The sequence below is a fragment of the Tardiphaga sp. GW822-FHT04G09 genome (genome assembly GCF_058800725.1).
Map to the genome: position 1 here is coordinate 114731 of NZ_JBXAMO010000011.1, position 50778 is coordinate 165508.

General features: G+C 62.3%; 55 protein-coding genes and 1 pseudogene (1 of these 56 running past the window's edge). 25 read left to right on the top strand and 31 right to left on the bottom strand.

The annotated features are described in order from the left end of the window. The 5 genes from AC1RLZ_RS19365 to sdhC form a co-directional block, all read right to left on the bottom strand. On the bottom strand, window positions 1-130 hold the start of the coding sequence (locus AC1RLZ_RS19365; protein WP_493189940.1) for an ABC transporter substrate-binding protein. It extends 887 nt beyond the left edge of the window; 130 of the gene's 1017 nt are visible here — the first part of the coding sequence; its start codon is at window positions 128-130; its stop codon lies beyond the left edge, outside the window. Window positions 131-333: 203 nt separating this feature from the next. Then, window positions 334-1116: a succinate dehydrogenase iron-sulfur subunit gene (locus tag AC1RLZ_RS19370; RefSeq protein WP_068737894.1), complete on the bottom strand. Its 783-nt coding sequence runs from the start codon at window positions 1114-1116 to the stop codon at window positions 334-336. Between the two features lie 24 nt (window positions 1117-1140). Next, entirely contained in the window at window positions 1141-2979 is a 1839-nt protein-coding gene (gene sdhA, locus AC1RLZ_RS19375) for a succinate dehydrogenase flavoprotein subunit (protein WP_493189941.1), read from the bottom strand. Between the two features lie 3 nt (window positions 2980-2982). Beyond that, window positions 2983-3384 carry a succinate dehydrogenase, hydrophobic membrane anchor protein gene (gene sdhD / locus AC1RLZ_RS19380; protein WP_371423581.1) on the bottom strand — a complete coding sequence of 134 codons (402 nt, stop codon included), beginning with the start codon at window positions 3382-3384 and terminating at the stop codon, window positions 2983-2985. After that, window positions 3381-3779 (bottom strand): succinate dehydrogenase, cytochrome b556 subunit, encoded by a 399-nt coding sequence (gene sdhC, locus AC1RLZ_RS19385; protein WP_493189942.1) that lies wholly within the window; start codon window positions 3777-3779, stop codon window positions 3381-3383. Before sdhC ends, sdhD begins: the two co-directional genes overlap by 4 nt. Before the next feature lie 246 nt (window positions 3780-4025). Between sdhC and AC1RLZ_RS19390 the strand changes: the two genes are divergently transcribed. The 5 genes from AC1RLZ_RS19390 to AC1RLZ_RS19410 all read left to right on the top strand — a co-directional run bounded on the left by AC1RLZ_RS19390 (window position 4026) and on the right by AC1RLZ_RS19410 (window position 10813). Beyond that, window positions 4026-4874, top strand: a complete 849-nt coding sequence (locus AC1RLZ_RS19390) for a sulfite exporter TauE/SafE family protein (protein ID WP_493189943.1) — start codon at window positions 4026-4028, stop codon at window positions 4872-4874. 147 nt (window positions 4875-5021) lie between these two features. Then, window positions 5022-5984, top strand: a complete 963-nt coding sequence (locus tag AC1RLZ_RS19395; protein WP_493189944.1) for a cation diffusion facilitator family transporter — start codon at window positions 5022-5024, stop codon at window positions 5982-5984. A 27-nt stretch (window positions 5985-6011) separates the two neighbouring features. Further along, window positions 6012-6353: a ferrichrome ABC transporter substrate-binding protein gene (locus tag AC1RLZ_RS19400; protein WP_493189945.1), complete on the top strand. Its 342-nt coding sequence runs from the start codon at window positions 6012-6014 to the stop codon at window positions 6351-6353. A 132-nt stretch (window positions 6354-6485) separates the two neighbouring features. Further along, window positions 6486-7649 (top strand): efflux RND transporter periplasmic adaptor subunit, encoded by a 1164-nt coding sequence (locus AC1RLZ_RS19405; RefSeq protein WP_493189946.1) that lies wholly within the window; start codon window positions 6486-6488, stop codon window positions 7647-7649. Window positions 7650-7657: 8 nt separating this feature from the next. Further along, the gene (locus AC1RLZ_RS19410) at window positions 7658-10813 is read left to right on the top strand and encodes an efflux RND transporter permease subunit (RefSeq protein ID WP_493189947.1); all 3156 of its coding nucleotides are present in this window, start codon (window positions 7658-7660) and stop codon (window positions 10811-10813) included. A gap of 72 nt (window positions 10814-10885) precedes the next feature. On the opposite strand, the gene AC1RLZ_RS19415 is transcribed toward AC1RLZ_RS19410, so the two are convergent. Beyond that, the gene (locus AC1RLZ_RS19415; RefSeq protein ID WP_493189948.1) at window positions 10886-12400 is read right to left on the bottom strand and encodes a malonate--CoA ligase; all 1515 of its coding nucleotides are present in this window, start codon (window positions 12398-12400) and stop codon (window positions 10886-10888) included. Window positions 12401-12807: 407 nt separating this feature from the next. On the opposite strand from AC1RLZ_RS19415, the gene AC1RLZ_RS19420 reads away from it, so the two are divergent. From AC1RLZ_RS19420 to AC1RLZ_RS19430, 3 genes are all read left to right on the top strand, one after another. Continuing rightward, window positions 12808-13395, top strand: coding sequence for a fasciclin domain-containing protein (locus tag AC1RLZ_RS19420; RefSeq protein WP_371423573.1), 588 nt, complete (start codon window positions 12808-12810; stop codon window positions 13393-13395). Between the two features lie 255 nt (window positions 13396-13650). After that, window positions 13651-14286: a cytochrome b/b6 domain-containing protein gene (locus AC1RLZ_RS19425; protein ID WP_493189949.1), complete on the top strand. Its 636-nt coding sequence runs from the start codon at window positions 13651-13653 to the stop codon at window positions 14284-14286. A gap of 11 nt (window positions 14287-14297) precedes the next feature. Next, window positions 14298-15080 (top strand): molybdopterin-dependent oxidoreductase, encoded by a 783-nt coding sequence (locus AC1RLZ_RS19430; RefSeq protein ID WP_493189950.1) that lies wholly within the window; start codon window positions 14298-14300, stop codon window positions 15078-15080. On the opposite strand, the gene AC1RLZ_RS19435 is transcribed toward AC1RLZ_RS19430, so the two are convergent. Then, entirely contained in the window at window positions 15067-16230 is a 1164-nt protein-coding gene (locus tag AC1RLZ_RS19435; protein ID WP_493189981.1) for a YbfB/YjiJ family MFS transporter, read from the bottom strand. The genes AC1RLZ_RS19430 and AC1RLZ_RS19435 overlap by 14 nt on opposite strands. A 162-nt stretch (window positions 16231-16392) precedes the next feature. On the opposite strand from AC1RLZ_RS19435, the gene leuB reads away from it, so the two are divergent. Continuing rightward, window positions 16393-17505: a 3-isopropylmalate dehydrogenase gene (leuB, locus tag AC1RLZ_RS19440; RefSeq protein WP_493189951.1), complete on the top strand. Its 1113-nt coding sequence runs from the start codon at window positions 16393-16395 to the stop codon at window positions 17503-17505. A 76-nt stretch (window positions 17506-17581) separates the two neighbouring features. Here the strand turns inward: leuB and AC1RLZ_RS19445 are convergent, their stop codons facing one another. Further along, window positions 17582-17959, bottom strand: coding sequence for a hypothetical protein (locus AC1RLZ_RS19445; RefSeq protein ID WP_371423569.1), 378 nt, complete (start codon window positions 17957-17959; stop codon window positions 17582-17584). A 202-nt stretch (window positions 17960-18161) separates the two neighbouring features. Further along, a complete protein-coding gene (locus AC1RLZ_RS19450) occupies window positions 18162-18965 on the bottom strand; it encodes a hypothetical protein (protein WP_493189982.1) in 804 nt (267 codons plus the stop codon). Window positions 18966-19080: 115 nt separating this feature from the next. Between AC1RLZ_RS19450 and AC1RLZ_RS19455 the strand changes: the two genes are divergently transcribed. Continuing rightward, window positions 19081-20115 (top strand): aspartate-semialdehyde dehydrogenase, encoded by a 1035-nt coding sequence (locus AC1RLZ_RS19455; protein WP_371423567.1) that lies wholly within the window; start codon window positions 19081-19083, stop codon window positions 20113-20115. Window positions 20116-20277: 162 nt separating this feature from the next. Here the strand turns inward: AC1RLZ_RS19455 and AC1RLZ_RS19460 are convergent, their stop codons facing one another. Next, window positions 20278-20916: a carbonic anhydrase gene (locus AC1RLZ_RS19460; protein WP_371423566.1), complete on the bottom strand. Its 639-nt coding sequence runs from the start codon at window positions 20914-20916 to the stop codon at window positions 20278-20280. Window positions 20917-21103: 187 nt separating this feature from the next. On the opposite strand from AC1RLZ_RS19460, the gene AC1RLZ_RS19465 reads away from it, so the two are divergent. Then, window positions 21104-21982 carry an HpcH/HpaI aldolase/citrate lyase family protein gene (locus tag AC1RLZ_RS19465; RefSeq protein ID WP_493189952.1) on the top strand — a complete coding sequence of 293 codons (879 nt, stop codon included), beginning with the start codon at window positions 21104-21106 and terminating at the stop codon, window positions 21980-21982. A 238-nt stretch (window positions 21983-22220) separates the two neighbouring features. Here the strand turns inward: AC1RLZ_RS19465 and AC1RLZ_RS19470 are convergent, their stop codons facing one another. Genes AC1RLZ_RS19470 through AC1RLZ_RS19480 form a run of 3 tightly spaced genes read right to left on the bottom strand, consistent with a single transcriptional unit; the run spans window position 22221 to window position 24111 of the window. Beyond that, entirely contained in the window at window positions 22221-23012 is a 792-nt protein-coding gene (locus AC1RLZ_RS19470) for a glycosyltransferase family 32 protein (RefSeq protein WP_493189953.1), read from the bottom strand. Window positions 23013-23033: 21 nt separating this feature from the next. Beyond that, window positions 23034-23639 (bottom strand): 3-isopropylmalate dehydratase small subunit, encoded by a 606-nt coding sequence (leuD, locus tag AC1RLZ_RS19475; protein WP_149529478.1) that lies wholly within the window; start codon window positions 23637-23639, stop codon window positions 23034-23036. A gap of 28 nt (window positions 23640-23667) precedes the next feature. Continuing rightward, window positions 23668-24111 carry a metallopeptidase family protein gene (locus AC1RLZ_RS19480; RefSeq protein ID WP_493189983.1) on the bottom strand — a complete coding sequence of 148 codons (444 nt, stop codon included), beginning with the start codon at window positions 24109-24111 and terminating at the stop codon, window positions 23668-23670. Between the two features lie 195 nt (window positions 24112-24306). Here AC1RLZ_RS19480 and AC1RLZ_RS19485 point away from each other — a divergent pair, with 195 nt between their 5' ends. Next, window positions 24307-24603: a hypothetical protein gene (locus tag AC1RLZ_RS19485; RefSeq protein ID WP_493189954.1), complete on the top strand. Its 297-nt coding sequence runs from the start codon at window positions 24307-24309 to the stop codon at window positions 24601-24603. Between the two features lie 64 nt (window positions 24604-24667). On the opposite strand, the gene AC1RLZ_RS19490 is transcribed toward AC1RLZ_RS19485, so the two are convergent. Beyond that, window positions 24668-24880, bottom strand: a complete 213-nt coding sequence (locus AC1RLZ_RS19490; protein ID WP_493189955.1) for a hypothetical protein — start codon at window positions 24878-24880, stop codon at window positions 24668-24670. Between the two features lie 244 nt (window positions 24881-25124). On the opposite strand from AC1RLZ_RS19490, the gene AC1RLZ_RS19495 reads away from it, so the two are divergent. The 3 genes from AC1RLZ_RS19495 to AC1RLZ_RS19505 all read left to right on the top strand — a co-directional run bounded on the left by AC1RLZ_RS19495 (window position 25125) and on the right by AC1RLZ_RS19505 (window position 26962). Further along, window positions 25125-25418 carry a hypothetical protein gene (locus AC1RLZ_RS19495; RefSeq protein WP_371423560.1) on the top strand — a complete coding sequence of 98 codons (294 nt, stop codon included), beginning with the start codon at window positions 25125-25127 and terminating at the stop codon, window positions 25416-25418. A gap of 162 nt (window positions 25419-25580) precedes the next feature. Next, window positions 25581-26039 (top strand): hypothetical protein, encoded by a 459-nt coding sequence (locus AC1RLZ_RS19500; RefSeq protein ID WP_493189956.1) that lies wholly within the window; start codon window positions 25581-25583, stop codon window positions 26037-26039. Window positions 26040-26350: 311 nt separating this feature from the next. Continuing rightward, entirely contained in the window at window positions 26351-26962 is a 612-nt protein-coding gene (locus AC1RLZ_RS19505; RefSeq protein ID WP_493189957.1) for a hypothetical protein, read from the top strand. A 267-nt stretch (window positions 26963-27229) separates the two neighbouring features. Here the strand turns inward: AC1RLZ_RS19505 and AC1RLZ_RS19510 are convergent, their stop codons facing one another. Next, window positions 27230-27862 carry a TetR/AcrR family transcriptional regulator gene (locus AC1RLZ_RS19510; protein ID WP_493189958.1) on the bottom strand — a complete coding sequence of 211 codons (633 nt, stop codon included), beginning with the start codon at window positions 27860-27862 and terminating at the stop codon, window positions 27230-27232. A 123-nt stretch (window positions 27863-27985) separates the two neighbouring features. On the opposite strand from AC1RLZ_RS19510, the gene AC1RLZ_RS19515 reads away from it, so the two are divergent. The 3 genes and pseudogenes from AC1RLZ_RS19515 to AC1RLZ_RS19525 all read left to right on the top strand — a co-directional run bounded on the left by AC1RLZ_RS19515 (window position 27986) and on the right by AC1RLZ_RS19525 (window position 30643). Next, window positions 27986-28960: an SDR family NAD(P)-dependent oxidoreductase gene (locus AC1RLZ_RS19515; RefSeq protein ID WP_493189959.1), complete on the top strand. Its 975-nt coding sequence runs from the start codon at window positions 27986-27988 to the stop codon at window positions 28958-28960. A gap of 116 nt (window positions 28961-29076) precedes the next feature. Next, window positions 29077-29658 (top strand): RidA family protein, encoded by a 582-nt coding sequence (locus tag AC1RLZ_RS19520; protein WP_493189960.1) that lies wholly within the window; start codon window positions 29077-29079, stop codon window positions 29656-29658. Between the two features lie 290 nt (window positions 29659-29948). Further along, window positions 29949-30643, top strand: a pseudogene (locus AC1RLZ_RS19525) (IS5 family transposase). A 4-nt stretch (window positions 30644-30647) separates the two neighbouring features. Here the strand turns inward: AC1RLZ_RS19525 and AC1RLZ_RS19530 are convergent. Both AC1RLZ_RS19530 and leuC read right to left on the bottom strand, forming a co-directional pair. After that, on the bottom strand, window positions 30648-31817 hold the full coding sequence (locus tag AC1RLZ_RS19530) for a winged helix-turn-helix domain-containing protein (protein ID WP_493189961.1): 1170 nt from the start codon (window positions 31815-31817) through the stop codon (window positions 30648-30650). Window positions 31818-32038: 221 nt separating this feature from the next. Beyond that, the gene (leuC, locus tag AC1RLZ_RS19535; RefSeq protein WP_371423556.1) at window positions 32039-33454 is read right to left on the bottom strand and encodes a 3-isopropylmalate dehydratase large subunit; all 1416 of its coding nucleotides are present in this window, start codon (window positions 33452-33454) and stop codon (window positions 32039-32041) included. A gap of 83 nt (window positions 33455-33537) precedes the next feature. On the opposite strand from leuC, the gene AC1RLZ_RS19540 reads away from it, so the two are divergent. Continuing rightward, on the top strand, window positions 33538-33672 hold the full coding sequence (locus tag AC1RLZ_RS19540) for a hypothetical protein (protein WP_371423555.1): 135 nt from the start codon (window positions 33538-33540) through the stop codon (window positions 33670-33672). A 127-nt stretch (window positions 33673-33799) separates the two neighbouring features. On the opposite strand, the gene rplS is transcribed toward AC1RLZ_RS19540, so the two are convergent. The 3 genes from rplS to AC1RLZ_RS19555 all read right to left on the bottom strand — a co-directional run bounded on the left by rplS (window position 33800) and on the right by AC1RLZ_RS19555 (window position 35563). Then, entirely contained in the window at window positions 33800-34198 is a 399-nt protein-coding gene (gene rplS / locus AC1RLZ_RS19545; protein WP_149529486.1) for a 50S ribosomal protein L19, read from the bottom strand. Between the two features lie 120 nt (window positions 34199-34318). After that, window positions 34319-35077: a tRNA (guanosine(37)-N1)-methyltransferase TrmD gene (gene trmD / locus AC1RLZ_RS19550; protein ID WP_493189962.1), complete on the bottom strand. Its 759-nt coding sequence runs from the start codon at window positions 35075-35077 to the stop codon at window positions 34319-34321. A gap of 51 nt (window positions 35078-35128) precedes the next feature. After that, window positions 35129-35563, bottom strand: coding sequence for a winged helix-turn-helix transcriptional regulator (locus AC1RLZ_RS19555; RefSeq protein ID WP_493189963.1), 435 nt, complete (start codon window positions 35561-35563; stop codon window positions 35129-35131). A 131-nt stretch (window positions 35564-35694) separates the two neighbouring features. Between AC1RLZ_RS19555 and AC1RLZ_RS19560 the strand changes: the two genes are divergently transcribed. After that, a complete protein-coding gene (locus tag AC1RLZ_RS19560) occupies window positions 35695-36576 on the top strand; it encodes an SDR family oxidoreductase (protein ID WP_493189964.1) in 882 nt (293 codons plus the stop codon). 114 nt (window positions 36577-36690) lie between these two features. Here the strand turns inward: AC1RLZ_RS19560 and rimM are convergent, their stop codons facing one another. Genes rimM through ffh form a run of 3 tightly spaced genes read right to left on the bottom strand, consistent with a single transcriptional unit; the run spans window position 36691 to window position 39127 of the window. Beyond that, window positions 36691-37221 carry a ribosome maturation factor RimM gene (rimM, locus tag AC1RLZ_RS19565; RefSeq protein ID WP_493189965.1) on the bottom strand — a complete coding sequence of 177 codons (531 nt, stop codon included), beginning with the start codon at window positions 37219-37221 and terminating at the stop codon, window positions 36691-36693. Window positions 37222-37227: 6 nt separating this feature from the next. Further along, on the bottom strand, window positions 37228-37560 hold the full coding sequence (gene rpsP / locus AC1RLZ_RS19570; RefSeq protein ID WP_116659492.1) for a 30S ribosomal protein S16: 333 nt from the start codon (window positions 37558-37560) through the stop codon (window positions 37228-37230). 49 nt (window positions 37561-37609) lie between these two features. Then, the gene (ffh, locus tag AC1RLZ_RS19575; RefSeq protein ID WP_371423550.1) at window positions 37610-39127 is read right to left on the bottom strand and encodes a signal recognition particle protein; all 1518 of its coding nucleotides are present in this window, start codon (window positions 39125-39127) and stop codon (window positions 37610-37612) included. Between the two features lie 344 nt (window positions 39128-39471). On the opposite strand from ffh, the gene AC1RLZ_RS19580 reads away from it, so the two are divergent. Then, complete coding sequence (locus AC1RLZ_RS19580) at window positions 39472-40536, top strand: MBL fold metallo-hydrolase (protein ID WP_493189966.1); 1065 nt, start codon at window positions 39472-39474, stop codon at window positions 40534-40536. An 87-nt stretch (window positions 40537-40623) separates the two neighbouring features. Here AC1RLZ_RS19580 and AC1RLZ_RS19585 read toward each other — a convergent pair whose 3' ends face one another. Together AC1RLZ_RS19585 and AC1RLZ_RS19590 are read right to left on the bottom strand one after the other, a co-directional pair. After that, window positions 40624-41331, bottom strand: a complete 708-nt coding sequence (locus tag AC1RLZ_RS19585; RefSeq protein ID WP_493189967.1) for an SIMPL domain-containing protein — start codon at window positions 41329-41331, stop codon at window positions 40624-40626. A gap of 55 nt (window positions 41332-41386) precedes the next feature. Then, entirely contained in the window at window positions 41387-42118 is a 732-nt protein-coding gene (locus AC1RLZ_RS19590) for a GyrI-like domain-containing protein (RefSeq protein ID WP_493189968.1), read from the bottom strand. Window positions 42119-42313: 195 nt separating this feature from the next. Here AC1RLZ_RS19590 and dapF point away from each other — a divergent pair, with 195 nt between their 5' ends. Then, entirely contained in the window at window positions 42314-43201 is an 888-nt protein-coding gene (gene dapF, locus AC1RLZ_RS19595; RefSeq protein ID WP_493189969.1) for a diaminopimelate epimerase, read from the top strand. Between the two features lie 3 nt (window positions 43202-43204). Here the strand turns inward: dapF and AC1RLZ_RS19600 are convergent, their stop codons facing one another. Continuing rightward, a complete protein-coding gene (locus AC1RLZ_RS19600) occupies window positions 43205-43840 on the bottom strand; it encodes an RluA family pseudouridine synthase (protein ID WP_493189984.1) in 636 nt (211 codons plus the stop codon). Window positions 43841-44003: 163 nt separating this feature from the next. Between AC1RLZ_RS19600 and ftsY the strand changes: the two genes are divergently transcribed. After that, entirely contained in the window at window positions 44004-44948 is a 945-nt protein-coding gene (gene ftsY / locus AC1RLZ_RS19605; RefSeq protein WP_493189970.1) for a signal recognition particle-docking protein FtsY, read from the top strand. Continuing rightward, window positions 44948-45559 carry a septation protein A gene (locus AC1RLZ_RS19610; RefSeq protein WP_493189971.1) on the top strand — a complete coding sequence of 204 codons (612 nt, stop codon included), beginning with the start codon at window positions 44948-44950 and terminating at the stop codon, window positions 45557-45559. Before ftsY ends, AC1RLZ_RS19610 begins: the two co-directional genes overlap by 1 nt. Before the next feature lie 28 nt (window positions 45560-45587). Here the strand turns inward: AC1RLZ_RS19610 and AC1RLZ_RS19615 are convergent, their stop codons facing one another. After that, window positions 45588-46379 carry a crotonase/enoyl-CoA hydratase family protein gene (locus tag AC1RLZ_RS19615; RefSeq protein WP_493189972.1) on the bottom strand — a complete coding sequence of 264 codons (792 nt, stop codon included), beginning with the start codon at window positions 46377-46379 and terminating at the stop codon, window positions 45588-45590. 86 nt (window positions 46380-46465) lie between these two features. Between AC1RLZ_RS19615 and AC1RLZ_RS19620 the strand changes: the two genes are divergently transcribed. Continuing rightward, window positions 46466-47047, top strand: a complete 582-nt coding sequence (locus tag AC1RLZ_RS19620; protein WP_493189973.1) for a TetR/AcrR family transcriptional regulator — start codon at window positions 46466-46468, stop codon at window positions 47045-47047. 163 nt (window positions 47048-47210) lie between these two features. Here the strand turns inward: AC1RLZ_RS19620 and AC1RLZ_RS19625 are convergent, their stop codons facing one another. From AC1RLZ_RS19625 to AC1RLZ_RS19640, 4 genes are all read right to left on the bottom strand, one after another. Further along, window positions 47211-47948: a superoxide dismutase gene (locus AC1RLZ_RS19625; protein ID WP_493189974.1), complete on the bottom strand. Its 738-nt coding sequence runs from the start codon at window positions 47946-47948 to the stop codon at window positions 47211-47213. Between the two features lie 137 nt (window positions 47949-48085). Continuing rightward, complete coding sequence (locus tag AC1RLZ_RS19630; protein WP_493189975.1) at window positions 48086-49330, bottom strand: MFS transporter; 1245 nt, start codon at window positions 49328-49330, stop codon at window positions 48086-48088. A 69-nt stretch (window positions 49331-49399) separates the two neighbouring features. After that, the gene (locus AC1RLZ_RS19635; RefSeq protein WP_493189976.1) at window positions 49400-49963 is read right to left on the bottom strand and encodes an isochorismatase family protein; all 564 of its coding nucleotides are present in this window, start codon (window positions 49961-49963) and stop codon (window positions 49400-49402) included. 21 nt (window positions 49964-49984) lie between these two features. Further along, window positions 49985-50437: a MarR family winged helix-turn-helix transcriptional regulator gene (locus tag AC1RLZ_RS19640; protein WP_493189977.1), complete on the bottom strand. Its 453-nt coding sequence runs from the start codon at window positions 50435-50437 to the stop codon at window positions 49985-49987. Window positions 50438-50778: the final 341 nt, after the last annotated feature.

The window sequence follows — 50778 nt, forward strand, 5'->3', positions numbered from 1 at the left end:
AATAGGGCGCGGACGGACCTTCGAATTTCCAGTCGAGCGCGAATTTGACATCGGTGTCGGCGCTCGCGGACAGCGCAGACGCCAGCAATGCTGCAGCCGCCACCACGCTCAAACCCAGCTGACGAAACATGGAAAATCCCCCTGATCAATTATCAGGCACAGGCTAGCACAGCCCATGCCAACCTTGGCGAGCCCCCTTTTCAACGAGAAATAGCGCCGCAGCTCCGAAGGATCGGGATTCGAGGAGGCAGTCTGATTAAATCATGGGCAAAAAAACACCGGCCTGCTTGCGCAGGCCGGTGTTCTGATCGGCAGATCCGAATCAGAGGAACGTCAGACCTGACGTTCGACCATCTTCATCTTCAGCTCGGCGATAGCTTCAGAGGGATTGAGACCCTTCGGGCATGCCTTGGCGCAGTTCATGATGGTGTGGCAGCGATAGAGCCGGAACGGATCTTCGAGATTGTCGAGGCGTTCGCCGGTGGCTTCGTCGCGGGAGTCCTTGACCCAGCGGGTGGCCTGAAGAAGCGCAGCCGGACCGAGGAAGCGATCGCTGTTCCACCAGTAGCTCGGGCACGAGGTCGAGCAGCAGGCGCACAGGATGCACTCGTAGAGACCGTCGAGCTTCTCGCGGTCGGAGTGGCTCTGCTTCCATTCCTTCTGCGGGGTCGGCGTGGTGGTCTTCAGCCAAGGCTCGATCGACGCATACTGGGCGTAGAAGTTGGTGAGATCCGGCACCAGGTCCTTCACGACCGGCTGATGGGGCAGCGGATTGACCTTGATGGCACCGTCGTCGACTTCGTCCATCGCACGGGTGCAGGCCAAGGTGTTCTGACCATCGATGTTCATGGCGCAGGAGCCGCAGACGCCTTCGCGGCAGGAGCGGCGGAAGGTCAGCGTCGGATCGATGTTGTTCTTGATCCAGATCAGACCATCGAGAACCATCGGACCGCAGTCGTTGGTGTCGATGTGATAGGTGTCGACCGACGGGTTCTTGCCGTCATCCGGATTCCAGCGATAGACGCGGAATTCGCGCGTCTGTGTGGCGCCCGCCGGCTTCGGCCATTCCTTGCCGCCGGTGATCTTGGAATTCTTCGGAAGTGCGAACTCAGCCATTTTCTCAAGCCTTCGCTGTCATCATTAGTACACGCGCGCTTTGGGCACGATGTACTGAACGTCGTTGGTCATCGTGTAGTCGTGCACCGGGCGATAATCGATGGTGGTCTTGCCACCCTGATCGATCCACGCCAGCGTGTGCTTCATCCAGTTCTTGTCGTCACGATCCGCGAAATCCTCACGCGCATGCGCGCCGCGGCTCTCGGTGCGGTTCGCCGCCGAGTCCATGGTGACGATGGCCTGAACGATCAGGTTGTCGTATTCGAGGGTTTCGATGAGATCCGAATTCCACACCAGCGACCGGTCGGACACGGCGATATCGCCGATGCCGCTATAGACGTTGTGGATCAGGGTCTTGCCTTCGTTGAGCACTTCGCCGGTACGGAACACGGCGCAGTTGGTCTGCATCACGTGCTGCATGTTCTCGCGCATCTTCGCGGTCGGCGTGCCGCCCTTCGAATAGCGATAGTGATCGAGACGGCCGAGCGCACGATCGGCCGAGTCCTTCGGCAGGTCGGGCTGCTTGGCATTCGGCGTCAGCTTCTCGGCACAGCGCAGTGCAGCCGCACGGCCGAACACCACGAGATCGATCAGCGAGTTGGACCCGAGACGGTTGGCGCCGTGCACCGAGACGCAGGCGGCTTCGCCCACGGCCATCAGGCCCTGCACCACTGCATTGTCGTCACCGTCCTTCTTGGTGACGACTTCACCGTGATAGTTGGTGGGGATGCCACCCATATTGTAGTGCACCGTCGGAACGATCGGGATCGGCTCCTTGGTGACATCGACGCCGGCGAAAATACGCGCCGAGTCGGAGATGCCCGGCAGACGTTCGGCCAGCACCTTCGGATCGAGATGGTCGAGATGAAGGAAGATGTGATCCTTCTTCTTGCCGACGCCGCGGCCTTCGCGGATTTCGATGGTCATCGCGCGCGAAACGACGTCGCGCGAGGCGAGATCCTTGGCCGATGGTGCATAGCGCTCCATGAAGCGCTCGCCTTCGGAATTGACGAGATAACCGCCTTCGCCGCGCGCACCTTCGGTGACGAGACAGCCCGAACCGTAGATGCCGGTCGGGTGGAACTGAACGAATTCCATGTCCTGCAGTGGCAGGCCGGCACGCAGCGCCATGGCGCCGCCGTCACCGGTGCAGGTATGCGCCGAGGTGCAGGATGCATAGGCGCGGCCATAGCCGCCGGTGGCGAGAATGACGGTCTGCGCCTTGAAGCGATGCAGCGTGCCGTCGTCGAGCTTGAGCGCGATGACGCCGCGGCAGACATTCTGATCGTCCATGATCAGATCGATGGCGAAATATTCGATGAAGAACTCGGCCGAGTGGCGCAGCGCCTGGCCGTACATCGTGTGCAGCATGGCGTGACCGGTACGGTCGGCAGCGGCGCAGGTGCGCTGGGCCTGGCCCTTGCCGTAATCCATGGTCATGCCACCGAACGGGCGCTGGTAGATCTTGCCGTCTTCGGTGCGCGAGAACGGCACGCCCCAATGTTCGAGCTCGTAAACAGCGTCGGGCGCGTTGCGCACCATATATTCGATCGAGTCCTGATCGCCGAGCCAGTCCGACCCCTTGACGGTGTCGTACATGTGCCAGCGCCAGTTATCCTCGTGCATATTGCCTAGCGAGGCGGAGATGCCGCCCTGTGCTGCAACCGTGTGCGAGCGGGTCGGGAACACCTTGGTGATGCAGGCGGTCCGCAAACCGGCTTCGCCGCAGCCAACCGTTGCACGCAGGCCGGCGCCGCCGGCGCCAACGACAACGACGTCATAGGTGTGATCTTCGATGGGATAGGCGTGGCCGTTGGTGGCGGGGCCGCCAACGCCGTTCGCGCCAGTGCCGTTCACGGCCATGCGCTACACTCCGGATGAAAGTTTAAGGATGGCGTAGATCGATGCCAGCGCCACGGCGGCAGAGAAGAAGTTGTTGCCGATGATCGAGATCAGCTTGATCTTCTCGTCATGGACATAGTCCTCGATCACGACCTGCATGCCTATCTTCATGTGCCAGACGCTGGCAACGATGAAGAGCAGCATGACAATAGCCACGATCGGCGAACCGAGAATCTGGGCAGCGCCGGCCTGATTGCGGCCGAGCAGCGACATCACGATGAAGATCACCGGGATCAGCAGCAGCAGCATGGCCACGGCGGTCAGGCGCTGACGCCAGAAGTCCGAGGTGCCGGAATGCGAAGAACCAAGACCGCGGACGCGGCCGAGCGGCGTGCGCACCGACTTCGGGGAATTGGAACCGCTCATCGTCCGCCTCCGATCGCATAGGCAATGATCCAGAGCAGAATGGTAATGCCGATACCGCCGATCAATGCAGCCCAGGTAAGCCATTCACGTTCGCTGGGCTTGAAGCCGTAGCCGAGATCCCACACCAGATGGCGGACGCCGCTCATGGCATGATGGATCAGCGCCCACGTATAACCGAAAGCAATCAGGCGGCCGATGATGCTGCCGGTGAAGGCCTGCACATGAGCATAGGCCGCAGGGCCGGAAGCAGCGGCGATCAGCCACCAGACAAGAAGCAGAGTGCCGAAATACAAGGCGACGCCGGTAGCGCGATGCACGATGGACAGCGCCATCGTCAGGGTCCAGCGATAGATTTGCAGATGCGGCGAAAGGGGACGTTCGATCCTGGCGGTCATTTAGCAACTTTGACAGGTTAATGGGCAGACGGTGCCCGATTGGGGATCGCGTAGAGCAATTCTATTTACGAACTCAAAACAACCAGTGCAATCGCGAAATGACATACTCCGAACACCCGTTCAGAGTTTCAAATGAGCCTTGCATTTGTGGGTATTGACAGTTGCAGGGCTTGTTGCTGACAGCCTTGGTGAAGCGCGATTCATGAGAACTGCATGATGCGATAGCAAATGGTAATCGGGGCGGGAATGGCCGGGCTCAATGTGACCGAGATTGTCGAGCTGGCGGCACTTCTTATTGCCGTCGGCGCACTGGCCGGGTTCCTGGCCGGCGTATTCGGGATTGGCGGCGGGGCCATCCTGGTGCCCGTATTTTACGAGTGTTTCCGCATCGCCGGCGTACCTTTGGACGTGCGGATGCCGCTGTGCATCGGCACCTCGCTGGCCATTATCATCCCGACCTCAATCCGTTCCTTCCGGGCCCATATGGCCCGCGGCGCCGTGGATATGGAGATCCTGCGGAAGTGGTGGTGGCCGATCCTGATCGGGGTCGTCATCGGCAGCGTGACTGCCCGCTATGCCCCGGAACGGCTGTTCAAGATCGTATTCGTTGTCGTCGCCTGGTCCGCTGCGGCACGGCTGCTGCTCGCGCGTGACGGCTGGAAGCTCGGTGACGACCTGCCCGATGGCCCACTGATGAAGATCTACGGCTTCTTCGTCGGTCTGCTCTCCACGCTGATGGGCATCGGCGGCGGATTGTTCTCGAACCTGCTGATGACCTTTTACGGTCGCCCAATCCATCAGGCGGTGGCGACGTCTTCTGCACTCGCAGTGCTGATCTCGATCCCCGGCGCCATCGGCTACATCTATGCCGGCTGGCCGGCCGCCACGCGCTTCCCCGAGGTCGCAGCGCTGCAGATCCCCTTTGCTATTGGCTATGTGTCGCTGATCGGTGCGCTGCTGGTGATGCCCACCAGCCTGCTGGTCGCACCGCTCGGCGTGAAGGCGGCGCATGCGATGTCAAAACGTGCGCTGGAAATGGCGTTTGGAATTTATCTATTCCTCGTCGGCAGTCGTTTTGTCATTGCTCTCATATGAGCTGTAGCCCGCATGAGCGCAGCGAAATGCGGGAATGTCGCGCCGGTTGAAGCGCCCGCCGGGATATCGCTTCGCTTATCGGGGTTACAGGGCCGGCGTAATACTATCCGTAATAGTATCCACATGCAGGCTTGCTATGGATGACGCATGGCTCACGCACATCAGCACGATCACGCGCATGATCATGACGACCACACCGGCCATGCGCACGGCCCCGGCGGACATGTCCACGCGCCCGCGAGTTTCGGCATGGCCTTCGCCATCGGCATCAGTCTCAATACCGTCTTCGTCGTCATCGAAGCCATCTATGGCTATGCCAGCGGTTCGATGGCGCTGGTTGCCGATGCTGGGCACAATCTGTCGGATGTGCTCGGGCTGATCGCGGCGTGGACGGCGGCAGTGCTGTCAAAGCGCGCTCCGACGCCCCGCTTCACTTACGGCCTGCGCGGCTCGTCGATCCTGGCGGCGCTCTTCAATGCGGTGTTTCTCCTGGTCGCCGTTGGCGCCATCGCCTGGGAAGCCGTGCTGCGGCTGTTCAATCCGGAGCCGGTCACCGAGATCACCGTGATCGTGGTTGCCACCATCGGCATCGCCATTAACGGCATCACCGCCTGGCTGTTCGCCTCCGGTCGCAACAGCGATCTCAACATTCGCGGCGCCTATCTGCATATGATCGCTGATGCTGCGGTTTCGATCGGCGTCGTGATCGCCGCTATCGTGATCATGTTCACCGGCTGGCTGTGGATCGACGCCGTTACCAGCCTCGTGATCTGCGTGCTGATCGTCTGGGGAACATGGAGCCTGCTGCGCGACTCGACCGCAATGTCGCTGGCCGCCGTGCCGCGGGGCATCGATCCCGTCGCCGTGCGCGACTACCTCGAACAATGTTCAGGCGTGACGCAGGTGCATGATCTGCATATCTGGCCGATGAGCACCACCGAAGTCGCCCTGACCTGCCACATGGTAATGCCCGCGGGCCATCCCGGCGATGCGTATCTGATGGACATCGCGCAAAGGCTCCAACGCGATTTCGGCATCGAACATGCGACAATTCAGATCGAATGCGATCCGAATTCGACATGTGCGCTGGCGCCGAACCATGTTATCTAGGGCTTGATGATCAAGGCAGATACCATCATGGCTGATGACGCAGGGCTCTGGGGCCGTCTGCGACGCATGCCGTTTGTTGTCATGCTGACCCTCGGTCTGATGCTGTCGATGATCCATTGCGCCGGTTGTGGTATGGCCTTTGCCGGCACGCACGACGTAAGCATCAGCCACGACAGCGGTGACACGCCCGATGTCCCCGATCAGCAATTGCCCAGTCATAGCGGTCACTGCCTTTCGCATATCACCGCTCAAGTTTCGGCTGCGGTGAATTCACCCGCCGATATCAACCCGCAGACACTCGTCATCGCCGGCGATCCGATCCCCGCGGCGAGCGACGGTCTTCCGCTGTTCAAACCACCCCGCATCTGAGCATCCACACGGCTCGCTGAAGCCGCTCATGCTGTCCGTCGTCACGTGCACGAGACGACGCGGCAGCAACACTGCATGCACATTTGGTTGGTGAGCACGGGCGCGACGGCGCTCGGTGCGGGATTTATGACAATGATCAGAACTGGATTGCTGGCAGCCGGGCTCTTGCTCGGCGCTACATCATTCGCTGTCGCACATGAGGACAAGCCTGCCGCGACAATTGAGAAGCACGACGAGGCCGTGGTGAAGCTCAGCGCGCAGCAGGTCGAGGCCGGCAAGTTTGCCGTCGCGGGCGTGCATGGCGGCTCGCTCGGCCGGCGCATCGCAGCGCCGGGCTCGATCGTGCCCAGCGGTAATCACATCGCCCGTGTCGCCGTGCGGCTGCTCGGCACGGTCACCGAGTTGCGGAAGCAGATCGGCGATGCCGTCACGGCCGGTGAAGTGGTCGCAGTCATCGAAAGCCGCGAGGTCGCCGACGCCAAGAGCGAGTATCTCGCCGCTCGCCTGGTGTCCGACTTGCAGCGAACGCTGTTCAACCGCGCCCAGACCCTGTGGGACGGCAAGGTCATGAGCGAAAATGACTTCCTGCGCGCGCGGACGACCTTTGAGGATTCCCGCGTCAAGCTGGAGGTCGCACGACAAAAGCTGTTCGCCTTGAGTCTCAACAGCGAGCAGATCGAGACCTTGCCGCAGCAGCCGGTGGAAACGCTGCGCCGACAGGAAGTGCGCGCCCCCATCTCTGGCCGGGTGGCCGAACGCCGCGTCGAGCTGGGCGCACTGGTCGGTCGCGAGGGACAGGAGAGCGAACTGTTCGTGATCGTCGATCTCACAACGGTCTGGGCCGAACTCGCCATTGGACCGAACGACCTCAGCGACATCCGCGAGGGCCAGCGCATGACCATTGCCTCGGGTCATTCCGCACCATCCCCGGCGACGATCATGTTCATCAGCCCGCTGCTCGACAAGGATACGCGTAATGCGCGCGTCGTCGCGGTGGTCGACAATATCGAACGCCGATGGCGGCCGGGCGCATTCATCACGGCGGAGATCCCTGTCGATCAAGCGGCCGCCACCGTCGTCGTGCCCAAGTCGGCCTTGCAGACGCTTGAGCGCAACGATGTGGTTTTCGTGCGCACCGCTGACGGCTTCGAAGCCCGCAAGGTCACGCTGGGCCGGCAGGACAGCCACGTGGCGGAAGTCACCGCCGGTCTCAAGCCAGGTGAGCGCATCGCCATCGCCAATACATTCGTTCTGAAGGCTGATCTCGGCAAGGCCGCGGTCGAGCACCAGCACTAGGGGCGGAGATGATCAGTCGCATTCTCGCGCTGTCGATCCAGCGTCGCTGGACGGTCGTGCTGCTCACACTTGTTGTCATGCTGATCGGCGCGTGGTCGCTCGTCGGGCTACCTATCGATGCGGTGCCGGACATCACCAACAAGCAGGTGCAGGTGAATACGGTCGCGCCAGCATTGTCGCCGGCCGAGATCGAAAAGCAGGTCACCTTCCCGATCGAGACGGCGCTGGCCGGCATCGCGGGATTGGAGAGCACGCGCTCGCTGTCTCGCAACGGCTTCTCGCAGGTGACCGCCATTTTCAGCGAAGCCACCGACATCTATTTCGCGCGTCAGCAGGTCAATGAGCGCCTCATCGAACTACGCTCCAGCCTGCCGCCGGGAGCCGATCCGAAGATGGGGGCTATCTCCACCGGCCTTGGCGAAATCTATATGTGGTCCATCGACTTCGCGCCGTCGGACAACGGCGTCTATGTCACGCCGGAGGGCGAGCGCCTGACCACCGGCGTCGCGCGCGCAGCATATCTGCGCACGGTGCAGGACTGGATCGTCAAACCGCAGATCCGCGGCGTACCGGGCGTTGCCGGTGTCGATTCCATCGGCGGCTATGCCAAGCAATTCCAGATCCGGCCCGATGCGATGAAACTCGTCGGCTTCGGCCTGTCGTTCGGCGACATCACCCGCGCCATCGAGGCCAACAATGTGAGCCGCGGCGCCAGCGTCATCGAGCGCAATGGCGAAGGCATCGCGGTGCGATCCGGCGGGCGGCTGGAAACCATCGACGATATCCGCAATGTCGTGGTCAGCACCCGCGCAGCCACGCCTGTTCGTATCAGTGATATCGCCGACGTCGCCATTGGCGGCGAGATTCGCACAGGTAGCGCGAGCGTGAACGGCCATGAAGCAGTGATCGGGACCGCACTGATGCTGGTTGGCAGCAACAGCCGCACGGTCGCCAAGGCCGTGGATGCGAAGCTCGATCAGGTTCGCCGCACACTGCCAGCAGGCATTGTCATCACCACCGTGCTGGATCGTACCACGCTGGTCGACGCCACGTTGAGGACCGTGGCGACCAATCTTGGCGAAGGGGCCCTGCTGGTGATCGCGGTGCTGTTCCTGCTGCTCGACAACTTCCGCGCCGCGCTGATTGCTGCGCTGGTAATTCCGGTCGCCATGCTGATGACCGCCACCGGCATGCTGCGGGGGCAAATCAGCGCCAATCTGATGAGTCTCGGCGCGCTGGATTTCGGACTGATCGTCGATGGCGCGGTCATCATCGCCGAGAATGCCCTGCGCCATCTCGCCGAACGTCAACATGCCGCCGGACGCGCGCTCACGTTGAACGAGCGACTGCAAACCGTGCAGCAATCCGCCGAGGAGATGATCAAGCCCAGCGTCTATGGCCAGGCCATCATCATGCTGGTCTATGTGCCGCTGCTGACCTTCAGCGGCGTCGAAGGCAAGATGTTCCAGCCGATGGCATTGACCGTGCTACTGGCACTCGCATCGGCCTTCGTGCTGTCGCTGACCTTCGTGCCGGCGATGATCGCCATTCTCGTCAGCGGCCGCGTCAGCGAGGGCGACAATGCTGCCGTGCGCTGGCTGAAGCGGATCTATGCGCCCGCGCTCACGCGGACCATTCGTCGTCCGCTGGCCGCGATTGCCGGCGCCATCGTGCTGTTTGCGGTCGCCCTGCTGATCTTCACCCGGCTCGGGCAGGAATTCACGCCGACACTCGACGAGAAGAACCTTGCAATGCATGCGCTGCGTATTCCTTCGACCGGTCTGCCGCAATCGCAGGCGATGCAGCTGGATGTCGAACGTACCATCATGGCGCTGCCGCAGGTTGCCCTGGTCTTTTCCAAGACCGGTACGGCAGAGATGGCCTCGGACCCGATGCCACCAAATGCGTCCGACACCTTCATCATCCTCAAACCGCAGGCGCAGTGGCCCGATCCGAAACTGACGAAGGAAGCACTGCTCAGGCAGATCGAGGCCGCTGTCGAACAACTGCCCGGCAACCAGTATGAATTCACCCAGCCGATCCAGATGCGCTTCAACGAATTGATCGCAGGCGTCCGCGGCGATCTCGCCATCAAGATCTTCGGCGATGAATTCGAGCCGCTGCTGCAGTCTGCCAATCAGGTAGCGGCGATCCTGCGCACCACCAAAGGCGCCGTGGACGTCAAGGTCGAGCAGGCCAGCGGCCTCTCGGTGCTTGATATTGCGGTCGACAAGGCTGAAATCGCACGGCGCGGGCTCAGCCTGTCGGCCGTGCAGGAGGTGATCGGTACAGCCATCGGGGGCCGCGATGCCGGGCTCGTCTTCGAGGGCGACCGCCGCTTCGAGATCGTGGTGCGGCTGCCGGACGAGGTTCGAAGCGATGTCGACGCGCTGAAGAACCTGCCGGTCTCACTGCCATCCACCGCGATCCTGGCGCCGACCATTCCACTCGGACAGATCGCCAGGTTCAACTTCAGCGAGGGGCCTAACCAGATCAGCCGCGAAGACGGCAAACGGCGCATGGTCGTCACGGCCAATGTCAGGGATCGGGACATCGCCTCAGTGGCAAGCGACGCGCGCGCCGCGATCGATGCGCAGGTAAAGCTGCCTGCCGGATACTGGATGACATGGGGTGGGCAGTTCGAGAATCTCGCGGCCGCGCGCGAGCGACTGAGCCTCGTGGTTCCCGCCTGTTTCGTCCTGATCTTCCTGCTGCTGATGAGCGCCCTGGGATCCGCGCGCGACGCCCTGCTCGTGTTCAGCGCCGTCCCGCTGGCATTGACCGGTGGCGTGCTGGCGCTGTGGCTGCGCGGCATGCCGTTTTCAGTATCGGCGGCCGTGGGGTTCATCGCTTTGTCGGGAATTGCTGTACTGAACGGACTGGTGATGCTGACCTATATCAAGCAGCTGATAGCGGAAGGCCGTGACAAATTGCAGGCGATTTCGGAAGGCGCGCTGACGCGGCTACGGCCGGTAGCAATGACTGCGCTGGTGGCATCACTCGGCTTCGTACCGATGGCGCTGGCGACAGGTACCGGCGCCGAGGTGCAACGACCGATTGCCACCGTGGTGATCGGTGGACTGATCACGGCGACATTGCTCACGCTGCTGGTGTTGCCGGCGCTGTATGCCTTGTTGGGGAGAGACGTGGAACGGAAGTTTTAGCATCCAGGCTCAATGTCGTCCCCGCCCGGTCGGGGACGACAAAAGCGTATGAGGCGCCGTCAGTGCCTCATCTTACTTCGCGTAAAGCTTCCCATAGGTGTCGCGCAGCACGTTCTTCTGCACCTTGCCCATGGTGTTGCGCGGCAGGTCATCGACGAAGATCACCCGCTTCGGCATCTTGAACTTGGCGATCTGGCCCTCGAGCGCCTTGAGCACGGAGGCCTCGTCGATCGCGATCTTCTTGTCGCTCACGACCACGGCGGTGACGCCCTCGCCGAAATCCGCATGCGGCACGCCAATCACGGCGGACTCAACCACGCCCGGCATGGCGTCGATCTCGCTCTCGATTTCCTTCGGATAGACGTTGAAGCCGCCGGAGATCACCAGATCCTTGCCGCGACCGAGAATGTGGACGTAGCCCTTGGCGTCGATCTTGCCGAGGTCGCCGGTGATGAAGAAGCCATCGTCACGGAATTCCGCCTTGGTCTTTTCCGGCATCCGCCAATAGCCCTGGAACACGTTCGGGCCTTTCACCTCGATCATGCCGATGGTGTCGCGCTCGAGTTCCTTACCGGTCTCCGGATCGGTGACGCGCACGGAGACGCCGGGCAGCGGAAAGCCCACCGCGCCGGGCACGCGCTCGCCGTCATAGGGGTTCGAGGTGTTCATGTTGGTTTCGGTCATGCCGTAGCGCTCCAGCACGGCGTGGCCGGTGCGCGCGAACCATTCGCGATGGGTATCGGCCAGCAGCGGCGCGGAGCCGGAGATGAACAGCCGCATGTGGCTGCAAGTCTCTTTCGTCAGGTTCGGCGACTGCAACAGGCGCGTATAGAAGGTCGGCACACCCATCAGCACGGTGGCCCGGGCCATCAGCTTGATAATGAGTTCCGGATCGAGCTTCGGCAGGAAGATCATCGATGCCCGCGCAAACAGCGTCACGTTGCTGGCCACGAACAGACCGTGCGTGTGATAGATCGGCAGCGCGTGGATCAGCACATCGTCCCTGGTGAAACGCCAGTATTCGACGAGGCTCAGCGAGTTCGAGGCCAGATTGTCGTGGCTCAGCATCGCGCCCTTGGAGCGGCCGGTGGTGCCCGACGTATAGAGGATCGCGGCGAGATCCTCGTTCTTGCGCTCCACGGTCTGGAAGTCCGGCTTTTCCTTGGCCGCCGCATCGGTCAGCGAGCCCTTGCCGTCGGCCCCCAGCGTCTCGACTTTTGCGCCGACCCTGGCCGCAATCGCGGCGAAGCCGTCCGCCTTGGAGGGATCGCACACCACCAGCGACGGCTCGGCATCGGTAATGAAGTAATCGAGTTCGTTGAGCGTATAGGCGGTGTTGAGCGGCAGATAGACCGCGCCGGCACGCACGGTCGCCAGATACAGCACCAGACCAGGCACAGACTTCTCGGTCTGCGCCGCGACGCGGTCACCCGGCTTGACGCCGCGGGCGACCAGAACATTGGCCATCTGGCCCGTCAGCGCGATCAGATCGCCATAACTGATGTGCTTGCCCTCGGGCGTCTCGATGGCGAGACGCGAGGCATCGTCGAGTTTGTCGAACAGGCGAGAAAACAGGTTGGCGTTCATGGCAAGGTCACGCGGTGCAGGAGTGCGGGAGCGATCGGTGCAGCGAGCCTGACGATCGCGTCAATTCATCCCGTTCCTTAGCAAGAATGGCCATATCTAGGCAACGCATCCCCCCATGGGGACGGCCCCACATCTGGTGCATCAGCCTTCAGGTCGCGCCATCCGCCGCGATTTCCGCGCTTGATTGTATCAAACGCGATGCATCGATCTCATCATTGTCTCGCGCGAACGGGATGCGCCCGCAAAAGTTTCAACGGCAACAAAAAATATAGCCTGAAACTGGCCCCGAGGCCTCGCGTAGCTCGGACATCGACGGCGCAATCTGGCCTCCAGGGGGTTGCTGCGGTTGATGCCATTCATCGCACCAGCGAGATCGCTGGTCACTCACATCACTCGGGAGACGATCCATGTCCAAACGCATTGCACTTCTGTCGGCCGTCGCATTCAGCACCCTCGCCATCACTGGCGCCGTGCTTGCCCCCGCGCAGGCCGAAGACAAGAAGATGATGAAAAGCGAAATGTCGGGCGAGAAGACCGTGATGGTCGGCGGCGCACCGATGTACCCCTCGAAGAACATCGTCGAGAACGCCGTTAACTCCAAGGACCACACCACGCTGGTCGCCGCCGTGAAGGCCGCCGGTCTGGTTGATACGCTCTCCAGCAAGGGCCCGTTCACAGTGTTCGCACCGACCAACGCCGCTTTCGGCAAACTGCCGGCCGGCACCGTCGACACGCTGGTGAAGCCTGAGAGCAAGGCGACCCTGACCAAGATCCTGACCTACCATGTGGTGCCGGGCAAGCTGAACGCCGCTGACCTCAAGGACGGCCAGAAGCTGAAGACCGTGGAGGGCGAAGAGCTGACCGTGAAGGCTTCTGGCGGCAAGGTCATGATCGTCGACGCCAAGGGCGGTTCCTCGACCGTAACCATCCCGGACGTCAACCAGTCAAACGGCGTCATTCACGTCGTCGATACCGTGTTGATGCCGAAGGCCTAGTGGCCAGGCCTGAGTTCAGGCCTCTGCGCGACGACGTTCGCGCGTCCTGACTTCCCCCACAGGATGCGCGCGCGTCCCACGGGCGCAAAAGGAGCGAGCCGGGCAACCCGGCTCGCTTTTTTGTGATCGGGATGAGCCGGCCCGACCGGGGTTGTTACAAGAGCCGCCGTAACGAACGACCGGTTATGCCGTATAACTGATAACAACGTGCGTCACCGAGCATCGTCGAACCACCGCTCAGCCCAGGATATGCCTATGTCGAGCATCACAGCCGCCGGCGACCGCGCCGCAACCAAGGTTACGAATACCAAGGTAATCCAGCCCGCCTGGGTGCGCGTCGTGCACTGGATCAACGCCGTCGCAATCGTGCTGATGATCATGTCGGGCTGGCAGATCTATAATGCCTCGCCGCTGTTCAATTTCACATTCTCATCATCCATTACGCTGGGTGGCTGGCTCGGCGGCGGCATCATGTGGCACCTCGCCGCCATGTGGCTGCTGGTGATCAACGGCCTCGTCTATCTCACCCTCGGCATCGTTACCGGGCGCTTCCGCAAGAAGCTTTTGCCGATCTCGGCAAAAGGCGTGCTCGACGACACCAAAGCCGCGCTGACCGGCAAGCTTTCCCATGAGGACCTCACCAAATATAATCAGGTGCAGAAGCTGCTCTACACCGGGATCATCGTGGTCGGCATTCTGATCGTCCTGTCGGGCCTCGCGATCTGGAAGCCGGTTCAGTTCCATTACCTCACCACTGTGTTCGGCGGCTACGACACCGCGCGCTATGTGCACTTTTTCATGATGGCAGCCATCGTCGGCTTCCTCGTTATCCACGTCGCTCTGGCCCTGATCGTGCCGAAGAGCCTACGTGCGATGATTATCGGGCGCTGAGGAGCACGACCATGATCCGAAAAATCCGCTCGCTCATCATTCCCGGCGTCGACAAGGACCTCCTCGTCAAGGACGCCACGAAATTGATGCCCGACCTGTCGCGCCGCCGTTTCATCGCGTCGGGTGCAAGCTTCGGCGCGCTGACACTGCTCACCGGTTGCGACGTGAGCGACAGCCTATCGGCCGAGAACCTGCTGACACATATGTCGAAGTTCAACGACATGGTGCAGGCCAAGATCTTCAATCCGAATACGCTGGCACCGACCTATTCCGAGAAGGACATCAAGCGTCCATTTCCGTTCAACGCCTTCTACGCAGAAGACGACGCGCCAAACGTGGACGGCAACGCGTGGAAACTCGAAGTCTCCGGTCTGGTGCAAAACAAGAAGTCCTGGACACTGGACGAACTGCACAAGCTACCGGAAGTGTCGCAGATCACCCGCCACATCTGCGTCGAGGGCTGGAGCGCCATCGGCTCCTGGCAGGGCACGCCGCTGCGCGATTTCCTCAAACTGGTTGGTGCAGACACCAATGCGAAATGGATCCATTTCCGCTGCGCCGAGGATTATGCGACCTCGCTCGACATGCCCACGGCGATGCATCCGCAAACGCAGATGACTTTCAAATTCGACAACCAGCTCCTGCCGCGAGCCTATGGCTTTCCGATGAAGATCCGCGTGCCGACCAAGCTCGGTTTCAAGAATCCGAAATACGTCATCGCGATGGAAGTCACCAACGACTACAAGGGCGGCTACTGGGAAGATCAGGGCTATAACGATTTCAGCGGGAGCTGATCGGCTTCTGGAACATTGACATCGCAGCGCCGATCGCAAGCGTGGCTGCCGAGACTACCAGCGCCGACGTCAGACTTCCCGTCGCATCCGTAATGGCCCCCACCGCGATCGGGCCCAGAGTCTGGCCGATGCCGAATACAATCGTCACGGCCGCGATAGCCTTTGACCATGCCGCGCGAGGATAGTTGAAGCGCACGAAGGCCGTGGTTGCTGCAACCACTGCAAAAAATGCGACGCCGAACACTGCGGCAGAGATGCCGAGCACGACAGGCGAATGCCCCAGCAGCGGCATTGCCGCGCCCACTGCATTGGTACCCAGAATAATTGCCATGGCACGACCGCTCCGGCCCCGCGCGAGCACGCCGCGCCAGAGCCAGGGCGAAGCAAACGAGCTGACCCCGATCAGACACCAGAACGCACTCTGGGCCACGGCGCTGCCGCCGCCATCACGCACATAGGCGATCATGAATGTCATGTAGGCAATGTAGCCGGCGCCAAACAGGAAATAGGCAATGAGGTAGATCCACATCGGACGGAGCGCGAGCGGCGCTTCGTCGACCTTTGACGTGTCATCGGATGCATCGACGTGCGGGCGTAGCAACGGCAGGCCGATCACGACCGACACGAGCCCGAGGATGAGCCAGACGATCCACCACGAGCCGGCGCCGAAGCCCTGCAGCACGAACGGCGCGATCAGACCCGACAGCAGGATGCCCATGCCGGGTCCCGCATAAAACAGACTCAGCAGATAGGATGAGCGTTCGGGATAAGCGAGGCCGATGGTCGCGGCGAGCGCGCCGCCGGCGACAAAGGAAATCGCCGCGCCAAAGCCCGTGACCAGTCGCGCGATACTCAGCAATGTAAAATCTGCAGTGACGCCGCAAACGATGAGCGACATCACGCAGGCCACCGTGCCGCCCTGAATCACTGCGAGCAGACCGAAGCGCCTGCCGAGCCCGGCCGCGACCAGTGCGCCGGCGAGATAGCCGGCAGCATTGACGGTATTCATGAAGCCCGCAGCCGAATACGACCACTGCAGGCTGTCGCGCATATCGGGCAACACCAGCGAATAGGCGAAGCGGCCGATTCCAAGCCCGATGGCCGGTGCGAGCGACAGGACGAGAATCAGCAACGCCGGGTTACGGCGCATCGGGGAAGGCACAGGTGACGTCACGGGGATCTCCGCTGCGCCGGCAATGTCGCAGGTTTCACGGAAGCCGCAATCATCCCTTCGGCAACACTGTCTTGCCATTCCTGCAATGACGTCCTAGCACTCGCGGCAATCAATAACGGATTGCAAGGGCACTTGATTATGGCAACGCACAAATTGCTTCTTCTCCCCGGCGACGGCATCGGCCCCGAAGTGATGGCCGAAGTGAAGCGCCTGATCGACTGGATCGATGCCCAGGGCATCGCCAGGTTCACGATCGAGAACGGCCTGGTTGGCGGCGCCGCCTATGATGCCGACAAGCTCCCCATCACCGATGCCACCATGGCCAAGGCGGATGCGGCCGATGCCATCATCTTCGGCGCCGTTGGTGGCCCGAAGTGGGACAATGTACCTTACGAGCATCGGCCCGAGGCCGGCCTGCTGCGCCTGCGCAAGGATCTTGGCCTGTTTGCCAATCTGCGCCCTGCGGTTTGCTATCCGGCGCTGGCGGAATCATCGAGCCTGAAGCGCGAGGTCGTCGAAGGCCTCGACATCATGATCGTGCGCGAACTCACCGGCGGCGTCTATTTCGGCGAGCCGAAGACCATCACCGATCTCGGCAACGGCCAGAAGCGCGCCGTCGACACGCAGGTCTACGACACCTATGAAATCGAGCGCATCGCGCGCGTCGCTTTCGATCTGGCCCGCAAGCGCCAGAACAAGGTGACGTCGATGGAGAAGCGCAACGTCATGAAATCCGGCGTGTTGTGGAACGAGGTCGTGACGCAGGTCCATGGCCGCGAATACAAGGATGTCACGCTCGAACATCAGCTCGCCGATTCCGGTGGCATGAATCTGGTGAAGTGGCCGAAGCAGTTCGACGTCATCGTCACCGACAATCTGTTCGGCGACATGCTCTCCGACATCGCAGCGATGCTGACCGGCTCGCTTGGCATGCTGCCCTCGGCCTCGCTCGGCGAAGTCGATGCCAAGACCCAAAAGCGCAAGGCGATGTATGAGCCCGTGCATGGCTCGGCGCCAGACATTGCCGGCAAGGGCATGGCCAACCCGCTGGCCATGATCGCCTCCTTCGGCATGGCGCTGCGCTATTCGCTGGAGATGGGTGAGTTGGCCGACAAGGTCGACCAGGCCATCGCCGCCGTCCTCGCCAAGGGCCTGCGCACCGCTGATATCAAGTCCGAGGGCTCAACGGTGGTGAGCACGTCAGGCATGGGCGAAGCGCTGCTGACGGAACTGCAGGCGCTGCACGCTTAAGCGTCCGCTCGAACCTCCCCAAACAAAAAAAATGCCCGGCTAAGCCGGGCATTTTCGTATTCAGATATCGCTGCGCTCAGTAGAGCGGGAAGCGCTCGGGATAGCCGCCGAGATCCCACTGCGAATTGAGCGGGCTGCGGTCCAGCGAACGGTTGTTGTTATCGCGGGCGAAGGAGTAGCCGGGCGGATAGGCGTAATCGGTGAATTTACGATCGCCCGGAAGCACTTCGACGCCGGCATCGAGCCAGGAGCGACGCGTCACGTAAACGCGGGTGCGGCCCTGCTGATAGGACACGTTCGGGCCGCGCGCGCCATAAACAGCGTCACGGTCAGAAACACGGACCTTCTTCTTGGTGGCGGCATCGGCCGGCGAGGCGGCAACGGCGGTCGCGATGACGGCAACCGTCGCGAACAACATGGCGAGAGTTTTCGCGGCGGGGAATTTCAGGGTCATCAGGTCCTCATTGCGGTCAGAATATCGGCAGTCGGAAGATCGGCAGTCTTCAGACGAGTCGGCAAATCCGATTTGTGGTCAATTTAGCTGGCCGGGGTATCCGGCCACAAGGTCTATCCGGCCACAGTCGCCGATATAATGCGCGGTATGGCCGAATGTTGCATGTAATCCAAGGTCTTGGTCCTGCCCATCACGAAGATGGTCACAGGCTGCCGCGCAGCGGCGGGTTCTGGGCGCCGGTGACCCAATCGGCCGACGTCGCCGACAGCGCCGCGCCGCTGATGCAGCCTGCCCGCTTCAACTCGGCCTGGGCAAAGGCCTCCTGCAGCCGGGGTTCGTTGCCGGCGGTCAGCAGCACCAGCCGGTTCAGCGTGCAGGCGATAGCCGCCCGCCGCGCCGGCAGGCCGTCGCCCTGGCATGACCAGCCGAAAATCCGGAGATTGGAGGCATCCAGCGTCTTCATGAAGCCAAGGCAGCGCTTGCCGTCCTTCAACCGGTCGGCAAAGCCCATCAGGGCGACCGGCCCGAATTTGCTGTCGATGATGCCCTCGCCCACTACGTCCCAAACGCCTCCGGTGTCCATCCGGCGCGCGATGTCCGCCGCCGCCAGCCCTGCCCGGTCAGCTTCAGCGCCGGGGCGATACAATTCCAGTTCGGCCACAGGTGGCTCTCCAGGCGAAGACCAGCGCAGGACATCCTTCCGGCCGCCGTCGGGGTGTCTCAAAATCTCGTAAGAGACTGTTTTGCCTGATGAATCGAACTGACTAACTGCAAAAGCGGGATAAGAGCGGCTGGCAACGCTCCAACCGGCTTTGGCGACCGGTTCGCTGCTGAGGTCGAATTCCAGTCCATCGAAAACCGTAACCGCGGCCATGACAACCAGTGCCAGCGCCCCCATATAGGCGAGCAGACGCACGGCGATGGCACCGCAGTCGTCGGCGAGGGTGTGCAGGGCCGGATGGACATTGCGGGATTTTGGGTAGCGCGGGACCAAAATTGAACGCATCAACACACGCAAACACGCTTAGGACGTTGTCTTTGCGACGTTTCTCGCATAGAAGCGCGGCTCTTCCCTTTCCGCGATAGGCGGGGGTGAAGGATTTTTCTTCGGAGAGTGAACGATGGGTTACAAAGTCGCGCTGGTCGGAGCGACCGGCAATGTCGGGCGTGAAATGCTCAGCATTCTGGACGAACGTAAATTCCCCGCTGACGAGGTCGTGGCGCTTGCGTCCCGCCGCAGCATGGGCGTTGAGGTTTCCTTCGGCGACAGAACCCTGAAATGCAAAGACCTTGCGACCTATGACTTCAGCGACGTCGACATCTGCCTGATGTCGGCCGGCGGAGCCGTGTCCAAGGAATGGTCGCCGAAGATCGGCGCTGCCGGTGCCGTCGTGATCGACAACTCGTCGACCTGGCGCATGGACCCGGACGTGCCGTTGATCGTGCCGGAAGTGAACGCCTCGGCCGTTGATGGCTTCGCCAAGAAGAACATCATCGCCAACCCGAACTGCTCGACGGCGCAGCTCGTGGTGGCGCTGAAGCCGCTGCACGACAGGGCAACGATCAAGCGCGTCGTCGTCTCGACCTATCAGTCGGTGTCCGGCGCCGGCAAGGATGCGATGGACGAGTTGTTCTCGCAGACCAAGGCCGTCTACACCAACTCCGAGCTGGTCAATAACAAGTTCCCGAAGCGTATCGCCTTCAACGTCATCCCGCAGATCGACGTGTTCATGGAGGACGGCTACACCAAGGAAGAGTGGAAGATGATGATGGAGACCAAGAAGATTCTTGATCCCAAAATCAAAATGTCCGCGACCTGCGTGCGCGTGCCGGTGTTCGTCGGCCACTCGGAAGCGGTCAACATCGAATTCGAGAATCCGATCTCGGAAGATGAAGCCCGCGATATCCTGCGTAATGCGCCAGGCTGCCTCGTGATCGACAAGCGCGAACCCGGCGGCTACGTGACGCCCTATGAAGCCGCAGGCGAAGACGCCACCTATATCAGCCGTATCCGCACGGATGCGACGGTCGATAACGGTCTCGTGCTGTGGTGCGTGTCGGACAACCTACGCAAGGGCGCGGCGCTCAACGCCGTGCAGATCGCGGAATGCCTGATCAACCGCAAGCTGATCACGGCAAAGAAGAAGGCCGCGTAAGCGGATTTTCGATCCCAAACAATCAAAAGCCGGATGCTTTGCATCCGGCTTTTTTGTTTGAGCGCAGGATGGGGTGAGCGTCGTCGCGAAACCCATTACCCAGTGCAGGGAAAGCGATGGGTTTCGCTGCGTTCTACCCATCCTACGGCCGCGACGATTGCCTCAGGCGACCGGCCGAAACTCTTTCGCGACCTTATCCAGCACTGACAGCGAACCGACTGCCACACCGAAATAGGCGCCGTGCAATTCGAGTTCGCCCTTCGCGACCTTGCTGCTCACGAAGGGGAACGTCATCAGGTTCTCAAGGCTGCGGAATACAGCGGCCTTTTCGATACGGGTGACGAAATCCTGGAACGCCTCGTGCTCGCGGATCTCGACCTTCTCGTCGGGCTTGATGAACATCGACATCCAGCGACCGATGAAGTCGCCTGGCGACAGCGGTGCCGCATTGTCGACGAAAGCGCGGATGCCGCCGCATTGCGCGTGGCCAAGCACCACGATGTGCTTCACCTTCAACACTTGCACCGCGTATTCCAGCGCCGCCGAGACGCCATGTGCGCCGCCATCGGGCTGATAGACCGGCACGAGGTTCGCGATGTTCCGCACCACGAACAGCTCGCCGGGGCTGGCGTCGAAGATCACCTCCGGCGACACCCGCGAGTCGCAGCAGCCGATCACCATCACTTCCGGCGACTGGCCCTTTTCCGATAATTCGCGGAACCGCGATTGTTCGGTCGGCAAACGCTCCGATGTAAAGGTCTGGTAGCCGGCGATGAGTTGCTTCGGAAATGATGCTGTCATGGGTCTGCCTCGTTCGGAGCATGATTTCTCGACAAGCGGGTTCGTTTGTCGAGAGATCACGCTCAAACATACGTCCTCACGGATAACCATAGGACGCCAGCGCGAACAAGCCTTCCGGGCGGCGTGCCGAAATGTTATCGCGAATGCCTGAATAACGAACAGGCCATACTTACAGGGAAATGACGCCATGATCCGTCCGCGCCGCAGCCATTTGTTCATGCCCGGCTCGAATCCGCGTGCGCTGGAGAAGGCCCGTACCGTGGCCGCTGACGGCATCATCCTCGACCTCGAAGACGCCGTGGCACCGGACGCCAAGGGAACGGCGCGCGACGCTATCGCGCAGACACTGGCCGCCGGCGGCTTCGGCAAGCGCGAAGTTATCATCCGCATCAATGCACTGGATTCGCCGTGGTGGATCGACGACGTCACCATGGCCGGCAAGGCCAAGCCCGACGGCATCCTGGTGCCGAAGATTTCCAGCCTCGAGGATCTCGCGGCAGTGGCCGATCGCCTCAGCGACATCGGCGCCGACATGTCGATCAAGGTCTGGGCCATGATCGAGACCTCGCGCGCGATCCTCCATGCAGAGGAACTCGCGGCCGCCTCCAGGGACTCGGAAAATCGCCTCGCCGGTTTCGTGTTCGGCCCCAACGACATCGCCCGCGAGACCCGCATCCGCATGATGCCCGGCCGCGCCGCGATGCTTGGCATGATCACCCATTGCGTACTGGCGACCCGGCTGTACGGCCTCGAGATCCTCGATGGCCCCTACAGCAATTTCAGCGATACCGAGGGCTTCATTGCCGAAGCCGAACAGGGCCGCGACATCGGCTTCGACGGCAAGACGCTGATCCATCCAAGCCAGATCGAAGCCTGCAACAAGGTGTTCACGCCACCGGATGACGAAGTCGCCCAGGCCCGCCGCATCATCGCCGCCTTCGAGCAGCCCGAGAATGCCAAGCGCGGCGCGATCCAGCTCGACGGCAAGATGGTCGAGCGCCTGCATGCGGACATGGCAAAACGCACGATCGCGATTTCGGACGCGATCGCGGCGATGGGGAGCTAGTACCAGTCAGCAACGACGCGCTTTCTTCACCCTCCCCCTTGCGGGGAGGGTGGCGCGTTGCGAGCGCAGCGAGCAGCGCGACGGGTGGGGTGCCACAGGCGATGCTCTCACGTGTGGCACCCCCACCCCGGCCTCCACCTGAACGATGCTTCGCATCGTCAGGTTCGGCCGACCCTCCCCGCAAGGGGGAGGGATACCGCGGGCCGTTGCGCGAAATTTGGAGATTCAAAGGCTGATACTAACGTGCGCCGACCCGCTGCGTCGCCCAAGCATAGAAACTCCCCGGCACCGGCGCGTCCTTGCCGCGTCCCTTCGGCGAGATGTGGAAGCCCAATATTTGGGGATCGCCAACCAGCGTCGCAAAATCTGACGGCTCGAAGAACAGCGTCGGCTCCGCGTGAACGGAATAATACGACTTCCGCGGCAGCGCGTGATGCTGGGAGCCGTGGCGTTTCGCCAGCGCTGTCAGCGATGCCGGACCGAAGATCGCAACGCGGACGTCGCTGGCGCGCTTCGAACGATCACGCAGCTTGCGCCATGCGAAAGTGAGGCGATGGCGCAGTGACATCCAGTCGGGCGTCAACTCGTCCTGCTTGATCAGCGCCTCGAACGCCGCCACGATCGGATCGTCAGGCGGCAGATACAGCACCGAGTTACCGAGCTGACGTCGCTTCTCCCAGGCGAAATAAGGCTTTGCCGGATCGATCTCGATGGGCTTCAGCAGCAGCACATCCGCATCGAGCCAGAGGCCAAGACCTTCGGCCATCAGCCGGATGCGAAAGAAATCGCTGAACTGCAACGGGGTCCAGCCAACCCACGCGCCGTTGGGAGCTGACGGGCGCAGCCGCTCAGCAAAAGCCCGCGGCAACACGGCTTCCGCGTCGGCATTGCTCACGCCATTTGGCAGATCGGGTATCGGCGCAAAACTGTAGAGGGTGACGCGGTGGCCGGCCCCAACCTGCGATCTCAGGCACAGCCTGCGCAGCGCATCGAGCGGGCCCTCCCAAAAGGTGACGACGTCAGGAATCACGCGTCACCTTCCGATATGAGATCAGGCCCAGGCGCGCGCGGTCTTGGCCTTGGCTTCGTAGCTGTCGATGGAAGCCTTCTTCTCCATCGTCAGGCCGATATCGTCGAGACCGTTGAGCAGGCAGTGCTTGCGGAACGGATCGATCTCGAACTTCACCGTGCCGCCATCGGGACCGCGGATTTCCTGATTCGGCAGATCGATGGTGATCGTCGCATTGGCTCCGCGCTCGGCATCATCGAACAGCGCATCGAGATCCTTCTGGGAGACGCGGATCGGCAGCACGCCGTTCTTGAAGCAGTTGTTGTAGAAGATGTCGCCGAACGAGGTCGAGATCACGCAGCGGATGCCGAAGTCCAGCAGCGCCCAGGGCGCGTGTTCGCGCGACGAACCGCAGCCGAAATTGTCGCCGGCCACCATGATCTTGGCATTGCGATAGGCAGGCTTGTTGAGGACGAAATCCGGGTTCTCGCTGCCGTCATCGAGATAGCGCGCTTCCGAGAACAGGCCCTTGCCGAGGCCGGTGCGCTTGATGGTCTTCAGATACTGCTTCGGGATGATCATGTCGGTATCGACATTGATGATCTTCAGCGGCGCCGCGACGCCTTCCAGCGTGGTGAACTTGTCCATGGCAAAGGTCCTCGATTGAGCGGGCTTTTTAGCCCGATCGGGGCTGCGCTCCAAGCGGCATTTCTGCAGCCTCGTCAGTCACCTGCGCTTCGATCGCCTCCATATCGGCGTCCGAGAGCCCGAAATGGTGGCCGATCTCGTGGATCAGCACGTGGCGGACGATATGACCGAGGGTTTCGTCGTGTTCTGCCCAGTAATCCAGGATCGGCCGGCGATACAGCCAGATCATGTTGGGCAACTGGCCAGTGTTATCGTGGCTCTGGAACGGCAGACCGACGCCCTGGAACAGGCCGAGCAGGTCGAATTCGGTCTCGGCCTGCATCTCCTCCAGCACCTCGTCCGTGGGGAAGTCATCGACCCGGATAATCACGCCCGCGCAGAGCTTGCGGAAATCCTCCGGCAGAAGGGCGAGCATGGCATGGGTCATGTCCTCCATTTCCGCGAGATCGGGTGCTTTTGCCTGGTGCCACATGTTTCCCTGTCTAGCCAATTCCCGTGACATGGCAATGCGCCGGTACAGTCCGGTCCCAACGGTTGACGGGCGGGCGTCAATCGGAGACTTTGCGGCGTTCTTCGAAGCATGATCCCTCGACAAACGAACCCGTTTGTCGCCGGAAATCGGCATCCACTTTTCGGGATCATGCCTATGGCGGTTTGGGGCGTTAAGATGCGGATCATGATGGCAACACTGGGATTGGCGGTTACGCTCGGCGGCTTGCCCATGGCCGACACCGCACAGGCGCAGACGGCCATTCAAGTCGCCCAATCCGGCGACAACGTTCAGCCCCGCCGGGCCCGCCCGCGCGTCCGCATCTATCGCACGCCCGATGAGCGCGGCGTTTATCCGAGCTACAATCCCGGCCCGAATGCCGTGCGCGACTGCACCGCCAATCTGGTGCAGGAATATCGCCCGAGCGGCACCGTGATCGTGCCCCGGATGAACTGCTACTGGCGCCGCGGCTGAACGAGAGCGTTTTCGAGCGAAGTGGGTACCGGTTCGCGCCGAGAAAACGCGTCAAGGCAAAAAACTAACCGCGTATCCGGCGCTGCCGTACGGCACCGATCAGACCTGCCGCAATCACCATCGCCGAGCCGCCATAGACGATGACCGCCATGGCGAGCTGGGTCGTCGTGCCGGCGGTGCCATGCATCACACCGGGGCCCTGCGACGCCTGCGTCCCTTCGATCCACAGATTCAGACCGCCGGATACGAGGACGATCGTCGAGATCAAACGCATCATGATGGCCTCCATCATTGCCTGATCGAGATACACCTCCTGCGGCAGACTGGTTTTGCAACACACGTCACGATGACGCGACCGGGCGCATTGGTTCCACAACTGCGACAGTCCGCCGCCGCGTCATATCGCTCACGCCGCATTCACATCGCGTTCACCTCTCAAACCCTAGCGTTGCTGGCATGGGCGATGATCCATTCGTGAAGCTGCATCTCGACATGAACGCAGCAGACTCAGGAGAGAACACATGAACGTGAAGAAGTTTTTCGGCCTTGCCGCCATCGCAGGATTGCTGTTCGTCGCAGCGCCGACGCAACAGGCGAACGCCGTTTCGCTGAACAGCCCCGGCATCGCTGCGTCGGTTCAGGGCGGCGGCGAGAAACTGACGACTGAGGTTCAGTATCGTCATCACCACAATCGCGGCTATCGCCCGCATCACGGCATGCGCCGTCACCACGGCTGGCATCGCCCGCATCACGTCCGCCGCCATCATGGCTGGCACCGGCCGCACCACGTGCGCCGTCACGGCGGGCGCTACTGAGACTCTCTCCAAAGTCCAAACAGGCGTGCGCAAGCGCGCCTGTTTGCTTTAACAAGATGTTGACCGCGTCGGTCTGTCGCGGGAAATCATTGCAGCTATATGCGTTATGGGGTGAAGGCGACGAAGACGATCGATGAGAAGCGATCGAGGCAAGGAATGATCATGAAGAACTGGATAGGTGCAGCCATGATGGCTGCAACACTTTCACTCGGCGGCGCATTTGCAAGCGCCCCCGCATTGGCCGACGCGCAGACGACACACAAGGCTGCGCCAGACAACAAGGCGAAAGCGACGGACTTCAGCGCGCAGCGGCGTCATCGTCACGTCCACCATCGCCATCACTTCGGACATCGCCACTACGGCCACCGGCACTATGGGTATCGCAGCTATTACGGCCCGCGCTATGGCTACGGATACGGCTATCGTCCGTACCGCTCCTATTACGGTCCCGCCTATTACGGACGTCCCTATGCCTACCGTCCTGCTTACTATGGCGGATACGGCTACCGGCCCTACGGCTATTACGGCGGTTATCATCCATACGGCGCCTATGGTTATGGCCCGGGCTTCGGTTTCGGCGGCGGCCCGCTCAGTGTCGGCTTCAGCTTCGGCCGCTGGTAAATTCCAGCATCTCCAGACGACACCGACAGGCGCCCTTTGCGGCGCCTGTTTTTTTGTGCGTGCCGCGCGGCTCGTGCCTGCGTTATTCATGACGCGTTCAGATCAGCATCCTTAATTTTCGGTCAAGGTGCGACAACTCACATGACACGACCATGCGCAAACATATCGTTGGCGCAAGCGGGGACCTGTGCCGTCAGGTTTGCGCGGACGATGTCCCATGCGCTGATCGAGGGAGGATGTTTCCAATGAGAGATGTTCAAAATCGACAACCTGTCCTGAATACCGAACGAGGTTTTGCGATCAGTCAATTCATGACGCGCTCGCTTGGCGTGGCTGCCGCCGCAGCGATGATGATATCGCTGACACCATCGGCGCGGGCAGTCTCACTGATCAATCCCGGCGCGGCACCCACAGCCAGGCACGCGAGCGACGCGCTGCTCACGCAGGTTCAGCATCGCGGTGGACACGGCGGCGGTGGCGGTGGAGGTTTCCGCGGCGGTGGCGGCGGTGGCGGTCACGCCTTCCATGGCGGAGGCGGCGGCGGATTTCGCGGCGGCGGCATGCCGGCGTTTCGGGGCGGCGGTGGCGGCGGAGGATTCCGTGCCGTAGCGCCTGCGTTCCGCGGCGGCGGCGGTTTCCGTCCGGGCCCGGCCTTTGTCGGCGGCGGCTTCCGACGCGCCCCCGTATTCCATGGCGGCTACCGTCACTTCGCGCCGGTGCGCTATTACGGTCATCGTCACCACTTCCGACCGCGTTTTTACGGCTATTACGGACCGACCTATTATTACGGGCCGCGCTACTACCAACCGCGCCGCTTCTGCCGGATCGTCTGGACCTATTACGGCCCACGGAAGATCTGCCGGTATCGCCCCTGGCATCACCGCCACTGGCGGCACCACCATCGGTTCCATATCTATTGGTGAGCCTTACCAAACACGTCGTCATGGCCGGGCTTGGCCCGGCCATGACGACTGAGTGCTAGGGTGCGTACTCATAAAATCTGGTGCTAAGCGTAGGCGCGTTTGATGTCCGCTTGTCCTCCAACAGCGGCGCGAAAGCAGACATTGTCGGACTTCCGAGAAGTGCCAAAACCGGAACTGAAGCGGCATGCAATCCCCTCTGCGACGCCGAACGATATCGTTCAATCGGTGCCGGATGAAATCTTAGATCGACGTTCACGCCATCCGGCATCAACGTTTTCGGGTCGCATTTCCACGTCGCGGCAGGAGCACCAAGTCGGCCGCTTCTTCGGCGTCTCTGAGGAGCTCCTTGCGCGGCGTGCCCATCTGCGCACGCACGGTCAGACCGCGCGACAGGTCGAGCACCTGGCTCGCGCGCGCGGCTACGGGAAAGTCAGACGGTACTTCTCCCGCGCTGATCGCTTCGCAGAACCGGCGTTTCACCAGCGCCACGCCGCCAGCGACGGCGTCCTTTAGTAACTGTCTGACCTCAGCGTCGTCTACGAGGGGCGCGACGCACACTAGAAGACATCCTGGGGCTGATCCTTCCTCGGTCGCACTTTCTACGGCATGCCTCAGGAAGCCGACGAGCGAGTCGCGAAGAGCCGGCGGCGAGGACAGTGCCTTCGCAGCGCGAGCGCCCTTTGCCTCTGCGTATGCCCGAAGGACACGCAAAAATATCGTCCGCTTGTCCCCGAAGACGGAATACAGACTTGGCCGTCCCACACCCATGCCTGCGACGAGATCGTCGATCGTCGCTCCGTCGTAGCCTTTCAAGCGGAACACCCGGGTCGCCTTTTCCAGTGCGGCGCTCTCGTCGAAGCTACGTGGGCGTCCACGGGGCCTCTCAGCTTTTTGAAACATTTAGTTTGAAATTCCTTGACCGCGACCTCTAGGCGCGAATATATAACCGAATAGTTCGAAAATGACAAGGCGGCCCCTAGCGCGGCGGCTCCTTCGACGTTACCCCTCACCCCGGAGCCGCCCATGCAACATTCGATCGCTCTCGTCACCGGCGCCACCTCCGGGCTCGGTCATGCGGCAGCCCGCCTACTTGCCGAAGAGGGATGGCGCGAGATCATCATCACTGGGCGCGGCGCGGCTCAGATCCGGGAAACGGCCGCACAACTCGCGGCTGAGACCAAACGAAAGGTCTTCACGCCGTTGGCGCTGGACATGGACAAGCCGCTCAGCGTTCAGTCCGCGCTCGCCGAGCTCGTCAAGCGAGGTCGGCAGATCGATTTCCTGCTGCTCAATGCAGGGATGGTCCCTGGCAAGGCGCGCGTGATCACTGCGGCGGGCATCGAGGCTTCTCAGGCCCCGCTGATCGGCCATCATCAACTAACTGTCGGCTTGCTTCGCGCCAACCTGCTGAGCCCCAACGCGCGAATCGTTATCGCCAGCGCGGAGCCTGCCCGCGGGGGCGTCCCCATGTTCAAATACACCGACGTGCCCGCCTTAGCGGCCAGATGTTTCCGGGACGACCATACCGCCGCTGTGGAAGCCCTAATCCGCAACGGGCCGCACGTGAAGTACGCGCCCAACAATGCGTATGCCGACGCGAAGCTCATTGTCGCTTGGTGGGTCGCGGCGCTGGCGCGCCGGCTACCCTCCAGCATGGCCGTGTACGCCGTGTCGCCCGGTGCGTCGAACGCCACCAACGTGGCGCGAAACGCTGGCCCGTTGTTGAAGTATCTGATGATTCCAATCGTGAACCTCATTCCCGGCATGAATCAGACGCCGGAGACCGCGGCCCGTCGCTACCTTCAGGCGTCGGAGTTCGGAACCGACGTCTCAGGGCATTTCTTCGCCTCGGCTCAAGGGAAGTTCTCAGGCCCGATGGAGGTGCAGCGGCAGCCACACCTCCACGACAGCGCCAACCAGGAAGCCGCGTGGCAGGCCGTCGTCAACATCTCCGGTGTCGACTTGTCTCACCCCGCATCCTTGAGCGCGGTGTCCTGAGGGAGCGCCCGAATCTTAAGGAGCCAATTCTGATGACAGCTACAGCCAACCATCTAGTCCCACAGCGAGGGAAACTACGTCGCGCGCTCGCGGCCGTCTTCGCCTGGATAGAAGCGATGGACAACAGCAGCTTTGACTACACTCTCGATCGCATCGAACGCTTGGAATGGGAGGTGGGAGAACTAAAGGAGGAACTGCGCCAAAGCCGTGATACGGCGCCGTCCATTCTCACAACGGTCGCGTCGCTGGACTCGAACATTGACGGCACCGCACGCATTCCGTCTCGTCCATCGGCATCGGTGAGCCGCCGCAACCCGCCAGAAATGTGGGATATGGCATCGCTCGGGTGGTCGCACATCAGTGTCGCGGAACCAGGCCGACTCGCCTTCCTGTCCGGCCAGATCGCCTCGACGCCTGGCGGTGAGGGCGTGCCCGAAAACCTCGCTGGCCAGGCAAAGCTTGCAACCGCCAGCCTCGCCGCCGCACTCAAGGAATTGAAAGCGTCAGCGCATGACATTGTTATGCTGCGTGTCTACGTCGTGAACGCGACCATGGAAACTTTCGGGGAGGCCATCGACCCTTTACGTAAACTGGTCGGAGACGCGATGCCCAGCATCACGACGATTGGCGTCCAGGCACTCTATAAGCCTGAAATCAAGGTCGAGATTGAAATGGTGGTGCGTCTCCCTGAAGAGTGAAATACCGTTCACGGCCATCGAACTTCGGCTGGCGCGTTCAAGGGCGGAAGCACGCGTGTCGGCAGCTAGCCTATTTCGCCGACATATTACCGCGCCCCTGAAGCCGTGACATCGCAACATGTCTGTTCAGGGTCATGAACGACAAAACTCAAGGAGAGCATAATAGGTCCGCTTTCGAGTGCATAGCGACCAGTTGAGCTTGACAGCCGAGCCATGATTCAAGCCACCCAACGAAGGGGCCGAATCATGCGCACGAACTCACGGACTATGAGTGGTTTGCCATTAAGCCGATGCTGCCGAATAAGTCGCGCGCCGTGCCACGAGTGAATGACCGTCGTGTCCTCAATGGCATCTTCTGGGTCTTGCGATCCGGGGCGCCGTGGCGCGACCTGCCAGAGAACTTCGGTCCGTACACGACCTGTTACAATCGGTTCGTTCGCTGGCGACGGGCGGGCGTGTGGGCCAAGCTCATGAGCGCGCTGGCCGGTGCCCATGATGCTGCCGTGCAGATGATCGACACGTCTATTGTTCGCGTGCATCAACATGGGGCCTGTATCACAAGGAACCAGCGCCAATCGATGGGAAGGTCACGCGGCGGTATGACAAGCAAAATCCACGCGGTGGTCGATAGCAATGGTCTACCGATACGGCTTGCGTTGAGCCCCGGTGAGGCGCACGACGTTCGACTTGCCGGAAAGCTGCTGTCTCGTCTCAAATCCGGATCAATGCCGACTGGATCAGGGAGCTTGCCATGAAGAAGGGCGCGTGGGCCAACATCCCGCCGAAAAGCAATCGCCGCGATCCGATCTGCTTTAGCCCGTACCTCTATCGCGCTCGTAACCTCGTCCAACGATTCTTCAACAAAATCAAGCAGTGCCGTCGGGTGGCGACGCGCTACGACAGGCTTGCAGAAAACTACCTTGCCTTCGTCCAACTCGCATCAATCCGCCTGTGGCTGGCCGCGCGTTATGAGTCCGCGCCCTAGTCGCTCACTCCCCGAGCTGAAACGCCTCGAACCGCCCGAGCTCTTCCTCGATGCGCCGCTTCCATTCCTTGCGCGGCGTTTTCGGTTTCGCGCCATCGCCGACCCAGCTCCATTGCTGCATCAGCAGTTTGCGCTTCTGCCGATCGGTCTTGAGATCGACGGCCGCGACGATCTGATCGTCCACCAGCACCGGCAGCGCGAAATAGCCGAGCTGGCGCTTTTCTTTCGGCACATAGGCCTCGAAGCGATGGTCGTGGCCGAAGAACAAATTGGTGCGCTTGCGCTGGATCACCAGCGGATCGAACGGCGACAGCACATGCACCAGCCCCTGCTTGCCTTCGCTGGTGTTTTCGAGCGCTGCGGGCGTCGTCCAGTGCTCCTGCTTGCCGGCGCCATCGAGCGCGACGGCCACCAGCTCACCCTTGCGCAGCCGCGCTTCAATCAGCTTGCCTATGCCGGCCTTGCTCGGGGCATCCAGATGGCAGATCGAATCCAGACTGACGATGCCCTGCGACCGCAGCGCCCGATCCAGCAAGTAAGTTACTTTCTGCGCTGACGTGGCCGCCTTCGGCAGCCTGTCCCAGCCGAAATGCCGCAGCAGAAGGTCATAGGTCTTCAGCATGCCCTGCCGTTCCGAGATCGTGAGGTAGCCCTCATAGAACGCCAGCTGCAATGCGCGCTTCGACGGCTTGCGGCTGGCCCATTCGTGATCCTTCTCGCGCAGGACGTCGTCATCGATATCGCGGATCGACAACGGGCCGGCTTTCGCCAGCCGCATGACCTTGCGCTTGTCAGCCGGCGTCACCGATGCGAACCAGCCATGGCCCTCTCGGCGATAGTATTTCATATCCGGTACGAAGAAGCCGATATCGTCGGTCGGCACATAGGCCAGCGCGTGGGTCCAGTATTCGAACACGCTCTTGTCGTGCGTCTGCGCCTGCCTGAGATCCGCGCGTTTGTAGTTGGGGATGCGCGAGAACAGGATGTGATGATGGCTGCGCTCGATCACATGGATGGTATCGATCTGCACATAGCCGAGATGCGCAACCGCTGCTTTCACTGCCTCTGCGCCATCGCCGAACGGCGCACGTGCATCGAGCCGCTGTGCGCGCAGCCAGATGCGGCGGGCGGCGGCGGTGGTGATTTCAACGGGATTCGAAGCGATGCGCGGCATGGCGCAAAGGTAGCCCGGATGGCTTCGACTGTCATTCCGGGGGCGCATGAAAGCGGCGTAGCCGCTGAAATGCGAACCTCAGCCACTCCAATTGGAGTGGCGGGGAATCTTGAAGTGTTCATCACCTGCTGATGCCCAGCGACGAAGAAGCTGGACTCATTCCGGGCTCATGCCGATCCGCTACGCGGCCCGGCCTGCCCCGGAATGACGAGCCGGCTAAATCAGTGCCACTCGCGGATATCGACGAAGTGCCCCGCGATCGCCGCCGCAGCAGCCATTGCCGGCGACACCAGATGGGTGCGGCCCTTGTGGCCCTGACGGCCCTCGAAGTTGCGGTTCGAGGTCGCCGCGCAGCGCTCTTCCGGCGCCAGCTTGTCCGGGTTCATCGCCAGGCACATGGAGCAGCCCGGCTCGCGCCATTCGAAGCCGGCCTTCAGGAAGATCTTGTCGAGGCCTTCGGCTTCCGCCTGCTCCTTCACCAGACCCGAGCCCGGCACGATCATCGCCGAGACATGACCGTTGACGGTCTTGCCGTCGACGACCTTGGCCGCGGCGCGCAAATCCTCGATGCGGCCATTGGTGCAGGAGCCGATGAAGACGCGATCCAGCTTGATATCGGTGATCTTGGTGCCTGCGGTCAGGCCCATATAGGCCAGTGCGCGCTCCTTGGAGAGACGCTTGGCTTCGTCGGCGATATCAGCCGGGTTCGGTACTTTGCCGGTGATCGAGATGACGTCTTCCGGCGATGTGCCCCAGGTGACGATGGGCGGCAGCTTGGCGGCGTCGAGACGGATCTCGTGATCGAAATGCGCGCCTTCGTCGGAGCGGAGCGTTTCCCAGTAGCGCATAGCCTGCTCCCACATGTCGCCCTTCGGCGACATCGGACGGCCCTTGAGGAATTCATAGGCCTTCTCGTCAGGTGCGATCAGGCCGGCGCGGGCACCGCCTTCGATGGACATGTTGCAGACCGTCATGCGGCCTTCCATCGACAGCGCACGGATCGCCTCGCCGGCATATTCCAGCACATAGCCGGTGCCGCCGGCGGTACCGATCTCGCCGATGATGGCCAGGATGATGTCCTTGCCGGTGACGCCCTCGGGCAGCACGCCATCGACGGTGGCGCGCATGTTCTTGGCCTTCTTCTGGATCAGCGTCTGCGTCGCCAGGACGTGCTCGACTTCCGACGTGCCGATGCCATGCGCAAGTGCGCCGAATGCGCCATGCGTCGAGGTGTGGCTGTCACCGCAAACGATCGTCGTGCCCGGCAGCGTAAAGCCCTGCTCGGGTCCGATGACGTGAACGATGCCCTGACGCTTGTCGAACTCGTTGTAATATTCGATGCCGAACTCGCGCACATTCTCGGCCAGCGTCGCGATCTGCTCGGCGCTTTCCGGATCGGGATTGGGCTTCGTGCGATCCGTGGTCGGCACGTTGTGATCGACGACAGCGAGTGTCTTCTCCGGCGCATGCACACGGCGGCCCGCGGCGCGCAGGCCTTCGAAAGCCTGCGGGCTTGTGACTTCATGCACCAGATGGCGATCGATATAGAGCAGCGCCGTACCATCGTCGGCTTCATACACCAGATGATCGTTCCAGATCTTGTCGTACAGGGTGGTCGGTTTTGCAGAGTCGGTCATGAGTTCAGGCCTCGAAAGAAAACTTAGGATCAGTTGCGTGCTGCTGAAAGCGGGCCGGTTTGACGGCGCGAGACACGCGACTGATGGCGGTCAAAGAGCAGGCGTCAGAGCTTTCGAAGCGCCGCCACGACAGAGGTCGTAAAGCGCCCGAAGAAGCGCCCGGGCAGCCGGCTATGATCGTCGATAACGATGCGAAGCGCATGCTGGTGCAGATCTAGAAACATTCCAGTGATATAGCACCTGGGTTCAATTTCGCCAATGCGGCGAAGGTATGCGAGCGCCGCACAACAAAAAAGCGCGGCTTGCGCCGCGCTTTTCGTCTCGCACATTCGATGATGCGGAATATTACTTGGCAGCAGCCACAGCAGCGACCTTGGCCGGGCGCTCGGTCTTCTTCTCGGTGATGCGGGCCGACTTGCCGCGCAGATCGCGCAGGTAATACAGCTTGGCGCGACGCACCTTGCCGCGACGCACGACCTTGATCGAGTCGATCATCGGGGAGAGCAGCGGGAACACGCGCTCGACACCCTCGCCGTAGGAAATCTTGCGAACGGTGAAGCTCTCATTGATGCCACCGCCGTTGCGGCCGATGCAGACGCCTTCATACGCCTGCACGCGGGAGCGCTCGCCTTCGACAACCTTCACGTTGACGATGAGGGTGTCGCCGGGACCGAATTCCGGGATCGACTTGGTGGCGGAAAGGCGGTCGAACTGCTCTTTTTCAAGCGTCTGGATAATGTTCATCAAAATCTCCATCGGCGGCGCGCCCAGACATTGCGCGGGCTGCGCACGAAACTCTTACCCTGCCAGTGCACGGATTTGGCGCTGCTATACGGGAAAGCAAAGCCGTTGTCACCGTCTGTGTCACTCGCCCGTCGTGATTTTTGGCGGTTTTCGCTTTTTGCCTGATTCCGGCGCTTTCGGACGCGCCGCCCACAAATCGGGCCGCCGGGCGGCGGTCAGCGCCTCCGCTTGGGCCAGCCGCCATTTGGCGACCCTGGCATGGTCACCGGAGATCAGAACCTCGGGAATCTCGCGCCCCTCGAAGGTCTGGGGGCGGGTATATTGCGGGTATTCCAGTAGCCCGTCGGAGAAACTCTCGTCGGTTCCAGACGCCAGTTTGCCCATGACCCCCGGCAAAAGCCGCACACAGGCGTCAATCAGCGTCATGGCGGCGATTTCGCCGCCGGACAGCACATAGTCCCCGATCGAGACTTCCTCGAGCCCGCGGGCGTCGATGACGCGCTGATCGATGCCCTCGAAGCGACCGCACACAATCAGCGGCCCCGGCCCGGCGGCCAGCTCCGCCACCCGCGCCTGGGTCAATGGCCGACCGCGGGGGCTCATCACCAGCCTGGGACGGTCCTGCGCATCCACCGCATCGATCGCCGCCGCCAGCACGTCCGCCCGCAGCACCATGCCCGGCCCGCCACCGGCGGGCGTATCATCGACGCTACGATGCTTGTCCGTGGCCGAGGCGCGGATATCCCGCGCCTCCAGCGCCCACAGGCCGGAAGCCAGAGCCTTGCCGGCGAGGCTGATACCGAGCGGCCCCGGAAACATCTCGGGAAACAGCGTCAGCACCGTCGCGCGCCATGGGGCGGATGAAAGATCGGAAATCATGGCTCTCCATCGCGCGTCCGGCGCGAGGCGTCAAACGCCGTCGCTCGCAGCCTAGGCCGCCGACATCTGCTCGCTGGTGTCGCCGGCATCGAATGCCGCGCGCGAGGCCTTGATCTCGGCAAAGCTGCGCTCGGCCCAATCGATCAGGCCGGCCAGCGGCCTGAGCGCGGACTGACCCAGCGGCGAGAGACGATATTCGACCGATGGTGGCTTGGTGGGAAAGACGTGGCGGGTGACCAGCCCATCCCGCTGCAGGTCGCGCAGCGACTGCGTCAGCATGCGCTTGGAGATGTCCGGCACGGCGCGATGGAGCTCGCTGAAGCGCCGCGGCCTGGCTGCCAGCGCGACCAGCAACAGCGACGTCCACTTGTCGCCGATGCGGTCCAGCACGTTGCGCACCGGACAGGCGTCGGCATCGAAACCCCTCGCCTGCCATTCGTCAAACCGGGTGGCCAGTGGGGTCTCATCAGGAGCTTTTTGGGGCATCGGGGGTTCCTTCCGGCCGACCGCAGGTCACTTCCAGGTCACCTGGTGAGAAAAACCTGCCTCCTTACGGAAACGGCTGGCGGTCTCTATTCAATACCTGTGTTCAATTAGAGACCATACAGGATCCCGCCATGTCGAACCACCGTATTCTCGTCACCGCCGCCGGCGGCCAGCTCGGCCGCCTCACCATCGATGCCCTGCTCAAACGCGTCCCGGCCAGCCAGATCGTCGCCGGCCTGCGCGATCCCGCCAAGGGCGCCGATCTTGCAGCCAGGGGCGTCTCGGTCGTCGCCGCCGACTACAGCAAACCGGAGACGCTGGACGCCGCCTTCAAAGGCATCGACCGCCTGCTCCTGATCTCGTCGAACGAACTCGGTCAGCGCGTCGCGCAGCACCGCAACGTCATCGACGCAGCGAAGCGCGCCGGCGTAAAGCTGATCGCCTATACGAGCGTGCTGCGTGCGGACACCTCGAAGCTGTCAGTCGCGAAAGAGCATCTGCCGACGGAAGAGTTGATTCGCGCCTCCGGCATCCCTTTCGTGCTGCTGCGCAATGGCTGGTACACCGAGAACTACACGGCCTCGATACCAGCCGCATTGGCGCACAATGCGCTGGTCAGCAGCGCCAGGGATGGCCGTATCGCATCGGCGTCACGCGAGGATTATGCCGCGGCGGCAGCGACCGTGCTGGCCGGAGGCGATCACACCGGCAAAGTCTATGAACTGGCAGGCGACGAGGCTTTCACGCTGGATGATTTTGCAGCGGAGATCAGCAAGCAGTGCGGCAGAACAATTCCTTATGTCCGTTTGCCGGAAGCCGAGTTCAAGGCCATCATGCTCAATGCGGGATTGCCGGAAGAACTCGCTGAGCTGATCGCGACGTCAAACACGGCGGCAGCCGACGGCGCGCTGTTCGATGACAGCCATATGCTGAGCAAGCTGATCGGGCGGAAGACGACACCGTTTGCGGTGACGATTGCTGAGGCGTTGAAGACCGAAGCTCGTTCTTCGTAGGATGGGTAGAGCGCAGGCGCGTAAGCGCCGGAGCGCAACCCATCGGCGGAGTCTGCCGCACCGACGGAATGATGGGTTTCGCTTCGCTCTACCCATCCTACGGCTATTGAAAGCCTAGTCGCCGGCCGCGGTGGGATCGTCGCCGATGATCTCACCCGGCAATTCTATCACGACCTTGCCGCCGACAATATCCACCGTCGGCACCACGGCATTTGTGAAGGGCAACAGCAAGGTCGCGCCCTCTAGCGGCGCGATCTCGATGATGTCGCCGGCGCCGAAATTATGGATGCCGACGACACGACCGACCGCATCGCCCGCGGCATTGACCGCAGCGAGGCCGATCAGATCGGCGTGGTAATATTCATCGTCTTCGGTGTCGGGCAGCGCATCGCGCGCCACATAGAGCTCGACGCCATTGAGGCGCTCGGCGTCTTCACGAGACGCGACGCCCTTCAGCGTCGCGACCAGATGGCCCTTGGCCTCGCGCACGTCATCGACCTCAAAGCTCCGCTTGCCGTCCTTGGTGGCAAGCGGGCCGTAGTCGAGCACGGCGAATGGATCTTCGGTGAAGGTCCACAGCCGGACCTGACCGCGCACACCATGCGGCGCGCCGATGCGCGCGACGCAGATTTGCGCGGTTGGCATTCCGCCTTACTTCTTCGCCGCAGCTTCGGCAGCAGCCTTGCGCTCCTTGCGCGGCACGGCCTTCTCGGGATTGTTGCGGGCTTCGCGCTTGGCAACGCCGGCGGCATCGAGGAAGCGAGCGACGCGGTCCGACGGCTGTGCGCCCTTGGCGATCCAGGCCTTGGTCTTTTCGAGGTCGAGCTTCAGGCGCAGCTCATTGTCCTTGGCGAGCAGCGGATTGAAGTAGCCGAGACGCTCGATGAAGCGGCCATCGCGGGGAAAACGCGAGTCGGCGACGACGACGTGATAGACGGGGCGCTTCTTGGTGCCTGCGCGAGCGAGGCGGATAACGACGGACATGGGATTCTCCTGGATGTGTTCGATTTGAATGTGAGTTGAATGGATCGCGTTATTTCTTTTTCCCGAGACCGGGAAAGCCGCCGAGTCCCGGCAGCGTCGGTTTGCCCAGACCCGACAGGCCCGGGAAATCTTTCGGCAATGACGGCATGCCCTGCGGCAGTCCGCCCGGCATCTTCTCGGCCATCGCCTTCATCTGTTCGGGCGACGGCATGCCACCGCCACCGAAGCCCATGGCCTGCGCGATGCCGGCCATCGGACCGCGCTTGCCGGAGCCCATGGCCTTCATCATGTCGGCCATGTTCCGGTGCATCTTCAGCACCTTGTTGACTTCCTCGACCTTGAGGCCGGCGCCGGCAGCGATACGCTTTTTGCGGCTCGCCTTGAGGATGTCGGGATTCTTGCGCTCCTGACGCGTCATCGAATCGATAACGGCGATCTGGCGCTTCACCACGCGGTCATCGAGACCGGCGGAGGCGATCTGGTTCTTCATCTTGGCGATGCCGGGCATCATGCCCATCAGGCCGGAGAGACCGCCCATATTGGTCATCTGGATCAGCTGCTCACGCATGTCGGTGAGATCGAACTGGCCCTTGCGCATGCGCTCGGCCGTGCGCGCAGCCTTTTCCGCATCGATATTCGCAGCGGCGCGCTCGACCAGCGAGACGACGTCGCCCATGCCGAGAATGCGGCCGGCGATGCGGCTCGGATGGAAGTCTTCCAGCGCATCGGTCTTTTCACCGGTACCGATCAGCTTGATCGGCTTGCCGGTGACGGCGCGCATCGAGAGTGCGGCACCGCCGCGGCCATCGCCATCGACGCGGGTGAGCGCGATGCCGGTGAGGCCGACGCGTTCGTTGAAGGAGCGCGCGAGATTGACGGCGTCCTGACCGGTCAGCGAGTCCGCGACCAGCAGCACTTCATGCGGATTGGCGATCGCTTTGATCTCGATCGCTTCCGACATCATCTCTTCGTCGAGCGTGGTGCGGCCGGCGGTGTCGAGCAGAACCACGTCATAGCCGCCGAGCTTGGCAGCAGAGAGCGCGCGCTTGGCAATGTCGGCAGGCTTCTGGCCTTCGACGATCGGCAGCGTCTGGATGTCGAGATCGCGGCCGAGCACCGCGAGCTGCTCCATGGCAGCCGGACGATAGACGTCGAGCGACGCCATCAGCACCTTGCGCTTGTCGCGCTGGGTGAGACGACGCGCGAGTTTCGCGGTGGTGGTGGTCTTGCCGGAGCCCTGCAGGCCGACCATCATGATGGCGACGGGCGGGACAGCCTGAAGGTCGATACCGCCTTCACCATCGGCCCCGAGGGTCGCGACCAGCTCGTCATGGACGATCTTGACGACCATCTGGCCGGGCGTGACCGACTTGACGACCGTGGCGCCAATGGCCTGCTCACGCACGCGATCGATGAAAGAGCGGACCACGTCGAGCGAGACGTCGGCCTCGAGCAGCGCGCGGCGCACTTCGCGCATTGCGGCATCGACGTCAGCCTCCGACAGCGCACCGCGCCCGGTGAGCCGGTCGAGAATTCCGCCAAGTCGTTCCGACAGATTGTCGAACATCGCTACTTCGCTTCCGATATCGCCATCACCATAATGACGAAGAACCAAACACTTTTGCGCCCGAGGGCGCATCGCGCTGTCGGGCGTTGACCTCCGGTCTCAAGGGCCGGTCGGCGGGTCGAAAAGAGAACTTTTCGAGAATTGGCGGGGATTTACAGCGCCGGAGCCCGGCGAGTCAAGGAAATATGGCCGCCGTACCGTCGTTCGGAACGGCAACCCGTTCCAGATAAAGGATATTTTTTGCCCCAGCCGATCAAATTGACAATTGGCAACTGGATTTCTGCGACAGCTAGCCTAGATGTGAGTGATCGCTCACCACAACTCACTTTTCGCCTCTCGGTTTCATGGCCATCACACGCCGCAAGCTTCTCGCATCCGTCGGCGGCCTCGCCGCAGCGACGGGGCTGTCGGCCATCTGGGCTTCCCGCATGACCTATTACGACGGCCCCGTCTCCGATCACTTCGACGGCAAGATTTTCTTCGATCCTGACGGGGCGCCCCCCAAGTCGCTCGGCGAAGTGCTGCGCTGGCAGTTCGGTGGTGGCCGTACCCGCGAGGTCTGGCCCGACTGGGTCGAGAACGAGTTTGCCGATACGCCGCCGGCCAGGGTCGAGGGCGCGGGCGTTCGGTTTTCCTATGTCGGTCACGCGAGCTGGCTGATCCAGACCGCCGGAATCAACATCCTGTTCGATCCGGTATGGTCCGACCGCGTCTCGCCATTCTCGTTTGCCGGGCCGAAGCGTCACACCGCGCCGGGCATCGCGTTCGACAAGCTGCCGAAGATCGACATCGTGCTGGTGTCGCACGGTCATTACGATCATCTCGATCTTCCGACGCTGTCGAAGCTATCAGCCAAATTTGCGCCGCGCGTGATCACGCCGCTCGGCAACGACATCACCATGAAAAGCGCCGACCGCGCGATCAAGGCCGAGGCCTATGACTGGAGAGATCGCGTCGAGCTCGGCAACGGCCTCGCCGTCACGCTGGTGCCGACGCGGCACTGGACGGCGCGCGGCCTGTTCGACCGCAACAAGTCGCTCTGGGCGAGCTTCGTGTTGGAGACGCCGGCCGGCAATATCTACATCGTCGGCGACAGCGGCTATGGCGACGGCCTGCACTTCCGCCGCGTGCGCGAAGCCCATGGCGCTATCAGGCTTGCGATCCTGCCGATCGGTGCCTATGAGCCGCGCTGGTTCATGAAGGACCAGCACATGAATCCGGAGGATGCCGTGAAGGCGCTGAATGATTGCGGCGCGCAGCAGGCGCTGGCCAGCCATCACTCGACGTTCCAGCTCACCGATGAGGCGATCGACGGGCCGGTGAAGGGACTTGCTGCCGCATGCAGCGCGGCAGAACTGCCCAGCGACAAGTTTATGGCGCTGAAGCCGGGGCAGGTGGTGGAGATTTAGAAGCGAGAATCGCAGAACGCTCAATCGTCATGCCCGGCCAGCGCGAAGCGAGCTTCGCGCTTTGCCCGGCCATGACGGAGTGTAACATTACTGGCCCGGCTTGATTTCCCAGGACACGCTGACATTCACGCGCAGCACTTCCTCGCCTTGCGCCACCGGAGCGGAGGCTACGTCGGCAGCCATCTTGCGCAGCATCATCGGCGCCGGTGCGCTGCCGGAGTCCTCGGAAATATTGATCGGCGCACCGAGCGTGACGCCGGCCGCCTTGGCATAGATCTCCGCCTTGCGACGCGCATCGGCGATGGCCTGGCTACGCGCATCGTCAAGCAGTTGCGACGCCTTGGTCACCATGAAAGTGATGCCGCCGACCTCATTGGCGCCCGACGACACCAGCGTGTCGATGGCGCCGGCCACCTTGGTCACATCGCGCACCCGGACGGTGACGTGGTTGCTGGCGCGATAGCCCGAGATCACATTCGGGCCGGGATTGGGACGGGTCTGCTGCGCATATTGCGGAAACAGCGACAGCCGCGACGTCTGCATGTCCTTCTCGGCAATGCCGGCGCTCTTCAGGGCCGCCAGCACCTTGGCCATTGCGGCATTGTTGGCCTCTGCGGCCTCGCGTGCGGTCTTGGCGTCGGTCGTCACGCCACCATCGACAACAGCGAGATCCGGCGGCACCGACACGGTGCCTTCGCCGGACACAGAAATCGTCGGCGGCGGATTGACCTGCGCGGCAGCAGGAGTGGCGATAAGCGCAATGGCCAGCGAAGCGAGAGCGAGATGATTTGTCATGACCAGTTCTCTCGCGACTGTCCAAGGCTTCTTTATGACGAGAGGTGCGGCTCTATCACTTCAACGGCACATAGACATTGATGACCAGCTTGTCTTCCGCGGTCTTCAAGGGATCGGTCATGTATTCCTCGATGAACGTGTCTTTCGCCTCGAGCTTCTTGTCGTCGAGGTGATTGGTGATCGCCTCATAGGTGTTGTCCATATTGTCATAGGAGCCGCGATGAACGAATTTCAAGGCCTTGCCGTCGGGTGACAGTCCCATCTTCATTGTCTTCGGCAGGTTCTTCACCTCCTGATCGACGGGGATCTCGGCGAGGAAGGTGAAGCCGGTGTCGTCGGTCGCGGTGTAAACGATCATCGAGTTACCCGATGACTTGATGCCCTGTTTGTCGAGCACGGTCGTGACCTGCTTGAACGCGTCCATCAGCGTGTCGAAGGCCGAATCCCAATTCGCCTTGCCGACGAAAGTCACCATCTGCTTCGGCGTCAGCGTGATTTCCTCGCCGAACGGATCGGCGGTCTGCACCGGCGCGGGCGTGGCCGGCGGAGTTACCGGAGCCTGGGCCGCCGCGGGTGGCGTTGCCGGCGCCGCGGGTGCCGGAGTTTCAGGAGTGGCAGGCGCAGCAGGTGTCGCCGGGGCTGCGGGAGCAGGCGCAGGGGTAGCCGGTGTCGTCGTCGCCGGCGGCGTGGCGGGCGGCGATTGCGCCCAAACCGCGGCGTTCAGCGTCAGCGCGGCGGCCGGGATCAGCGCCACAGTGGCGAGGCGGGACAGGCGAAAACGGGTCATACGAAGGGTCTCCAGTGACATCCTGCAGCGCAACGTCCGGCAACATGCGCGATATGGCACCATGGTAACACGCAGCCACGGCTTTCGTCCCCTCCCCAAATTGCGGAGCGCCATTCAAAACACCCGCCTCAGAAGTGCCGCACTGGCCAATCGGACCGGCCTCGCCATATAAGGCTGGGATCAACGGGACACGACATGAGCGCATTGGCCAACCATTCCTTCGCCAAGATGAACGGCATCGGCAACGAGATCGTCGTGATCGACCTGCGCGACACCGCCTCCGGCATCACGCCGGCCGACGCCCGCGCCGTGGCGACCCCCGAAGGCGTGCCCTATGACCAGTTGATGGTGCTGCAGAAGCCGCGCCTTGCCGGCACCGACGCCTTCGTCTCGATCTACAACAATGACGGCTCCGAAGCCGGCGCCTGCGGCAACGGCATGCGCTGTGTGGCGCGGCAGACCTTTGCCCGAGAAAACCTTTCTGGCCACGACAAGACGGCTCTCACATTCGAGACCAGGGCCGGCCTGATCAATTGCTGGCAGGGCCCGGCGCCGGATCTCTATACGGTGGACATGGGCGCGCCGAAGTTCGGCTGGCAGGACATTCCGCTGGCGGAGGAATTCCGCGACACCCGCGGCATCGAGCTGCAGATCGGCCCGATCGACGCCCCGATCCTGCACACGCCGTCAGTGGTCTCGATGGGCAATCCGCATGCGATCTTCTGGGTCGACGATATCGCGGCCTATGATCTCGAAAAGTTTGGCCCGCTTCTGGAAAACCACCCGATTTTCCCGGACCGCGCCAATATCACGCTGGCTCACATCGTCGATCGCGATCACATCGTGATGCGCACCTGGGAGCGCGGCGCCGGCCTCACCAAGGCCTGCGGCTCGGCCGCCTGCGCGACGGCGGTGGCTGCGGCGCGTCTGCGCCGGACCAACCGCACGGTCCATATGACGCTGCCGGGCGGTGAGCTCACCATCGAGTGGCGTGAGAGCGACGACCACGTGCTGATGACGGGGCCGGCCGCGTTCGAATATGAGGGCACGTTCGATCCGAAGCTGTTTGCTTCAGTCGCCTAGGTCCTATTCCCCGTTCCATCCGCATGCCCGCAGCCGCTCATGCAGGTGCGGCGGGGCCGGCGCGACGACGCGAATCGGGTCCTTGTTGCGCGAAATCGGAATCACGATCTCCCGCGCATGCAGATGCAGCGTCGGCTCGCCGAATCTTGGACCATTGCCGTAGATATTGTCGCCGACGATCGGGAAGCCCGATGACGCCGAGTGCACACGCAACTGATGCGTCCGCCCCGTCACCGGCTCCAGCGCCAGCCAGCTCATGCCGCCGCCGCGGCCGAGCACCGTGAAATTCGAGACTGCCTTGAGCCCCTCCGGATCCGGTTTCATCCACCAGCCCCGGTCGGCATTGAGCCGACCAAGCGGCATGTCGATCACGCCCGCATCTTCGGCAGGCCCGCCCTCGACCACCGCCCAATAGGTCTTGCGGATACGGCTGTGCTTGAACAGCAGGCCCAGCGACGCCGTGGCCTTGCGATGCCGGCCGAGCACGAGGCAGCCCGAGGTGTCCCTGTCGAGCCGGTGCGCCAGAACGGGCGCGCGCGGCAGGCCATAGCGCAGGAATTCGAACGACGTCTCCAGATTGGCACCGCCCTTGGGGCCGCGATGCACCGGCAGGCCGGCCGGCTTGTCGATCACCAGCATCAGGCCGTCACGGTGCAGCACCCGCGCCAGAATCTCGGCTTCGGTCAGTTCAACCGCATCGGTGCGGGGTTCCAGCCGGGGCTCGGCCTCCAGACTGACGTCTTCGTCACTTTCACTGGTCATACTTTGAATCATGGCGCGAAACGGCTAACACACCCCCGACATGAACGACACTCCCGAAACGCCAAAACTGAGCTGGTGGCGACGGCTCTCCAGCGGGTTGAAGCGCACCTCGAGCGCCCTTGGCACCGCGGTCGCCGACCTTGTGACCAAGCGCAAGCTCGACCGCGCCATGCTCGAGGACATCGAGGACGTGCTGCTGCGCGCCGATCTGGGTACCGAAGTGGCGGCTCGGATTTCTGCCTCCGTCGGCCATGGCCGGTATGACAAGGCGATCTCCGCCGACGAGGTCAAAGCCGTCGTGGCCACCGAGGTCGAGAAGGTACTTTCGGCCGTGGCCAAGCCACTGGTGATCGATACTTCGCACAAGCCGTTCGTGATCCTCGTGGTCGGTGTCAACGGTTCCGGCAAGACCACCACCATCGGCAAGCTGGCCTCCACCTTCTCCGCCGAAGGCCGCAAGGTCATGCTGGCCGCCGGCGATACGTTCCGCGCGGCAGCCATCGAGCAGCTCAAGGTCTGGGGCGAACGCAACAAGGTGCCGGTCATCGCCGGCGCGCAGGGTTCGGATTCCGCGAGCCTCGCCTTCACTGCCGTCACAGCGGCGCGCGACGACAATCGCGACGTCCTTCTGATCGACACCGCCGGCCGGCTGCAGAACAAGACCGAGCTGATGGTCGAGCTCGAGAAGGTCGTCCGCGTCATCAAGAAAGTGGACGCAAGCGCGCCCCATGCGGTGCTGCTGGTGCTCGACGCCACGGTGGGACAAAACGCGCTGTCGCAGGTCGAGGCATTTCATCGTACGGCTGGCGTCACCGGCCTGGTGATGACCAAGCTCGACGGCACCGCCCGTGGCGGCATCCTGGTGGCGCTGTCCGAGAAATACAAATTGCCGGTGCATTTCATCGGCGTCGGCGAAGGCATCGACGATCTCGCGCCTTTCACCGCGAAAGACTTTGCACAAGCGATTGCAGGAATTGAAAGCTGATGACCGACGCACTCGCCAAGAACCAGCCACATCCGCTATTCAAGCTCGCCACCGAGCTTGGCCCGCTGATCGTGTTCTTTGTCGCCAATGCCAAGTTCAACCTGTTCGTGGCCACCGGCGCCTTCATGGTGGCCATCGTTGCGGCGATGATCGCGTCTTACGTCGTGGTCAGGCATGTGCCGATCATGGCGCTTGTCACCGCCGTTATCGTGCTGGTGTTCGGAACGCTGACGCTGGTGCTGCACGACGAGACCTTCATCAAGGTCAAGCCGACCATTATCTACGGCCTGTTCGCAGCCATTCTGGGCGGCGGCTTGCTGTTCGGCCGCTCCTTCATCGCGATCATGTTCGACCAGATGTTCAATCTTACGCCCGAGGGCTGGCGCGCGCTGACGAAGCGCTGGGCGCTGTTCTTCTTCGCGATGGCACTTCTGAACGAAGCGATCTGGCGTACCCAGAGCACGGATTTCTGGGTGGCTTTCAAGGCGTTCGGCGTCATCCCGCTGACCATGGCCTTCGCGGTGGCGCAGATGCCGCTGATCAAGCGCTACGGCATCGAGCCGGCCACGCTCGCGGAGAGCGCGGCGGACGAAGGCGATATCAGCAAATAAACCAGCCGCACGTCGTCCCTGACGACGATCATCGCCCCGTATAGACGGGCTGCCGCCGCGCAGCCCAGGCGCGCAATCCCTCACCGAGGTCATGCGTCGGCACCATGCGCGCGAATTGCTCGCGTTCCAATTCCAACCCTTCGCCGATGCTCTGGTTCAGGCCGCGCGTGACGGCCGTGATGATGCCGGCCACCGCCAGAGGCGAATGACGCAGGATGCGCCGCGCGAGATCATATGCCGCCGGCAGCAACTGATCGTGCGGCACCACCGCATTGACCAGGCCGATCTGCAGGGCATGGGCTGGCGAAAAGCTGTCGCCGGTCAGCAATAGCGCGAGGCCGCGCTTGCGCCCGGCGAGACGCGGCAGGCGCTGCGTTCCGCCAAAAGTCGGCGGCATGCCGAGATTGATTTCCGGCTTGGCGAATAGCGCCCGCTCGCTCGCAACGGCCAGATGCACCGCTTCGGTGATTTCGCATCCGCCCCCGAAAGCGAGGCCATTCACGGCTGCGATGACCGGCTTCGAAAACGCTTCGAGACGCGCGGTCATGGCCTGCCCGCGCCGTACAAAATCGCGGACCGCCCTATTCGGCCCCTGCGCCACGCTTGCCGTGAATTCCGGAATGTCCGCACCGGCCGAGAATGCACGATCTCCCGCGCCGGTGAGAATGACGGCGCGAATGTCATCTGCGACCTCGATCCCGTCGAGCAGCGCCATCAAGCGATCGATCAGCGCATAGCTGAGTGCGTTCAGCTTGTCCGGCCTGTTGAGGGTCAGGAGCGCGATTCCGCGATCGACGCCCATGGTCACGATGTCTGGCATATCCCGGTCTCCGGCAGGTGAAACTGCTGCAACCCTAGGAGCCAGGCGCCATTGTGTATATTCACTGGTCGGTATACATGCGGCTCATGGCCAGTCCTGCACCATCGACCCGCGACCGCATCGTTGCCGCAGCCAACAAACTGTTCTACGCCGAGGGCATTCGCGGCGTCAGCGTCGACGCCGTGGCCGACAAGGCCGGCGTCACCAAGCGCACGCTGTATTATCACTTCCAGAGCAAGGACGATCTGATCGCCGCCTATCTGGCGGGGCGGGATCAACCCAATCTCGAACTGTTCAAGCGCTGGTTCGACGAAGGCAGGGGCGGACTGGCTGCAAAGGTGCAGGCGATCTTCGACAATCTCGCCACATCGGCACGTCATCCGAAGTGGAAGGGCTGCGGCTTCCTGCGCACCTCGGCCGAACTCGCCAACATGCCGGGCCATCCCGCCATCAAGATCGGCGCGGCGCACAAGAAGAAGTTCGAGGCATGGATGGCAGCCGAATTTACGGCTGCAAAACTTTCCGACGCGGCCTTGCTCGCGCGGCAAGTCACGCTGCTACTCGACGGATCGTTCGCCACAGTGCTACTGCACCGCGATCCCGCCTATATGGAAGCTGCGGGGCAAGCGGCGCATGCATTGATTACCAACGCGCGCCGCAAGCGGTAGACGATCGATAACGCCGTCATTCCGGAGCGATCGCGCATCTTGCGCGAGCGAATCCGGAATCTCGATATGCTCATCTACTTCGAGATTCCCCGCCACTCCAATTGGAGTGGCTGAGGTTCACGTGCGCGAAGATGCGCACATGCCCCGGAATGACAAGGTTGCATCACACCGCCAGCGTGCCGGCTTTCGCCGCCGCGTAGCGCTCACCAACCTTGGTCCAGTTCACCGTATTCCACCACGCCTTGAGATAATCAGCGCGGCGGTTCTGGTAGGTCAGATAATAAGCGTGCTCCCAGACGTCGTTGCCCATCAGCGCACGCTTGCCATCCATGATCGGATTGTCCTGATTGGGACGGGTCTCGATGGACAGCTTGCCGTCCTTGTCGACGATCACGAAGACCCAGCCAGAACCGAACTGACGGCCGCCGGCGGCGTTGAAATCGGTCTGGAATTTCTCGAGGCCGCCGAGATCGCGATCGATCGCCGCGAGCACCTCGCCTTCCGGCTTGCCGCCATTCGGGCCCATGATCTGCCAGAACATGGTGTGATTGGCATGGCCGCCGAGATTGTTGCGCACGCCGGTGCGGATCGCGTCAGGCACGCTGCCCAGATTGCCGAGCACCTCGACCAGCGGCTTCTCGCCGATCACCGGGGTGTCCTTGGCGAAATTGTTCATGTTGGCGACATAGGCGGCATGATGCTTGTCGTGATGGATCTCCATCGTCCTGGCATCGATATGGGGATCGAACGCCGTGACCGGATAGGTCAGCGGCGGCAGGATGAACGGCGCATTGCCGGCAGCGGGCGTGGCGGCCTGGGCAAAGACAGTGCGCGGAGCGATGGCCGCGGCAGCGATGCCGGTCGCAGCGAGCATGAGATGGCGTCGGGACATCGATGACATGGGGCTTCTCCCTGAAGATTTTGCGGGCGTGTCTGGCAGCTACGCAACGCACGGTCTGCCAGTTTCATGTGCGGGCATTGTGACGCAGCGGCACGGAGCACATCACAGATGTGAGATACCACCTTACATGCGACGGATCACGATCCGCCGGACCGGGCGCTGCGTTGGCCGTTGCGGTGCTTCAGGAGATAATGCAGGCCCACCGCCGCCGCAGCCAGTCCCGAGAGCGCGCCGATGGCGAGCGCCCAGCGCGGGCCGAATCGATCGGCGGCCCAGCCGACGACCGGCGCGCCGATGGGCGTGCCACCCAGCGCAATCGCCAGCAGGATCGCCATCACGCGGCCACGCATGGCCGGCTCGGTCGAGAGCTGCACCAGGCTGCTGGTCGAGGTGGTTACGGTTTGCGCTGCAACACCAATGACGATCAGCGCAAGACCGAACGACCAGTAGTTCGGCATGGCGGCGGCGAGAACGAAGCCTGCGCCGAACACAGCGCTACCGACAATCAGCAGACTGATGCGCGGCCTGTCGCGCCGCGCCGCCAGCAGCGAGCCGATCACCGACCCGATGGCCATGATCGATGTCAGGACGCCATACTGGCCGGCGCCGGCGTGAAACGCCGTAACCGACATGGTCGAGATGAAAATCGGAAAATTCAAACCGAAGGTGCCGACCAGGAACAGCATCAGCAGGATGGCTTTGAGATCCGGCCGTTTCCAGACATAGCGAAAGCCTTCGACCAGACTGCCGCGGCCACCTGCGGCACGCTGCGCCGGATACATCTCATCGGCGCGCAGCAGTATGAGGGAGCCAAGCACTGCCACGAACGAGATCCCGTTGAGGATGAACACCCAGCCGGAGCCCACGTGGGCAATCAACAGGCCGGCGACCGCCGGGCCGATCATGCGCGCCGCGTTGAACGAGGTGGAGTTGAGCGCAACGGCATTCGACAGATCGGCCTCGATGACCAGTTCGGAGACGAAGGTCTGCCGCGCCGGAAAATCGAAGGCCGCCACGCAGCCGAGCAGGAAGGCGAATACATAGACGTGCCAGAGCTGCACGTGCCCGCTGAGAAGGAGCAGACCCAGCCCGAGCGCCAGCACGCCCATCGCCACCTGCGTTGCGATCAGCAATTTGCGGCGATCCAGGTGATCGGCAGCATAGCCGGTGAAGGGCAACAGCAACAGCATCGGCCCGAACTGCAGCGCCATCACGATGCCGACCGCGGTGGCATTGTTGTCGGTGAGTTGCGTGAGCACCACCCAGTCCTGTGTGGTGCGCTGCATCCACGAGCCGATATTCGATATCAGCGCGCCACCTGCCCAGACGCGATAGTTGAACGTGCGCAGCGAACGAAACGTGCCGGTGGCGGACAGGCTCATGATTGCAGGGGCGTGTTGCCGCCGTGCAGGCGCCCGAACAGCCGCGCCGTGAAGATCGCCCAAAGCATGTCACGCACTCCGTTGGTCGAGCAGGTTGATGACGTCCTGCGCGGTGCCGGTCTCACCGAGGCGCGGGAAGACACTGGCGACGCTGTAGGCGTGCGCTTCGGCGCGCATATCCGTCATCGCATCGACGGCGAGCGTGACGTTGAAACCCGCTTCATAGGCCTGCCGCGCGGTGGCTTCGACACCGGTTCCCGTCGCGACGCCGGCGATGACGACTTGCGTGACACCGCGCGCCTTGAGTTGCGTATCCAGATCGGTCGTTGCGAAGGCGCCCCATGAGTGCTTGGTCACGACGATATCGCCGGGCTGCCGGTTAAGTTCGGGAATCAAATCGGTCCAGTCGGGCGGCATATCCCTGATGTTGAACGCGCGCTCCGTTCGGCCCGGTGCGCCGCGATCGACGTTGACCAGCACGACCGGTAGATCACGCGCCCGGAACGCATCCAGCAGTGTTCGCGTGTGCCTGACGACGTCGGCTGCGACATCAGCCGGTGGCAGCGAGACGATGCCCTTCTGCAGATCGATGACGATGAGTGCCGTCTTGGGATCAAGAGTGGTCAGGGCCATGGGGTGGTCTTTCGGTGACGATCAGGATTCGACGATGCGGGTGAGCAATTTGACGGCGCGCGCGAGTTCGTCCTGCTCGCTCGGGGTTAACTGTTTCTCGATGGTTTGCAGCAGCCAGTCCTGACGTGCCGCACGGGCCTCCGCGATCCAAGTGAGGCAGGACGGGGTCAGCGACAGGATCGTCTGCCGGCCATCCTTCGGGTCGGGTGAGCCACTGACATGACCGACGGCCTCCAGACTCGCCACGATGGCCCCCATCGATTGCGGTCGCATTCCTTCGGCCTTGGCGAGGTTGGTCACAGTCATTGGACCATTGCGGTCCAGATGGCTGAGGACGGCGACCTGCGACATGGTCAGGTTGCCCATATGCACCTGGCTGCGGAACCGGCGCTTCATCTTGCTGATCAGGGCGCGCAGTTCAGCGGCCAGAGCCAGCGCGCGGGCATCTTCGGGGTTGTCATGATGGTCTGTCATGAGCGGACCATACAGGATACAAAGGAAAACTACAAAGATAGACTTCATACATCTTCGTGATCGGCCCGGTCCCTCATGGTGAGGAGCCCGCCTCTTGGCCGGCGTCTCGAACCATGGGCCGGCGGTCCCCGCCATCCCTCGAGACGCAAAATCAGGCGTCGCTCTGCGCCACCTGATTTTGCTCCTCGGGATGAGGGCTGGAGGTTTAATCGTCGACGCCCCAATCGTCGCGCCCCAACAAAAAGGGCGGCCTCTCGGCCGCCCCAGACCGCTGACAAAGTCCTCGCCAATGGCGGGGACTTTTGATTCACTGGGTCATGCTTCGCAAACCCTCGCCGCAA

Coding starts and splice junctions, on each gene's coding strand:
- AC1RLZ_RS19395 (WP_493189944.1), top strand. CDS start 5,022: ATGGCTCACGCACATCAGCACGATCACGCGCATGATCATGACGACCAC.
- ffh (WP_371423550.1), bottom strand. CDS start 39,127: ATGTTCGACAATCTGTCGGAACGACTTGGCGGAATTCTCGACCGGCTC.
- AC1RLZ_RS19425 (WP_493189949.1), top strand. CDS start 13,651: ATGTCGAGCATCACAGCCGCCGGCGACCGCGCCGCAACCAAGGTTACG.
- ftsY (WP_493189970.1), top strand. CDS start 44,004: ATGAACGACACTCCCGAAACGCCAAAACTGAGCTGGTGGCGACGGCTC.
- AC1RLZ_RS19415 (WP_493189948.1), bottom strand. CDS start 12,400: ATGAACGCCAACCTGTTTTCTCGCCTGTTCGACAAACTCGACGATGCC.
- AC1RLZ_RS19390 (WP_493189943.1), top strand. CDS start 4,026: ATGGCCGGGCTCAATGTGACCGAGATTGTCGAGCTGGCGGCACTTCTT.
- AC1RLZ_RS19515 (WP_493189959.1), top strand. CDS start 27,986: ATGCAACATTCGATCGCTCTCGTCACCGGCGCCACCTCCGGGCTCGGT.
- AC1RLZ_RS19460 (WP_371423566.1), bottom strand. CDS start 20,916: ATGACAGCATCATTTCCGAAGCAACTCATCGCCGGCTACCAGACCTTT.
- AC1RLZ_RS19445 (WP_371423569.1), bottom strand. CDS start 17,959: ATGACCCTGAAATTCCCCGCCGCGAAAACTCTCGCCATGTTGTTCGCG.
- AC1RLZ_RS19450 (WP_493189982.1), bottom strand. CDS start 18,965: ATGCGTTCAATTTTGGTCCCGCGCTACCCAAAATCCCGCAATGTCCAT.
- AC1RLZ_RS19585 (WP_493189967.1), bottom strand. CDS start 41,331: ATGACAAATCATCTCGCTCTCGCTTCGCTGGCCATTGCGCTTATCGCC.
- AC1RLZ_RS19370 (WP_068737894.1), bottom strand. CDS start 1,116: ATGGCTGAGTTCGCACTTCCGAAGAATTCCAAGATCACCGGCGGCAAG.
- AC1RLZ_RS19510 (WP_493189958.1), bottom strand. CDS start 27,862: ATGTTTCAAAAAGCTGAGAGGCCCCGTGGACGCCCACGTAGCTTCGAC.
- rpsP (WP_116659492.1), bottom strand. CDS start 37,560: ATGTCCGTCGTTATCCGCCTCGCTCGCGCAGGCACCAAGAAGCGCCCC.
- AC1RLZ_RS19625 (WP_493189974.1), bottom strand. CDS start 47,948: ATGTCATCGATGTCCCGACGCCATCTCATGCTCGCTGCGACCGGCATC.
- AC1RLZ_RS19635 (WP_493189976.1), bottom strand. CDS start 49,963: ATGGCCCTGACCACTCTTGATCCCAAGACGGCACTCATCGTCATCGAT.
- sdhA (WP_493189941.1), bottom strand. CDS start 2,979: ATGGCCGTGAACGGCACTGGCGCGAACGGCGTTGGCGGCCCCGCCACC.
- AC1RLZ_RS19455 (WP_371423567.1), top strand. CDS start 19,081: ATGGGTTACAAAGTCGCGCTGGTCGGAGCGACCGGCAATGTCGGGCGT.
- AC1RLZ_RS19530 (WP_493189961.1), bottom strand. CDS start 31,817: ATGCCGCGCATCGCTTCGAATCCCGTTGAAATCACCACCGCCGCCGCC.
- dapF (WP_493189969.1), top strand. CDS start 42,314: ATGAGCGCATTGGCCAACCATTCCTTCGCCAAGATGAACGGCATCGGC.
- AC1RLZ_RS19520 (WP_493189960.1), top strand. CDS start 29,077: ATGGACAACAGCAGCTTTGACTACACTCTCGATCGCATCGAACGCTTG.
- rplS (WP_149529486.1), bottom strand. CDS start 34,198: ATGAACATTATCCAGACGCTTGAAAAAGAGCAGTTCGACCGCCTTTCC.
- AC1RLZ_RS19490 (WP_493189955.1), bottom strand. CDS start 24,880: ATGATGCGTTTGATCTCGACGATCGTCCTCGTATCCGGCGGTCTGAAT.
- AC1RLZ_RS19600 (WP_493189984.1), bottom strand. CDS start 43,840: ATGCTGGTGATCGACAAGCCGGCCGGCCTGCCGGTGCATCGCGGCCCC.
- AC1RLZ_RS19640 (WP_493189977.1), bottom strand. CDS start 50,437: ATGACAGACCATCATGACAACCCCGAAGATGCCCGCGCGCTGGCTCTG.
- leuB (WP_493189951.1), top strand. CDS start 16,393: ATGGCAACGCACAAATTGCTTCTTCTCCCCGGCGACGGCATCGGCCCC.
- AC1RLZ_RS19435 (WP_493189981.1), bottom strand. CDS start 16,230: ATGCGCCGTAACCCGGCGTTGCTGATTCTCGTCCTGTCGCTCGCACCG.
- AC1RLZ_RS19610 (WP_493189971.1), top strand. CDS start 44,948: ATGACCGACGCACTCGCCAAGAACCAGCCACATCCGCTATTCAAGCTC.
- sdhD (WP_371423581.1), bottom strand. CDS start 3,384: ATGAGCGGTTCCAATTCCCCGAAGTCGGTGCGCACGCCGCTCGGCCGC.
- sdhC (WP_493189942.1), bottom strand. CDS start 3,779: ATGACCGCCAGGATCGAACGTCCCCTTTCGCCGCATCTGCAAATCTAT.
- rimM (WP_493189965.1), bottom strand. CDS start 37,221: ATGCCAACCGCGCAAATCTGCGTCGCGCGCATCGGCGCGCCGCATGGT.
- AC1RLZ_RS19555 (WP_493189963.1), bottom strand. CDS start 35,563: ATGCCCCAAAAAGCTCCTGATGAGACCCCACTGGCCACCCGGTTTGAC.
- AC1RLZ_RS19505 (WP_493189957.1), top strand. CDS start 26,351: ATGACGCGCTCGCTTGGCGTGGCTGCCGCCGCAGCGATGATGATATCG.
- leuD (WP_149529478.1), bottom strand. CDS start 23,639: ATGGACAAGTTCACCACGCTGGAAGGCGTCGCGGCGCCGCTGAAGATC.
- AC1RLZ_RS19410 (WP_493189947.1), top strand. CDS start 7,658: ATGATCAGTCGCATTCTCGCGCTGTCGATCCAGCGTCGCTGGACGGTC.
- AC1RLZ_RS19485 (WP_493189954.1), top strand. CDS start 24,307: ATGCGGATCATGATGGCAACACTGGGATTGGCGGTTACGCTCGGCGGC.
- AC1RLZ_RS19465 (WP_493189952.1), top strand. CDS start 21,104: ATGATCCGTCCGCGCCGCAGCCATTTGTTCATGCCCGGCTCGAATCCG.
- AC1RLZ_RS19630 (WP_493189975.1), bottom strand. CDS start 49,330: ATGAGCCTGTCCGCCACCGGCACGTTTCGTTCGCTGCGCACGTTCAAC.
- AC1RLZ_RS19500 (WP_493189956.1), top strand. CDS start 25,581: ATGAAGAACTGGATAGGTGCAGCCATGATGGCTGCAACACTTTCACTC.
- AC1RLZ_RS19590 (WP_493189968.1), bottom strand. CDS start 42,118: ATGACCCGTTTTCGCCTGTCCCGCCTCGCCACTGTGGCGCTGATCCCG.
- leuC (WP_371423556.1), bottom strand. CDS start 33,454: ATGACCGACTCTGCAAAACCGACCACCCTGTACGACAAGATCTGGAAC.
- AC1RLZ_RS19615 (WP_493189972.1), bottom strand. CDS start 46,379: ATGCCAGACATCGTGACCATGGGCGTCGATCGCGGAATCGCGCTCCTG.
- AC1RLZ_RS19495 (WP_371423560.1), top strand. CDS start 25,125: ATGAACGTGAAGAAGTTTTTCGGCCTTGCCGCCATCGCAGGATTGCTG.
- trmD (WP_493189962.1), bottom strand. CDS start 35,077: ATGATTTCCGATCTTTCATCCGCCCCATGGCGCGCGACGGTGCTGACG.
- AC1RLZ_RS19540 (WP_371423555.1), top strand. CDS start 33,538: ATGGCGGTCAAAGAGCAGGCGTCAGAGCTTTCGAAGCGCCGCCACGAC.
- AC1RLZ_RS19430 (WP_493189950.1), top strand. CDS start 14,298: ATGATCCGAAAAATCCGCTCGCTCATCATTCCCGGCGTCGACAAGGAC.
- AC1RLZ_RS19405 (WP_493189946.1), top strand. CDS start 6,486: ATGATCAGAACTGGATTGCTGGCAGCCGGGCTCTTGCTCGGCGCTACA.
- AC1RLZ_RS19400 (WP_493189945.1), top strand. CDS start 6,012: ATGGCTGATGACGCAGGGCTCTGGGGCCGTCTGCGACGCATGCCGTTT.
- AC1RLZ_RS19580 (WP_493189966.1), top strand. CDS start 39,472: ATGGCCATCACACGCCGCAAGCTTCTCGCATCCGTCGGCGGCCTCGCC.
- AC1RLZ_RS19560 (WP_493189964.1), top strand. CDS start 35,695: ATGTCGAACCACCGTATTCTCGTCACCGCCGCCGGCGGCCAGCTCGGC.
- AC1RLZ_RS19620 (WP_493189973.1), top strand. CDS start 46,466: ATGGCCAGTCCTGCACCATCGACCCGCGACCGCATCGTTGCCGCAGCC.
- AC1RLZ_RS19420 (WP_371423573.1), top strand. CDS start 12,808: ATGTCCAAACGCATTGCACTTCTGTCGGCCGTCGCATTCAGCACCCTC.
- AC1RLZ_RS19480 (WP_493189983.1), bottom strand. CDS start 24,111: ATGTGGCACCAGGCAAAAGCACCCGATCTCGCGGAAATGGAGGACATG.